Genomic DNA, 54942 nt, shown 5'->3' with positions numbered 1-54942 from the left:
CTCCGTTGCCGACGTTGAGCGTCCCGAACGGAGCGTTCGCGACATACCGGCGCCGGGCCTGTCGCACCACCGCGCACTGGGAACCGGCCGGAACGCTCGAGTCCTGCGCCGCAAGTCACACGCGGGAGGCCTTCTATTGCGAATGAGTAGCATGCTACTTGTTAAGTGTAGCTCGCCACCAAAGGAGGATGGGTCTTGAGTTCCGAGACATACGCGGCGGCGCTGGCCAGGGGGATCCGGGCGGCGCGGCCGGATCTCGTCGGGTACGTGCCCTCGGTCAGCGTCGCCCCGGTGATCACCGAGCTGGTCGAGGCGGACGGCGGCGCGGGGGGCCGCTCGGCGCGGGTGTTCCCGCTGTCGGTCGAAGAAGAGGCCATGGGCGTGCTCGGTGCGCTGCCGCTGGCCGGCAAGTTCGGCGCGATCGTCATGCAGGACAACGGATTCGGCAACGCGCTGACGGCGCTGACGACGTTCAACCTCGCCTATCACCTGCCACTGCTGATCGTCGCGAACACGCGCGGCGGGCTCGGTGAGTACAACTCGATGATCCACACCGTGAGCCAGCACGTTCCCCGGTTGCTGGACGCCGTCGGACTGCGGTTCTTCGAGCTGGACCGGCGCAGCGGCCCGGCGGACTGGGCCGCGGTGACCGAGGAGGCGGGCGAGCACGCGCGGATGACCTTCCGCCCGGTCGTCGTGCTCACCCGGTTCTGGGCGACCGACGGAAAGGCGGCGTAGTGATGCGACGTATCGACGCGCTGACGGTACTGGCCGAACTCACCGGGCGGCTGCCCGTGGTGGTCACCTGCGCGGCCTCCAGCCGCGAGCTGGCCGCGGTGGCCGACCGCCCGAACCACCTCTACCTGCTGGACTCGATGGGCCTGGCCGGGTCGGTGGCCACCGGGCTGGCGCTCGCGCTCGCGGACAGCCCGGTGTCCAAAGTGGTCACGATCGAGGGTGACGGCTCGCTGCTGATGAACCCGAACGTGCTGCCCACCGGCGGTTATCTCGCCCCGCACAAGCTTCTCCTGGTACTGCTGGACAACGGCGTCTACGGCGCGACCGCGAACCTGCCGACCTACGCGGATCGCGTGGATCTTGGCGCGTTCGCCCAGGCAGCCGGATGGACGGTGTCCGAGGCGCGCGACCGGGACGAGCTGCGCGCCGGGTTCGCCGCGGCGCTGGTCGCCGACGGCCCGGTGTTCCTGCACGTCCGGATCGAGCCGGGCAACGCGGCCGAGGTGCCGAAGCTGCTCGCCGATCCGGTGGTCCTCGCCCGCCGGTTCCAGGACTGGCTGGCAGGGGCGGGCCGATGAGCGGTGTGACCACGATCGATCCGGCCACCGGCGCGGTCCTCGGCCGCTATCCGTACACATCGGACAGTCGGCTGGACGCGGCACTCGACGCCGCGGTGACCGCGGGCGCGTGCTGGGGCGGATCTTCGGTGACTCGGCGGCAGGCGTCACTGCGCGCACTGGCGGACAAGCTGACCGCGCGCCGCGCCGAATACGCCGCGCTGATCACCGCCGAGATGGGCAAACCGATCGACCAGGCACTGGCCGAGATCGCCAAATGCGCCCGGACGTGCGCCTTCTACGCCGAGCGGCTGCCGGAACTGCTGGCGCCGGAGCGGATCGACCTCGCCCCGGACTCGGGCGTCGTCCGGCTGCGCCCGCTCGGCACGCTGCTGGCGATCATGCCGTGGAACTACCCGTTCTGGCAGGTGATCCGGTCCATGGTGCCCGCTGTCGCGGCCGGGAACACGGTGCTGCTCAAACACGCGGACAACGTGACCGGAAGCGCGGAGCGGCTGACCGGGCTGTTCGACGACGTGTTCGGCAAGGGGGTCCTCGGCAGCGTCGTCCTTCCCCCGGAGCGAACCGGGGCGCTGATCGACGATTCACGGGTGGCGGCGGTCGCCTTCACCGGGAGCAACCGCGTCGGCGCGCTTGTCGCGGCCCGCGCCGGCGCGGCGGTCAAGAAGACCGTGCTGGAACTGGGCGGCTCCGATCCGTTCGTCGTGCTGCCCGACGCCGACGTCCCCGCCGCCGCTCGCGCCGCGGTCCGGTCCCGGTTCCTCAACGTGGGGCAGAGCTGCATCGCGGCGAAACGGCTCATCGTGCACCGGGCGGTATACGGGGAATTCGCCGAAGCGGTGGTCGCCGGGATCGGCGAGCTCGTGGTCGGCGATCCGCGAGAGTCCGGTGTGGACATAGGACCGATGGCGAGGACCGACCTCCGCGACGCCCTGCGCGGTCAGCTGGACGCGGCGCTGCGGGCCGGTGCCCGGCTGCTGACCGGCGGTGCGCCGGACTCACGGCCCGGCGCGTGGTTCCGCCCCACCGCGATCGAAGTGTCCGGTGTGGACGGACCAGCGTTCCAGGAGGAAACCTTCGGCCCGCTGGCGGTTCTGTTCCCCGCGGAGTCCGAAGAGGACGCCGTGCGCGCGGCCAACGCCACCCGCTACGGGCTCAGTTGCGCGGTCTGGAGTGGTGACCCCGACCGGGCGCTGGCGGTGGCCGAGCGCATCGGCACCGGCTCGATTTTCGTGAACCGCGTTTCCGAGTCCGACGCGCGGCTACCGGTCGGCGGGGTCAAGGCCAGCGGCCACGGCCGCGAGCTGGGCCGCGCCGGAATCACCGAATTCGCCAACCTCCAGGCCGTGCGCACGGCCTTCCCCGCCCGTAAGGAGAACTCGTGACCATCAGCAGGATTCGTGCCCGCGCCATCGGTGTCCCGGTCGACAAGCCGACCCGGATGTCCAACCGGGAGCTGGGCACCCGGCAGTACGTACTGGTCGAAGTCCACGACGACGCGGGCAATCGCGGCGTCGGCTACACCTACGCGGGGACCGCGGGGGCGTTCGTCACCAAGGCGGCGGTGGACGATCTGCTCGCGCCCGGGTATGCCGGTGCCGACGTCGACGACGTCGTGGGCCTGTGGAGCCGCGCCTACCAGGAGACGTTGCTCGCCGGCAGGCGTGGCGCGGTGATCAGGGCGCTGTCGGCCATCGACATTGCCTTGTGGGACCTCAAGGCCCGGCGGGCAGGGCAGCCGCTGGCGAAATTGCTCGGCGGGGCCACCACCCCGCAACCCGCCTACGCCTCGGGCGGCTACTACCGGCCGGACGACGGCGAGTGGACCGAGGCCGTCGTGAACGAGATCGCGTTCAACTCCGCGCAGGGTTTCACCGACCACAAGATCAAGGTGGGCGGGCTTTCCGTGGCCGAGGACGCCCGCCGGGTCGCGGCCGCGGTCGAGGCCATCGGCGATCGGGGCAGGCTCGCGCTCGACGCGAACAACGCCTACCGGACGGTCCGGGAAGCCCAGGTCGCGATCGAGGCCTTCGAACGGGCCGCCGGCGACCGTCCACTGTGGTGGTTCGAGGAACCGCTGTCGCCGGAAGCCGTCGCGGGACACGGGGAGCTGGCCGCTCGCATCACGACCCCGGTCGCCACCGGGGAGATCCATCAGACCCGCTGGGAGTTCCGCGGGCTGATCGAGGCACGGGCGGCGGCGATCCTGCAGGCGGATGCCGCCGTCGTGGGCGGGGTGACCGAATGGCTGCGGGTCGCGCACACCGCGGACAGCTTCGGGGTGCAGATGGCGCCGCACTGGCACCACAACCTGCACGTCCACCTCACCGCGGCGGTGGCCAACACGCTCGTCGTCGAGTATTTCGCGCTGGAGAAGGGGATCTACAACTTCGAGCTGTTGCTCACGCCGGAGACCCGGCTGCGTTACCGCGACAACCTGGTCGAGATCCCGGACCGGCCGGGCCTGGGCATCGAGTTCGACGAGGAGACCGTGGCGAAGTTCGAGATCGGTTACTGACGCGTCACCTCCTGGTCCACTGTGGACCGATGGGACCTAGGTCCCGTCCGGTGGTGACCAAGGAACGCGGTGCGGCGGGGATCGGCCGGAATACCGTCGGGTTCAGGCAACGAGCAGGGAGGCTGCCCATGCGAGCCCGGGACGTGATGACCTCGCCGGTGATCACCGTCGGTACCGCGACGACGGCGAAGGAGGCGGCGGAAATCCTTTCGTCGCGCGGGTTCACCGCCCTTCCGGTGGTGGACGACGACGATCGCCTGATCGGCATCGTCACCGAGGCGGATCTGATCCGCGACCGGGTCCCTGCCGATCCGCGCCACCGTCGCGACGCCGAGTACCGCGCCCGGCGCGAAGATCCCGGATCGACCGTCGGCGCGCTGATGACCAGCCCCGCGACCGGGATGTCGCCGGGCACCGACGTCGCCGACCTGACCCGTGCGCTGGTCGAGTCCGGTATCCGTGCGATGCCCGTCGTCGACGGCGCGAGGGTGATCGGCATCGTCACCCGCGGTGACATCGTCCGGGTGCTGGCACGGGACGATCATGCGATCCTGAACGACGTCCGGCATCACCTGGAGATCTACGGCGGAGCGGACCGCTGGACCGTCGAGGTGGCGGACGGCGTCGTCCGGGTGGTCGACGCCTACGACGACGAAACCGACCGGCACGTGGCGACCCTGCTGGCCCAGGCGGTGCCTGGCGTGGTGGACGCCCGGGTCGTTTCCGAACACGAGGGGAGCACCCGATGACCGACACCATCCTGGTCGGGACCGACGGCTCGGACGGCGCGAACCGGGCCGTGGCCTGGGCCGCGGCGACCGCCGCCGTGCACGGCGACGTGCTGCGGATCGTGAGCGCGGTCAACATCGCCGGGCTGTACTACGGCGGTGGCGCGCCGCTCGGGGAGAGCATGCTGAACGATCTGCAGCAGGCGAGCGAAGGTTTCGTCCGCGAGGCGGCGGAACTCGCGCGGTCGGTGCGGCCCGATCTGCGGATCGAGGGCCGGACACAGCCGGAGGCGCCCGTGCCGCTGCTGGTGGAGCAGTCCCGGGACGCGCGGATGCTCGTCGTGGGCAGTTCCGGGTACGGGCAGTTCCTGTCGACGGTGCTGGGGTCGACGACGTCCGCGCTGGTGGGGCACGCGCATTGCCCGGTCGCGGTGGTGCGGGGGCGTGCGAACGGCGGCGAGGTCCCGGTGGACGGTCCGGTGGTGGCCGGGATCGACGGCAGCCCGACCAGCGAGCGCGCGATCGCCGTGGCGTTCGAGGAGGCGTCGCTGCGGAACGCGCCGCTGGTGGCGTTGCACGCGTGGAGTGACGTCGTCTACGACTCCGCTCGCGCCACGGCCCGGCTGCTGCCCGAGTGGGAGTCGCTGATGGCCGGCGAGGAACGGCTGCTGGCCGAGCGGCTCGCGGGCTGGCGGGAGAAGTACCCGGACGTCGAGGTCAGCCGTGACCTGCGGATGGACCGGCCACGGCACGCGCTGCTGGAACTGGCCGAGCGGGCCCGGCTCGTGGTGGTCGGCAGCCACGGACGCGGTGGCTTCACCGGCATGCTGCTGGGCTCGACCAGTCAGGCCCTCGTGCAGCACGCCGACTGCCCGGTGCTGGTCGTGCGCCCGGAGGTGACCCGGTGACCGGGCGATGTCCGGTCACCCCATTCGAGTCCGATGTGGACGGACGAGGCTGCCCGGTCCGCCGGTGAACCGGCCGCTTGACGTCCATTGCGGGACCTAGGACTCCACGCGCGGGGCCTTTCGCTGTCTTTCACCCGCCCGGCGGAGCGCCCAGGATCGGGGGTAACGGGGCGTGATGGAGTCGTGGATGAGCGTGGCTGTGACAGAGGACTGGTCGGCGGGCGATGTGGAGGTGCTCGCGCGGGCGGTGGTGCGGGCGCCGTCGGTGCACAACACCCAGCCGTGGCGGCTGGCGCTGCCGCCGGGCCGGGCCGAGGTGTTCGAACGACCCGACCTGGCCCTGAACCGGCACGACCCGGACGGTCGCGACCGGCTCATCTCCTGTGGCGCGGCGCTGGCGAACTTGGAGCTCGCCGTCCGCGTGCTCGGCCGACGGGCGGCGATCACGCTTCCCGGGTCCGGTACGGCCACCCTGGCAGGGGCCGTACCGGTCGACGGACAGGAGCCCCCGTCCGCGGCGGAACTGCACGCGTACCAGGCGATCTCCCGGCGGCGCAGTCACCGTCGCCCGTTCGCGGGCGCCCGTGTCCCGGACGAGGTGGCCGACGTCGTCGCCAGCGCGGCGACGAGGCAGGGCGTGGCGGCCGCGCTGGTGCGGGACGACCACCTCCCCGCGTTGGCCGGGCTGTTCGAACGGGCCGCGCGGGTCCTGCGCGGTGACCGGGAGTACCAGGCGGAGCTGGCGGAGTGGACGGCCGCGTGGCGCCCGGACGGCGTCGGCGACGGACTGCTCGCGCCCGCTCACGGCCTGGCCGGACCACTGTGGGCGGACCTGGTCCCGGCGCGGCACCGGGTGCCGGACCAGCAGACGCTGCTCACCCGGATGGAGCGAGAGCACCTCCTCTTCTTCGTCACAGCGGGTGACGAGCGGGCGGATCACGTCCGTGCCGGAATCGCCATGCAGCAAGCGTGGCTGGCCGCCGTCGACGCGGGGCTCGCCGCTTCCGTGCTGACCCAGCCGCTGCACGTGGCCCCGGTCCGCGAGCAGGTGGCGGATCGTCTGCGGTTGCCGGGGATGCCCCAGTTGGTGATGCGGTTCGGGCGCCCGGCGGAACCGGTGGCCCGCCGGACACCGCGGCGTCCGGCCGCCGAGGTCTTCCACGAGGGCCACGGACCGCCACGGATCGGGGAGTCCCCACCTTGGCAGCGGAATCGCGAGATGGAACCCTGATGTCGCGGGAGGCCGCGCGGGGTGTGTCTCGGGACATTACGGAGCGATGTGTGATGGGTGCGGGTGCGGAGGCACGGGCGTCGGCACCGGGGTCGCTCACCGGTCTCCGCCTGGACGAGCTCCTGCACGAGGTGCAGGACCGGCTCACCGAGATCGCGAAGACCCGCGACCAGCTGCAGGGGCTCGTGGACGCGGTGATGGCGGTGGCCACCGGTCTGGAGCTGGATTCGACCTTGCAGCGCATCGTGCAGGCGGCGGTCGATCTCGTCGACGCGCGGTACGGAGCCCTTGGCGTGCTCGCAGAGGAGGAGGGGCTGTCGGAGTTCGTCTACGTCGGCATCGACGCCGAGACGCGGGCCGGCATGGGGCACCTGCCGGAGGGGCGCGGCCTGCTCGGAATGCTGATCGAGGATCCGCGCCCGGTGCGGGTGCCGGATCTGGCGCGGCATCCGGCGTCGGTGGGGTTCCCGGCGAACCATCCGCCGATGCACAGTTTCCTCGGCGTTCCGGTGCGGGTGCGGGACAGGGTGTTCGGGAACCTGTATCTCACCGAGAAGCGCGGCGCCGCCGAGTTCACCCCGGACGACGAGGTGGTGCTCGAGGCATTGGCGGCCGCGGCGGGGGTGGCGATCGACAACGCGCGGATGTTCGAGCGGTCCAAGACCCGCGAGCGGTGGCTGGCGGCGGTCGCCGAGATCAACGGCGGCCTGCTGGGCGGGGCGTCGGCGGCGGACACGCTCGGCCTGGTGGTGGAGCGCGCGTGCGAGGTGGTGGCCGCGGACGGCACGTTCATCCTGCTCGGCGCCCCCGGCCCGGCGATGTCGGTGAGTGCCGCGTCCGGGGCGAGGGCGGGCCTGGTGCTCGGCGCGTCGATCGCCATGGACAACACGGTGATCGACGAGATCATGACGACCGGTCAGCCGCGGCTGATCCCCGACATCGACTCGGCGCTGCCCGGTGACCCGGAGCCCGCGGTGGCCGGGTTCGGGCCCGCGGCCGCGGTTCCGCTGATCAGCACGGCCGGGGTGGGCGGGGTGCTGCTCGCCGTGCGGGACAAGGGCGCGGCGCAGTTCAAACCCGATCAGGTCCCGATGCTGTCCTCGTTCGCCGACCAGGCGGCGGTGGCGCTGGAGTTCGCGGACAAGCAGCGCAGCCAGCGGCTGCTGGACGTGCTGGCCGACCGGGACCGCATCGCGCAGGATCTGCACGACCACGTCATCCAGCGGTTGTTCGCGACCGGGATGAGCCTGCAGAGCATCATGCCGAGGATCGCCGACGAGCTCGCGCGGACCCGGGTCACGACCGCCGTCGAGCAGCTGGACCAGACCGTGCGGGAGATCCGGACGTCGATCTTCGACCTGCACAGCACCGGCACCGACGCCTCCACCAGCCTGCGGCGCAGGCTGCTCGACCTGATCACCGAGCTGACCACGGCGACCACGGTCGCTCCCTCGGTGCGGATCTCCGGCGCCGTCGACACGCTAGTGCCGGGCGACCTGCGCGAGCACGCCGAAGCCGTGGTCCGTGAGGCGTTGAGCAACGCGCTGCGGCACTCGGGCGCCGACTGGATCTCCGTCGACGTCGTGGCGGGCGACGATTTGGTCATCACGGTCGCCGACAACGGGATCGGCCTCCCTGACGACGTTCCGCGCAGTGGCTTGGAGAACCTCCGGCGGCGCGCGGAGCAGAACGACGGGACCGTGACGTTCACCGCGGGGCCCGACGGGGGGACCACGGTGACCTGGCGGGTTCCGTTGCGTTCGGCCTAGGGCGTTGCCGTTGCCGGGCAAGGAAAGTCCGGTGCCCGGTGAGCGGGCACGTCGTCGTGGTCAGCGGACCACCACGACCGCGATCATCGTGAGCGCGGCCAGCGCGCCGACCCCGAACACGGTGGCCAGCAGGCCCATCAGGGAACCGGCCGAGCTGAGCAGGGTCGACACGACGGTCGCCACCCGGCGCAGCAGTTTCGCGAACGCGATGGTCAGTATCAGCGCGAGGACGACAGCCAGTGCGGGGCCGGTGGAGATGCCCTGCGCGGCAGGGGCGGCTTCGGTGGCCAAGGTTTCGATCGCCGGGTTCATGACATGCGCTCCCCTGAATCGATGGACGTCGAGCGGCACCGTGCGCGGTACTGCGACGTCGCGGGTGGCACGGCCGGGCGGGCCGCGTGGGAGGGTGCTGACGGGGGTGTTCATCGACTCCTGTCCGCTCGAACTTCAGGTATTAAACTGAAATTTTGGTATCTCAGCTGCATTCAGGTTAGAGGCTGGGTGTGCAACCCGGCAATGACCGTTTCCAGCTTGTTGCCTCGTGGTCGACGGGATGCGATACGTACTTGCGTGTCAAGGTATGTGTGGCCGGATCGCGGGTGTATGGTGCTCGTATTCAGTAGTTGAGCTGAAGTTCAGCCGAGGAGCTACTCGTCGTGGTATCACCGGTCGGCCCGGCCGTCGAACTCGCGCGGCGCCTGCGGGAGCTGCGCAAGTCCCACTGGCCCGGCGCGAGCATCACCCAGCTGCAGCTGGCCAAGGCGCTGGACGGCAGCGGCCCGCTGATCTCGTCGTGGGAGCGGACGTCGCAGCCCGAAACGCCACCGGAGACACGGCTGGAGGCGTACGCGCGGTTCTTCGCCACCCCGCGTTCGGTGGAGCGCCCGCCGTACCGGCTGCTGGGCCTGGACGAGCTGACCGCCGACGAGCGCGCGGAGCGGGACAGGCTGCTCGACGAGCTGAAGGCACTGCGCGACGCGGCACGCGGGAAGTCCGGGGGAGATCCGGACGAGGAGGCCGGCGGGCTGCTGCGCTTCCCGCCCCGCGAGGACATCGCGATCGTGTGCGCGCCGCTGCCGCCGGAGATGCGGGCGAAAAACCCCTACTCCGACCCGGACAGCCCGGACTACGACGAGCTGTACAGCTACACCGACCTCGGCGCCCTGGTCGAGCTGTACGGCCAGATCCGCGCGCTCAACCCGGGCAACGCGGTCAAGCTGCGGTTGTCGAACGAACTGACGCTCGCCGACTACACCTCGCATCTGGTGTTGCTGGGCGGGGTCGACTGGAACGAGGCGACCAGGGACCTGTTCCTGCAGCGGCGCCTGGAACTGCCCGTCCGGCAGGTCGCGCGGGACGATTCCGACGACGTCGGCTGGTTCGAGGCGGACACCGAGGACGGAGTGGTGCGGTTCGAACCCCAGCTCCGGGACAACGCGGGCCGCCGGGAGGTGATCGAGGACGTCGCGCACGTCTATCGCGGCCCCAGCCCGTACAACATGGAGCGGACCGTCCTGTCGTTCAACGGGATGTACGCCAGCGGCACCCTGGGGGCGGTGTGTGCCCTGACCGACGTTCGTTTCCGCGAACGTAACGAGAACTACGTCCGCGAGCGTCTCCCCGGTTATGCTCAATGGTCTTTGCTGATGCGGGTGAAGATCGTGAACCGGCAAGTGGTGCCGCCCGACTGGACCGATCGGGCGACGCGCCTGCACGAGTGGTCGGCGGCGGTGGGGTTTGTCAGAGGCCAGGGGAGGGACGCGTGACCGGAGCAAGTCCTCGCCCAACCATCACGGCTCGCACCGGGCTTTGCTGGAACAGGTCCCGTTCCGCGCGGAGGCCGAGCCGGTGCTCGACGCCATCCTCGTCCCCATCGCCCACGAGACCGCGGAGCTGACCAAGGCGATCGGGTTCGCCGCGCGGCTGGACTGTGTGCTCGTCGCCTTCTGCAGTCAACGGGCTTCCGCCGCCGAAGCGGTCCGGCTGGCCGCTGGCCGCGGCGTCGAGCTGGTCGCTGTCGACATCGATGACATGCCCGCCGACCTGCTGCCGGCGTTCGCCACCACCGACGTCCTGCGCGGGGCGGCCTTCGACTACGCGAAGGACACCAGTGCGAAGCGCAATCTGGGGCTGGTCTTCGCCCGGTTCGCGGGCTGGGAACGGGTGGTGTTCCTCGACGACGACATCCACCTGCCCGACCCGGACGATCTGGAGCGGGCCGCGCAGCTGCTCGACCACTACGAGGTCGTCGGGCTGGAAATCGGCGAGTTCCCGGACAACTCCGTCGTCTGTCACGCCCATCGCGCGACGCACGGCGAGCAGACGACGTTCATCGGCGGTGGCGCGCTGGCGGTCGGGCGGGCGTCGATGGGGTCGTTCTTCCCGAAGATCTACAACGAGGACTGGTTCTTCCTGCTCAACGGTGACCGGCTGCGCCCGGCGGCCGTGATCGGCGCCGCCGAGCAGAAGTTCTACGACCCCTTCGCCACCGAGGAGCGAGCACGGAGCGAGGAGTTCGGCGACAGCTTGGCCGAGGGCGTGTTCTGGCTGCTGGACCAGGGCAAGGGGCTGGCAGGCGCGACCGCGGCGTACTGGCGGGAGTTCCTCGACCATCGCTGGCGGTTCATCGGCGAGATCATCGGCAGGCTCGACCGGACCGAGCACCCGCCGGAGCGGGCCGAACGGATGCGAGCCGCGCTGGAGGCCGCCCGCGGCGAAAGCGCGCGGATCACGCCGTCGCTGTGCGTGGACTACCTCACGGCATGGCGGGAGGACCGCGAGCGCTGGCACAAGCACGTGGAGACGATGTTCGTCGACCACGCGGCCGGCCTGAGCCGTCATCCTGGCGGCACGAGGGCGGAGAAGGTGCTGTGCGAACTCGGGCTAATGGAGTGCGCCGGCTACGTTCGCCGCGGCGAGTGACGGCTCGTCGACGGCGAGGTCCTTGACCAGCACGTAGCACTCTTCGGCTTCCAGCGTTTCGGTGTGGCACACGACGGTGCCGTGGCCCCAGTCCCGGTAGCCGAGGCGTTCGTAGAGCCGGGCGGCGTCGGTGTTGTCGGTGCGCACGGCCAGCGCGATCCGATCCTGCTGCTGCTCGCGCAGGTACTGTTCGAGCCGTTCGACGATCGCCGTGCCGATGCCGCGGTTGCGCCGGTCCGGCCGGACCTCGAGGTGGGTCAGCAGCGGGACGCCGGGCAGGTACGCGCGGATCGGCGCCTCCTCGGCTTCTTCCTGCCACAGGTAGACGTCGCCGACCGGCCGGCCGGCGAGCCACGCGACGAACAGCATGCCCTTGCCGTTTTTCTGCCGTTCGTGGCGCTCGACGAAGAAGCCGTGGTCACCGAACACGTCGGCGAGCGGGCGCAGGTCGCCGAAGCATGCCGGCCGGACTTCGGGCTCGGCCATCGGCAGGTCTCCTGTTCGCCGGACACGTGCTGCGGAATTACGTGGCAGGATACTGGGCCGCTCCGGGGACTCGCTCGAGACCCGGTTGAATCCACTCTGGACGGTAGCTCCCCAGGCGAGGGGTGGTCCGCGCCCATCGGGGCGGTGTTTCGGACATGCGGATGACGGGGCCGAGGCTCTTGAGATCCCCGTAGACGGTGTTGTCGTCGGTGACCGCGTAGCGCTCGAATTCGTCGGGCCGCAGACGGCCGGGTGCGCCTTCGAAGTCGCGGATCAGTCCTTGGCGCTGCAGGAGCATCGCGGATTGGCTGAGCGAGACCTGCACTCGGTAGCTGCCTCCTTCGCGGCTGCGCCGGGCGAGCGCGAGCATCGCGCCGAAGCCGGCGAGGAAACCGGTGAGGAAGTCGCAGAGGTAGATCGGGGTGAGCCGGGGCCGGCCGGCGTTCATGGCGGTGCCCTGGATGTCGCAGATCCCGGTGACCGCCTGGGCGACCTGGTCCCAGCCCGCACGAGCACCGAACGGACCACCCGATCCGAAGCAGTTGACGCTCACGTACACCAGTCCGGGGCGTAGCCGCGCGAGTTCTTCGGCTCCGAACCCGTGTGCTTCCAGCCGGTGCGGACGGTAGCCCTCGATGAACACGTCGGCGTCGCGGGTCAGGTCGCGCAGGCGTGCCGCCTCGTCCGGCTTGGTGAAGTCGAGGTAGGTGCTGCGCTTGCCGTGGCTGGTGTCGCGCACGAACGGGGGCACCTGCGGCAGGTGCGGGGCGGTCACCATGAGTACGTCCGCTCCGTGCTCGGCCATGCTCAGCCCGGCGGTGGGACCGGCGAGGATGCGGGTGAGGTCGAGAACCCTGATGCCGGACAAGGGTTCGCCGCCGCCGGGCAGGGGCTCGGGCGCGCTGTCGCCGATCCTGGTGATTTCGACGACCGGGCGCGAGGCGAGATGAGCGCCGTGCGGATGCGTCAGCCATTCCCCGGCGGTGCGGACGATTCCGCCGCAAGCGTCCGCGGCGGCGATGGCGTCTTCGAGATCTTCCGCTTTCCAGGTGCGGACAGCGGCTTCGACCGACGCGGGAGTGGCCTCGCAGCGCAGGACGTCCAGCACCCGGCGTTCGAGGTGCGGCAGATTGAAGTGCGGCACGAACCACCGGTCGTCGGCGGTCCGCCAGGGCTGGGTGAGCGAGACCATGTGCTCGACATCGGGAGACAGCGGGGCCGGCCGGTACTCGCCGGACGCGTCGCGCACGAGGGTCATGTCCTCGCCACCGAGGGCCGTGGCGGCAGCGGCTCGTACGTCGACGGCGATGCGCTGGCGACGGCCGGTGCGCAGTTCCCACAGGTCGTTCGCCGCGACCGCGCGGGCCGCCAGCGCGTCGGCGAGGGTCGCCCCGATCCGGAACGGCGAGGCGAACAGCGGGTCCGAGCCGCTGATCGTCACCTCGTCGGCGGCGAGCGCGCTTCCGCCTCGGATCGCCATGAGTTCGTCGAACGCGCGTGGATTTCCGGGTGTCGTGTTCATCGTGTTCCCTGCCTGTTCTTCCAGTGCTTCCGCGCGGGGGTGATCTGCTCGATTTCGACGGTAGGCAGCCGAAGGCGCGAAGAGAAATGCCTGGTGAGGCCGATCTATGCGTCCCCGGCATAGATCGGTAGGGTGGCTCTTGTGGAGGTGGAACTACGGCACCTGCGGGCGTTCGTCGCGGTCGCGACGCGGCGCTCGTTCACGGCGGCCAGCGGTGACCTCCTGATCACCCAGCCCGCCCTGACCCGCACCATCCAGCAGCTGGAAGCGGCGGTGGGGGCCCGGTTGCTGGAGCGCACGTCGCGCAGCGTCGAACTCACCGACACCGGCAGCGAACTGCTCGAACGCCTGCGTGTCGTGCTCCACGACCTCGACGCGGCCCTGATCGCCGCCAGTGGGCGGGCGAGCCTGCGGATCGGCTTCCAGTGGGCGCTGCCCGACCCGTGGATCAGCGACCTGCTGGCGGCGTTCGAGAACGCCACGGGCGCGACGGCGACGTTGCTGCGCCGGGACGACATCGTGACGGCCCTGCATTCCGGAGACGTCGATGTCGCCTTGGTGCGTGCTCCGGTGCACGTCCCGGGCATCACGCAGACGGTGTTGTTCGAGGAGGAGCGCGTCGCGGCGGTTTCCGTCGAATCGCCACTGGCTGCCCGTGCGGAGCTGGAGTGGTCGGAGCTGACCGCGTATCCGCTGGTCGTCAACACCGTGAGCGGGGCGACGAGTGCCGGCCTGTGGCCGCCGGCGCAGCAGCCCGCGCAGGTGATCGAATGCGGCAGCTACGACGAGTGGCTCGCCATCATCGCCGCCGGGCGCGGCGTCGGCTCGACGACCACCTCGGCGGCCGAGACGCACATTCACGCGCGGGTCGCCCACGTGCCGCTCAACGGCGCCCCACCGGTGGCCGTGCGGCTGCTGTGGCCCACTCGCCGCAAGAGCGACGCACTCCTGCGGCGTTTCGGCGAACTCGCTTCCTCCGTCCGGTAAACGCTTCGGCGGACATGTGCTCCGCGGCCATGTCCCGAGGGCGGGTTGTGGGTTCCACGGACATGGCCGGGGTCCCTGCCCTGGCTTACCGTTCTGCGCCATGACCAGCGAGTTGAGTGGAAAGACCGCTCTGGTGACCGGGGGCGCCGGTGGCATCGGCCTGGCCTGTGTCCGGGCACTGGCGGCCGCCGGTGCGAAGGTGCACGTGGTCGACATCGACGCCGCCGGGGCCGAGCGGGCGGCCGCCGGGAGCGGCGGGTGGGCGCACGCCGCGGACCTGACCGATCCCGTCGCGATCGAGGCGCTGCCGGCCGACGTCGACATCCTGGTGAACAACGCCGGGATCCAGTACGTCGCCGCGCTGCCGGACTTCCCGCCGGAGCGGTTCACGATGATCCAGGACCTCATGGTCACCGCGCCGTTCCTGCTGATCCGCCGCGTCCTGCCGGCGATGTACACGGCGGGCTGGGGCCGGATCGTGAACATCTCGAGCGTGCACGGAGTGCGGGCCAGCCCGTACAAGGCCGCGTACGTCGCGGCGAAACACGCGCTCGAAGGCCTGTCGAAAGTGTCCGCTTTGGAGGGTGCGGCGCACGGGGTGACGAGCAACTGCGTCAGTCCGGGCTATGTGCGGACCCCGCTGGTAGACGGCCAGATCGACGCGCAGGCCGCCGAACACGGCATCCCGCGTGACGACGTCGTCGGGCAGGTGCTGATGCGGCGCGCGGCGATCAAGCGGCTGATCGAACCCGCCGACGTCGCCGCACTGGTGGTGTGGCTGTGCGGCCCGCACGCGGACCACATCACCGGCGCTTCCCTCCCGCTCGACGGCGGCTGGACCGCCGCCTGAAAATCCTTTCCCCCCAACACCTCTGGCCCCCGACGAAGTGGAGTCCGCAGTGCACACAGCGAACCGGCCGCCGATCGCCAGGATCGTCGGCGCGAGCCTGATCGGGACCACCATCGAGTGGTACGACTTCTTCCTCTACACCTCGGCCGCGGCGCTGGTGTTCAACAAGCTGTTCTTCCCGGCGTCGGATCCGTTGACCGGCACGCTGCTGGCGTTTCTCACCTATGCCGTCGGATTTCTCGCGCGCCCGATCGGCGGACTGGTCTTCGGGCACTTCGGCGACCGGCTCGGCCGCAAGAAGCTCCTCGTTCTCAGCCTGGTGCTGATGGGCGGTTCGACCTGCGCGATGGGGGTGCTCCCGACCTTCGCCACGGCGGGTGTCGCGGCACCTCTGCTGCTCACCTTTTTGCGGCTGGTACAGGGTTTCGCGCTCGGCGGTGAATGGGGCGGCGCGGTGCTCATCGTGTCCGAGCACGGCGACGAGAAGCGGCGCGGCTTCTGGGCGTCCTGGCCGCAGTGTGGGGCGCCCGGTGGCAACCTCCTGGCCACCGCGGTGCTGGCGATACTGACCGCGACGCAGTCGGACGCGACGTTCCTGGCGTGGGGCTGGCGGGTCCCGTTCCTGCTCTCGGGCGTGCTGCTGCTGATCGGGCTGTGGATCAGGCTGGCCGTCGCCGAGTCCCCGGTTTTCCTTGCCGCGCAACGGCAAGCCGCCGAACGCGGCGGCAGGCACGTGCCGGTGGTCGACGTCTTCCGCCGCAACGGGCGTCAGGTGCTGGTCACGATCGGCGCCCGGATGGCGGAGAACGTGTCCTACTACGTGCTCACCGCGTTCATCCTGGTCTACGTCACCACCGGGCTGCATCTGCCGAAGGGGACCGGGCTGACCGCGGTGCTGCTCGGCTCGGTGGTGCACTTCGTGACTATTCCGTTGTGGGGCCTGCTTTCCGACCGTGCCGGCCGCAAACCGGTGTACCTGTTCGGCGCGATCGCGATGGCGGTGTGGGGCTTCGCGTTCTTCGCGCTACTGGACACGAAATCGACGGCGGTGATCGTGGTGGCGACCACGATCGGGCTCGTGCTGCACGGCGCGATGTACGGGCCGCAGGCGGCGTTCTTCGCCGAGCAGTTCCCGACGCGCGTCCGCTACACCGGGCTTTCCGTCGGCGGGCAGCTGTCGTCGATCGCCGCCGGCGCCGTCGCCCCGCTGATCGCGGTCGCGCTCTTCCAGCGCTGGGGCAGCACGATCCCGGTCTCGCTCTACGTCGCCGCGATGTGCGCGCTGACCGTGCTGGCGCTGCTGGCGGCCCGGGAAACGCGGGGAACGTCGCTGCACACCGAGGATTCCGGCGAAGCTACCGTCGTGGTGTCGTCGCGCGGTGGAGTTTGAGCGCGAGCTGGATTTCCAGGGAGCGCCCGGGTTCCTGCCAGTCTTCGCCGAGCAACGTGGTGACTCGCTCCAGCCGTTGCGTGACGGTGTTGACGTGGACGTGGAGCGTCCCGCAGGCACGGGCCGGGCTGCGTCCCGCCGCGAAATAAGCCTCCACAGTGGACACCAGTTCGGTTCCCCGGCGCCGGTCGTAGTCGAGCACGGGCCCCACGACGTCGTGCACGAAGCCCGGGAGATCGCTGTGCCTGCCGATGACCAGCCCGAGAAAACCCAGATCGCGCAGGCACGCGCCCTCGCCGACGCGGTCGAAGGCGAGCAGGGCGTCGAGACAGCGGGTCGCCTCGTCGTGCGCGCCGGGTATCGCCGCCAGGCCCGTGGCGGGGCCGGCGGCGCCGGTGGTGACCCCGAGTTCGGTGGCGACGGCGCGGGCCGCCGCGCCGGGATCGTCGCCGGGCAGAAGCAGGATGTGCCTGCCGTGGTGACGGGTGGCCAGCCCGGCCTTGGCGGTGGCGAGGCGGACGAGGACGCGGCCGAGGTGATGCGGCTCGTGCTCACCGGCGTCCACGACGACCACGGTGTGTGGCTGGGCGAGGTCGATGCCCAGCGCGTCGGCGCGGGCGGTCAGCCGGTCGGGGTCGCGGTGCGGGGTGAGGATGAGGTCGGCGAGCAGGTCACCGCGGACCCGGTGCTCGGCTTCCGCGGCCGAGCGGCGCAACAGCAGCAGCACCGCCGTGGCCAGCGCGGCGCGCTCGAGGATCCGCTGTTCCCCGTCGTCCAGCTCGGTTTCCCGGGACAGCACCAGCGCGCCCAGCTGCTCGGCACCCGCGGCGATGCGGGCGATCCACCGGCCCTCGCTGCGGGTGACCCGGGAATGCGCGCGGGCAACGGTGATGGCGTTCTCGTCGTCGAACTCGCCGCAGAGTCGGCGGCCGGCGGCGTCGAGCACCAGCAGACTCCCGCCGAGCACGTCGGTGACGGCACCGGCGACGTCGGAGAGGCTGCCGCCGCGCAGGACGAGGTCGGTGAGCCGATCGTGGGCGTCGGCGGCGCGTTCGAGGGACGTGGTGCGTTCTCGCAACAGCTGGGTCGTGGTGGCCAGTTCGGTCAGCGCGGCCCGGGTTTCCTGCAGCCTGCGGGCATTGTCGATGGCGATCGCGGCGTGGTCGGCCAGCGAGCCGAGCAGCGAGACCTCCTCGGCGGGGAACGGCCGCTGCCTGCGGTCGGCCGCGAAGAGCACGCCGATCACCGCCGAGCCCAGCCGCAGCGGCACGCCGAGGATGCCGATCAGGCCTTCCTCGGAAACCGCGTCGTCGATGGCCCGGGTGTGCTGGAACCGCGAATCGGACGGGTAATCCGGGGTGGCGTACGGCGCCGCGGTCTGCGCGACCAGGCCACCGAGACCGGCGCCCATCGGCAGCCGCAGCCGCTGGAACGCCGCGGACACCGAGCCCGACGTCATACGCATGTAGGTGTCGCCGCGTTCGGGGTCGTGCAGGGCCAGGTAGGACACGTCCGCCTGCAGCAGGGCGCGGGCGCGGTGCACGATGGCCTGCAGCACCTGGTCGAGGTCGCGCAGCGCGGCGAGGTCGCCCGCGGTCCGGAACAACGCGGCCAGCTCGGCCTCGCGGCGGCGGCGTCGTTCGAGTTCCTGGTAGATGTCCTCGGCCATGGTGCCCAGCCTGTGCTATCGGGCGATGTGCTTCGCGGTGCTTCCGGACATCGTCATCTCCACGTGACCCGTGCGCGCCGGGCCGCGGCGGCGCCCGACGTCGCGAACGCTCCGTTGCCGACGATGAGCGTCCCGAACGGAGCTCGGGTTCGCGACACACCCACCGGCTGGACGAGGACGGAGTTCGGAGGGAGATCCCGCGGCACGGCCCGTTCATCGGCCGGGTCCGGAGCCGGGCGCACCGGTCCCGTCGGTCCTCGCCGGGCCGGTCGCCGGTGGCCTCGCGGTAGCCGCCGGCCCCGGCCCGGTCGACCGCGGCCTTGACCGCGCCGAGGATTCGCCTCGCTGTCAACGGGTAACCTCCGCTGTCGGTGCCGGACGGATCGTGTCGGAGGCCAGCGTGGCTATCGCCTTCATTCTGCTCGTAGCGCTGTGCGTGGCGCTGTCCGTCACCGGGATGGCGGTCGCCGGGTGGAGCTGGCTCTCGCTCGCCGGCGCGGCGCTGTTCGCCGTCCTGATCGTGGCCAGCTCGATCCACCGGTCCCGGCGGCGAGGCAGGCAACGCTGAGCGTCTGTCCTCAAAGGACGGGCGCGGTGAAGAGCGGCCCCGCTTCCGTCAACACGGCGGGCACGCCCAGCAGCCGGGCCGCCCCCGCAGGGGCACGGCGAGGTCCGGAAAGTCGTCCTCGCCCGCGTCGGGTGCGGGATACGGCAGGCCGATCCGCTTTCGCGCGATGCCCTGGTCACGGTACTCGCACAACGCATCGAGAACCGGTGCCCTGCTGTGGTCCATGGCGGAGGGATAACCGGCGGTGAGCCGAACCAAACCCCACGCCGGGGTCAGCGGGCGAAGATGGTCGCGCCGCCGTCCGGTGCGAACCGGGCTTGGAAGAACCTGAGGTGGCGTGGCTCGTAGGTGAAGGCGAGACCGCGGACGATGCTTTCGCGCTGCTGGTGGACTTCGATGACGTTGTCCGCGACGTAATCGATGTGGCTTCGGGTGTAGACCCGCCGGGGGATGGCGAGGCGGAGGAATTCCAGTGGCGGGAAACGGTTTTCGCCGGTGACGGGGTCGCGTCCGGCGGAGACGGCGCCGCGTTCGACGCCGCGGACGCCCGCCTGGAGGTACACGGCCGCGGCGAGGGTCTGCGCGGTGAAGCCGGTGCGTGGAAGGTGCGGCAGGGCGGCGGTGGCGTCGACGCACACGCAGTGTCCGCCCAGCGGCAGGATGATCGGGACACCCGCGTCGCGCAGCCGCCCGCCGAGGTGCTCGACCTGGGCGATGCGGGCCCGGATGTGGTCCTCCGCAACGGATTCGGCGATGCCCGCCGCGATGGCTTCCATGTCGCGGCCCGCCATGCCGCCGTAGGTGTGCAGGCCTTCGTAGAGCAGGACGAGCCCGCGTGCCTGCTCGGCCAGTTCGTTGTCCCGCAGGCCGATCCAGCCACCGATGTTGGCGAGACTGTCCTTTTTGGCCGACATCACGGCACCGTCGGTGGCCGCGCACAGCGCGAGGAGGATCTCCGCGACGGACGCGTTCGCCCAGCCGGGTTCGCGTTGCTGGACGAACCAGGCGTTCTCGATCGCGCGGGCGGTGTCGAGGAAGACCGGGATTCCGTTGGCGTGCGCCAGTTCGCTGACCTCGGTGAGGTTCGCGACGCTGATCGGCTGACCTCCGGCCATGTTCACGGTCGCGGCGATCGACACGTACGGAATCGACGCGGCGCCGAACTCGGCGATGACCGCGCGCAGCTTGCCGAGATCCACGTTGCCCTTGAACGGATGTTCGCACGACGGGTCGTGGGCCTCGTCGATGATGACGTCGTGGAAGGTCGCGCCGTTGAGCTCCTGATGCGCGCGGGTGCTCGGGAAGTACATGTTGCCTGGCACGTGCGTGCCGGGGCGGATCAGACAGCGGGACAGGATGTTCTCCCCGCCGCGCCCCTGATGCACGGGGATGACGTGCTCGTAGCCGTAATGCGCGCGGACGGCCTCCTCGAACACGTAGAAGCTGCGTGCCCCGGCATAGGCTTCGTCGCCGCGCATGAGCGCCGACCACTGCCGGTCCGACATCGCGTTGGTGCCGGAATCGGTGAACAGGTCGACGTAGACGTCCTCGGACCGGAGCAGGCACGGGTTCCACCCGGCGTCACGCAGCGCCTGCTCGCGGTACTCCCTGGTGGTCGCCCTGATGGGTTCGACCATTTTGACGCGCCACGGTTCGGGCGGGTATCCGATCATGTCAGCGCACCTCGATCGTCGGGCGGAGGCGGTTCAGGAGGGGGCCGGTCATCCCGGTGGTCACCAGCGCCATGACGATCATCGCGGTGGCGAAGACGCTGTCGACGACGCCGAGGCTCAGCCCGATGCTCACGAAGACGAGTTCGGTGACCCCTCGGGTGTTCATCAGGGTCGCGAAGAGCGCGGCCGAACGCGGGGTCTGCCCGGCGACTCGGGCCCCCAGATAGGCGCCTCCGCCTTTGCCGAGCACTGCGACCACGATGACGGCGAGGGTTTCCCCGGCAACGCGGAGGTCGAGGCCGCCGAGGTCGACCTTCTGTCCAATGAGGACGAAGTACAGGGGTACCAGCAGTGAGCCGACCGGCGCGACCAGACCGGCGGGATCGAGCCGGGGCATCGAACGCCCCGCCGCGACACCGGCGAGGAACGCGCCGAGCGCGGGGTGCAGCCCGATCGCGTCCGTGGCGGCCGCTCCGGCGCACGCGAGTGCCACCAGGAGCGCGATCGTCGCCTGGCGGGACAAGCGCTCGGCCCAGCGACCGAACCACCGCCCGGTGAGTCCGAAAAGGACGATCAGGATCGGCGCCGCGAGCATCGGCGACCAGGCCCGGGATCCGTCGTGCAGCGACGCGACGACGACCGCGAGCACGGTCCAGGCGCCCACGTCGGTGATCGCCGCCGCGGTGAGCGCGCACTGGCCCCTGGCGTCGTCGAGCAGGCCTCGTTCGCCGAGAATCCTTGCGAGCACGGGAAAAGCCGTCACCGCCATGGCCGCCGCGGTGAACAGCACGAACGCGGTCGTGCCCGCGGGTGCGTGGCGCGGCGCCAGCCACAGGGCGATCCCCGCCCCGAACGCGAACGGGACCACGGCGGCACCGGCGGCCGGGACGACGACGGCGGTGACGCGCCGCCGGGTCAGGTGCGGGGCGAGCCGGGCGCCGACACCGAACAGGAACAACGTCAGGCCCAGCTGGGCGACCGCGTCGAGGGTCGTGGTCACCGCGGCCGGAAGTCCCTTGGCGGGCAAGGCGAAGCCGAGCACCAGCCCGCAGGCGATCTCCCCGACGACCACGGGCTGGCCCAGCCTGCCCGCCGCCGCACCGGCGACGCGGGCCAGTCCCAGCAGGACGGCGAACGCGGCGAGCAGGATCGTGCTGTCAGACATCGGGCACCTGCCAGCGGCGGCCGTCTCGCGACGGCACCAGCCCGCCGGGGAACATCGGCGGCTCGTCACCCGCGGCGTCGCCCAGCATCCCGCGCAGTTGCAGCTGTGCCCCCTCCGCGAGCACGCTGTCGAGGAGATCGCCCGCGAAATCGCCGGAGGACATCCCGCCGACGAGGTCGGCGAAGGCTTCCCGATCCGTGCCATGGTGCCCGGTGACCCGGCGGGCTTGGCGGAAATACGTTCCTTCGTCGGTCCGCGTCCGGTAGAAGGCGATCAGGAACTCGCGGAACACCGCGAACTCCCGCCGGTAGCGGGCTTCGAACTCGGCGAAGCAGCGGTTCTCGGCCACCTCGCCCGCCAGCACGCTGTTGATCGATCGCGCGGCCAGCAAGGCGCTGTAGGTGGCCAGGTGCACGCCGGAGGAGAACACCGGGTCGATGAAGCAGGCGGCGTCGCCGACCAGGACCATTCCCGGACACCACAGGGCGGTCCGGTCGTAGGAGTAGTCCTTGCGCACCCGCAGGCGGTCGTACGGCGGGTCGGTGGCGCGGCTCGCGTCGCGGAGCAGGTCCGCGATCAGCGGGCAATCGCCGATCAGCGCGGGGAAAGCGCTCTCGACGTCACCCCGCACCCTGGCCGCGGCTTCGGACTTGATCACGGCGCCGACGCTGGTCAAGGTCGCGGACAGCGGGATGTACCAGAACCAGCCGTCGCCGAACGCCGCGCACAGGATGTTGCCCGAGTGGGGTTCGGGCAGCCGCCGGCCGCCGGTGAAGTAGCCGAACAGCGCGAGATTGCGGAAGTACGGCGAATACTCCCGCCTGCCGCCGACGTCGTTGTGCAGGCGGCTGCCGTTCCCGGAGGCGTCGACCACGAACCGCGCGGTGGCCAGCCGTTGGTGTCCCGTGTCGTCGACGTAGCGGACGCCGCTGACGCGGTCCCCGTCCCGCACCGTGCCGGTCACCCGACGGCCCTGGCGGACGTCGGCGCCGAGCCTGCGGGCGTTGTCGAGCAGGATGGTGTCGAACCGGGCGCGCTCGACCTGGTAGGCGTAGCAGGTCGGGCCCGCCATCCGGGGCGACGCCGCGAAGGCGAACAGCCACGGCTCGGGGTTCGTGCCCCACCGGAACAGGCCGCCGAACTTGCGGACGAACCCGGCCCGCTCGACGCGCTCGCGGACCCCGAGCAGCGCGCAGATCCCGTGCACGGTCGCGGGCAGCAGTGATTCACCGATCTGGTACCGGGGAAACGTTTCCTTGTCGAGCAGCAGCACCCGGTGGCCCTCCGCCGCGGTGAGGCCCGCCGCCGTCGAACCGCCCGGACCGCCGCCCACGACGATCACGTCGAAGTCGTTCGTCACAGCTCCGCTCCTTCCGCCCCGGTGGGCACGAGTTCGGCGAGCCGGGCCACCGTGCGGCGGCGCAGGACGTCGCGCAGGGAGCACGGCACTCCCTGAGCCCGCAGCCGTCCCGCGAGCGCGGCGGCGGACAGGCTGTGCCCGCCGAGCGCGAAGAAGTCGCTGTGCGCGTGCACGTCGAGGATTCCCAGGACGTCTCGGAACGGCGCCGCGACCAGTTCCTCGGTGGCGGTCAGCGTGGGACGCGGCGTTCTGGCGAGCGACGTCAACGCGGAACGATCGATCTTGCCGTGGGGCCCGAGCGGGAGCGCGTCGAGTGCGACGACGGCCGAAGGCACCAGATGATCCGGCAGTACCTGGCGAAGCCGCGTCCGCACGTCCTCACCGGTGCCGCGGTCGAGCACCACGTAGGCGACCAGCCGCTGCGTCGGCCCCTCACCCTCGGCACGGACCACGGCCTGGCGTACTCCTGGCAACGCCAACGTGGCGTGTTCGACTTCGCCCGGTTCGACGCGATACCCGCGGATCTTGACCTGGTCGTCCAGCCGTCCGAGCCACTCCAGCCGTCCGTCCGGCAGACACCGGCACAGGTCGCCGGTCCGGTACGCCCGATGCGGCGCGGTGCCGAACCGATCGGTGGTCAGCTCGGGACGGCCGAAGTACTCCAGCGCGAGACAGGCTCCGGTGACCACCAGTTCACCGGCCGCGCCCACCGGTACCGGCCGCAGTGCCGCGTCGACGACGCGGACGCCGGTGTTGCCGATGGGACGGCCGATCGCGGGCGTGTCCCGGCCGGCCAGCGGGCAGGTCGTGGTGAACACGGTGCACTCCGTGGGCCCGTAGAGGTTGACCGCGGTGAGCCCCGGTGCCGCGCGCAGCCGTGACCACAGCTCCCGGCCGATCGCGTCGCCGCCCATCAGCAGCAGCTCCGGACGTTCGTCGCCGGTGAGCAGTCCCGTGTCCAGCATCGCGGCCATGTGCGGCGGGACCGCTTCGACGACCGACAGCCGATGGTCGCGGATGAACCGGACGTACCGCTCGGGATCGGCGCGGACCTCGTCGGGCACCAGGTGCAGCTCGTGCCCGCCCGCCAGCCACAGCAAGGGATCCCACGAGGCGTCGAACGCCAGCGGCAGACCGTGCGCGACTCGTTGCGCTTTGCCGCCGGGCGGGAAGAACCGGGCCGCGAGTTCCCCGTAGAGGTTGACCAGGCTCCGATGTCCCACGACAACGCCTTTGGGGACACCCGTCGAGCCGGACGTGTAGAGGATGTACGCGGGGCCGTCGGGCGAAGCACCGGAGATCCGGCTCTCGTCGTAGTGGGAGATTCGAGCCTGCCAGCCGTCCGGCGGTAGCACGATGTCGGCTCGGTGCCCCAGCCGCTGGACGTCGGTCAGGAACACCGAAGGACGGGCCTCGGCGAGAATGGTGGCCACCCGTTCCCCTGGCCAGGTGGGATCGACCGGGAGATACACGGCCCCCGCCTTCGCGACCGCGAGCGGGGCCAGCACGGCAGGGGCGGACCGTGACAGCGCGCAGGCGACCACCGATCCCGGCAGGGCACCGGACTCCCGCAGCAGCCGGGCGAGGCGGGCGCTCCAGCGGTCGAGTTCGGCGAACGTCCACGCGGCACCGTCGGCGACCAGTGCGATCCGGCGCGGGGACAGCGCGGCGCGGTGTTCGACCAGCGCGGCCCAGCTCGTCCGGGGCAGCCGCCGCGTCACACCATCCATAATGGACAATCGAGGTTCAGGCATCGCTGTTCTCCTGCTCGGTGACGGCCTGTTCGATCCGGTGCATCCAGCGCCAGAACTCCGCTTCCCGCCCGGCGTCGAGCAGGCCGAGGTGACCGCCCGGCACGACGGCGGAGAAGAACCGCCCTGTCGTCCACCGCCGCCAGGCGCCGGTCGCGTCGTCGACGGTGCCGAACGCGTGATCGTCGCTGCCGCACAGCGCGGCGACCGGGCACGGCAGCGCGACCTCGGCGGGCCCGTGATACGCACCCATCAGCCGCAGGTCGCCGCGAAGCAGGTCCAGGGCGTACTCCCAGGCTTCGGGATGCTCTCGATAGCCGATCACCGGCGTCAGGCCGTTGCGGTCGAGCAGCCGTCCGAGCGCGACCGCGTCGGTCCGCGCGAAGCCGCCGGGCACCCGCCGCTGCGGTGCGCACGCCCCCACGACGACGACCGCGGCGGGCGCCACGCCGTGCCATGCCTGGATGCGCTGAGCCGCCTCGAACGCGACGAAGGCGCCCATGCTGAACCCGGCCAGCACCGTCCGCGGCACCGAGCGCGGGCCGAACTCGCCGAGGATCTCCCGCGCGATTTGCTCCGCCAGCTCTTCCAATGTGCCGGGCAGCGGGTCGAGAAGCCGGTCGCCCCGCCCCGGGTACTCCACACCCCAGGCGCCGGACGTCGCGTGCCCGATGCCCCGCATCGTGCCGAGCGTGCCCCCGGCGGGCGGGAAGCACAGGTATCGGTGGCCACGGGCCGGCTCGGGGTCTCCAGGAGACAAACCCGAGATCGCGGACGTCATCATGCGAATCCTCCGAAACGCCGTCGGCGGGCGCGTCGTAACCCGGAAGGGGGAGACCACGACCGTGTGCGGAATTGACCGCGCAGCCGCCTGCCGTAACCACGAAATGGGATCACCAGTGGTTCTTGTCCACGGTGAGTCGGCCGTGCGGAACCGCTGACTCTTTCCCGAATTATGTGAGCGCTCTGCGCTTGTGTCGCGTCGTCACCGAGGTCCGCGGTCGTTCACGAGCGACCGGCGGAACCGGCGACCTGCGCCTACGGGACCGACCTCCTCGACTGGCCTGCCCCTCCCGCTCCTTCACCGCGCGACGGTCACACCGGCCGCCGGACGAGTGCGGGCCCTCGTCCTCCTCTTCGTACTGCCCAACGCAAGCACTAGTCCGAAAGATACGACCTCCTTGGGCCATCCGGGGTAACGTTTTGATCGCAGAATTCGGCATCGTGAAACGCGTCCCCCGCGCGGGGGATCTTATTGTCCACAGTGGACTTTTCGTGCGGGAGTAAATGTGAATGGCTTGTCTCGCGGGAGACGCGAAGGAATTTCGTGAATTGTCGGAGATGTGTTTGTCCGGACACGCCTGGTGTGCAATTCGCCTTTGCGTATTTCCATTCAGCGCCTCCGGGCCGTCGGCCGGTGACGGCCCGGGGGCCGAGGGTGTCCGGCCCGTGAAGGACTTCTTGCCTTCCCTGAGCGCCGGTAAGGAGGCCTTCACGGACCTCGCAGCCGTCCGAACTCCGCGTAGCACCGGACGTCGTTCCGGCGACTTGCGGACATGAACCGGATGAACGGCAGGGTGGCGCGATGGTGGCACGGTCGTGAAGGGACGTGGTGGTGGTCGATAGTCGTGATCGTCCTCCCCGTCGCGGCGGTGGCCGCCGCGGCCGTGACGGCGCTGCTGGCTTTCGTCGGCGACGACGGCCAGCCTGGTGAGCAGGCGCGTAACCGGATCGAGCTGATCAGGACCGGGCTCACCGTCGGTGCGGGAGCCGCCGGTGTGGTCGCGTTGGTACTGAACGGGCGGCGTCAGTGGTCCACGGAGCACGACGCGCGTGAACGGCGTCTGACGGAGTTGTACGTGAAGGCGGTGGAACAGCTTGGCTCCGGCGAGGCCGCGGTCCGGCACGGTGGGCTCCACGCCCTCGAACGTGTCGCCAAGGACAACCCCGCGCACCGGCAAACCGTCGTCAACGTGCTCTGCGCCTACCTGCGTGCACCCTACGCGCTTCCCGGCGGGGAGTGCTCGCGACCGCGGCGCGGGATCCGCCGTCCCCTCGCCCCGTCGTCACCACGCCAGGCCGCGCCGCCACGATCCGTCCTGCGGGACGACGTCCAGCAGGAACGCGAGGTCCGGCTGACCGCGCAACGCATCCTGACCGCGCACCTCCGGCCCACCGACGATCACGGTCATCCGCTGAGCGCCTTCTGGGCGGATGTCGACCTCAATCTCACCGGCGCCACTCTCATCGACTTCGACCTCGCCGGCAGCCGGCTCGGAACGGCAATTTTCACCGGCGCCGAGTTCGTCGGAGGCGCAGGCTTCGACGGGGTGACCTTCACCGGGGACGCGCGGTTCGACGCCGCCGTCTTTCCCGTGAACACCGGGTTCGGGGGAGCGACTTTCGCCGGATACGCGGGCGTCGCCGGAGCGTCTTTCGCCGGGGACGCACGGTTCGGCGGGGCGAGGTTCTCCGGGAACACCGCGTTCGACGGTGCTTCGTTCGCCGGAGACGTCCGCTTCGGTAGAGCCACTTTCGCCGGGCATGCCGCGTTCGACGGGGCTTCCTTCGCCGGATACGCCGGATTCGTCAGAACGCGATTCGTCGCGTACACGGGGTTCGGCACCACGAGCTTCGCTGGGCACGCCGTATTCGACAACGCCACCTTTGCCGGATATACGGTGTTCGATGGGGCCACCTTCGCCGGTGACGCGGGTTTCGGCGGAGCGACGTTCGCCGGAGACGCCCTGTTCGACACGGCTGGCTTCGCTGGAGACGCCCGGTTCGGCAGGGCGAGCTTCGCCGGGAACGTGCGATTCGCCGACGCGACATTCGGTGGGGCCGCTGACTTCACCGACACGAAGTTCCGGCGAGGTGTGCCGGAACCGGCGAAGGCACTCGCGCCACCGGAAACCGGGGGCGTGCGCGGTACCGGCCCGGATGGTCGCCCCGGAAGCAGCCGATGAGAGGCCGGCCGCTTCAGTCCACAGTGGACAAATGGGCCGTCGGCCGGTCACCCGCGAGGCTTGGTGAGGAACACCGCGCCCGCGATGTGGCCGGGCGCGGGGTGGTCCATGTCGGCCGGCCGGTAACCGGCGCGCTGGTAGAGCTCGAGGTTGCGGATGCTGCGGTGTCCGGTGAAGAGCGTGAACCGCCGCGCGTCGGCGGGCGCCTGGTTCTCGACGTAGGACAACAGCCAGCGGCCGAGGCCGCGCCCGGCCAGATCGGGCGCCACCATGAGCCTGCCGAGTTCCCACGTCCGGCCGTCGAGCCGGGCGCGTGCCGCGGCGATCATCCGAGGGCCTTGCCGCACACGCCACGTCGACCACGTCCTGGTCCAATCGCGGACGTCGTCGAGGGTTTCGTGCAGTGCCGGGATGGCGAGGGTGTCGTTCGCGATGGCTTCCTGCACCCAGCAACAGCGTTGCAGGACCAGCAGTTCGGGGCATTCGCCGGGCAGGAGCGGAGCGATGTCGGCACCCGGGACGGCGGAGAGTTCGTCGAGACGCACGGCCCCGTGTCTAATGCCGGCCGGTCGCCCGGGGCAACCGGCTTTCGGCGGACGACGTCAGTCGCGGCGTCCTCCGGTGATCAGCCGGTAGCCGACGAGGATGATCAGCGCGCCCAGGATGGCCAGGCCCCAGGTCCGCAGGTCGAAGAAGGTCCCCAGCTGGACGTGGAACAGCGTCTTGCCGACCCAGCCGCCCACGAAGGCGCCGGCGACGCCGAGCAGGATCGTGATGATGCAGCCGCCGGGGTCCTTGCCCGGCATGAGGGCCTTCGCGATGATCCCCGCGACAAGACCCAGCACGATCCAGCTGATGATGCCCATGGGCTGTCCTCTCGTCCACGCCACGGCGTGTCAGTGGTTTCGGCGAAACAATTCGGCGCTACCGCGCGCCTCCGACAGCCTAGGGGCAAGCAGCCGTCGCCGTACCGCGGACGAGTGCGATCACGCGACGGGCTCGGGTTCCCGGTGCTCACTCGATTCGCGGAGCACGGGGGCCTTGGCGGGGGTCCGGCCGAGAAAGCCATAGGCGGCACCGACGAGCAGTCCTCCGCCGACGAGGTTGCCGAGCCCGACCCAGAGCAGATTGTGTTCGAAGGCGCCGAAGGTGACGCCGGGGACGTCGCCGAACAGGCCGAGCGAGAAGAGGGTCATGTTCGCCACCACGTGCTCGAAGCCGGAGCCGATGAAGGCGAGCAGGCACCAGAAGACCAAGGCCAGCTTGGCGCCGTCGGACCTGGTCCTGGCCGCCATCCACACCGCCAGGCAGACCAGGAAGTTGCACAGGACACCGCGGAAGAAGAGCATCCCGCTCGTCTCGGCGATCTTGGTCTTCAGCGTCGCGGCCAGCAGCGCGGCGGCCGGAGCGGTGTGCCCCGGGGTGCCGCCCGCCTGGAGCACCCCGCTTTCGTGCACCAGCCACGCGAACACCACCGAACCGGCGAGGTTGCCCACGAAGGAACCGAGGATGACGGCGATCGCGGCGCCGACACCGCCGCGCCGGGCGATCGCGCCCTGCACCATCGTCATCATGTTGCCGGTGGACAGTTCCGCGCCTGCGAACAGCACCGCGGTCAGCGCGATCCCGAACACCAGGCCCTGCACCAGCTTGGTCCACGGTGACCCGGCCGCGTTGAGCGGGCCGGTGACCGCGAGCAGCAGGACCACCGCGATCCCGATGTAGGCACCGGCCAGCGCCGAACTCAGCAGATAGCGGCCGGGACGCCGGAACTCGAGGAACTTGGATTCGGCGGTCCTGGCCTGCTCGGCCAGGGCGTCGGGAAGTGGCAAGGGCACGGCTGGTCCTCCGGAACTCGTCGGCTACGGCGATCGGATGATCACCGGGCCAGTGCAGCCGATGACCGCGCCGGCGTCGTGACCTCGGAGTCACAGTGCGATCACCAAGAGCGCACCTCGTGCCCGCCCCGGCGTGAGGGCGGTCAAATCCGGCTTTCCCGGCATTGTCGTGGCGGTGGGTTACACTGCCCGGCACCTGCGGGGGTAGTGCCAAAGGTGGATCACATGGGCAAGGGAGCGCACGAGCCGTCGGCGACGTTGCTGAGGTCGTTGAGCCGGTCCTCGCTGGGCAGAGCGCCGTCGCTCGCCGACACCCTGGTGGACATGGTGTGGGAGGACGTCTACGCGCCCCGCGGCCCGGTGCGGAAGGACGACCTGTGGCGGTCGTGCGACGCGAACATCAGCAGCATGCTCAGGGCGGTCAGTGGTTCCGGCCCGGCCGGGTCGGCGTTGCTGGAGACGGCGCGGGCGACCGGGGCGCGGCGGGCGGGGCAGCACTGCCCGTTCGCATGGGTGCGGCACGCGTGGCGCGTCGGCGGCCAGGTCATCTGGGAGGACTTCGCCGCGCAGGCGGGCACCGGCGACGTCGACGAGATGCGCCGCCTGGTCGAGTCGGCGACGACGGTGTGGCGGGTGGTGGACGAGTTCACCGCCGAGATGGCCGAGGCCTACCGCGCGGTGGAGCAGGAGATGTACGCGCCGCCGGACCGGCGGACGCTGGAACTGTTCGACGCCTTGCTCGACGGCACGATCACCGAGCCCACCGCCGAGATGACCCGGCTGCTCGGGCTGCCCCCGGACGGCGGATTCGTGGTGGTGGTGACCGAGGTGCTGGGCCAGGCCGCGTTGCACGGAGCCCTGCGGTCGGCGCGGGCGGCCGGTTCGCACGTGGTGTGGCGCCGCAGGCCGGGAGCGTCGGTCGGGATCGTGACGACGGCGGGCGGTGAAGCGCGGGAGCTGGCCACGGTGCTCGCGCCGTCGTTGTCCGGGCGGACGGGACTTTCGCCGGTGCTCGGCACGCTCACCGAGGTGGCGGAGGGCAGGCGGCTGGCGGAGCTGGCGATGGCCACGATTCCGCCTGGCACCACGGGAATCGTCGCGCTGGACGACTGCCTGCCGGACGCGCTGGTGCTCGGCTCGCCGCGGCTCGCGCGGCGGCTGATCGACGTCACGTTCGGGCCGTTGCTGGAGCTGCCCGGCGCCGAACGCGGGGAACTGCTGGACACCGCGACGGCGTGGGTGCGCTCGGCCGGGTCCGCGGTCCAGGCGGCCCGCACGCTGTACTGCCATCGCAACACCGTGCTGAACCGCCTGAACCGTATCCGGGCGCTGACCGGGGTGGACCTCACCGACACCGCGAGCTGGTCGCAGGTCACGCTGGCGCTCTCGGCGCTGCGGTACCGGGAGGGCAGGGCTCAGGCGCCGGGGAGCACGCCCGAGGGGTAGAACCGTTCGCGCAGGGCCTTTTTCGAGAACTTGCCGGTGCTGGTCTTGGGCACCTCGTCGATGAAGTGCACCTCGTCGGGCAGCCACCATTTCGCGACGCGGCCGGTCAGGTGGGCGACGATGTCCTCGGTGCCGAGGCGGGCGCCCTCGGCGAGCACGACACAGGCGGCCGGGCGTTCGGACCAGCGTTCGTCCGGTTTGGCGATCACCGCGGCCTCGACGACGTCCGGATGGGCCATGATCTCGTTCTCCAGCTCGACGGAGGAGATCCATTCGCCGCCGGACTTGACGAGATCCTTGGTCCGGTCGACCAGCCGCACGAATCCCTTGGCGTCGATGGTCGCCACGTCCCCGGTGCGCAGCCAGCCGTCGCCGGTGAACGAGTTCGCGTCACTCCCGCCGCCGAAGTAGGCGGCGGCGATCCACGGCCCCGACGCCTGCAACTCCCCGAAAGCCGTGCCGTCCCATGGCAGTTCGGCGCCGGACTCCGGATCGACGATGCGCAGGTCGACCAGCGGCACGGCCTGGCCCTGGCTCGCGCGGACGCCGGCGAGCGCGGCCGCGCCGAGGCCGTCGTGGTGGCTGCGAGGGGAGGCGACGGTGGCCAGCGGGCTGGTCTCCGTCATGCCCCAGGCCTGTGTGATCGGCAGGCCCGCGCCGGTCCGCCACGCCTCGGACAGCGACTTCGGCACCGCCGAACCGCCGCCGAGGACCATGCGGAGACTGGACAGGTCGTAGTCGCCCAGCAACGGGACCGCGCCCAGCCAGATCGTGGGCACCCCGGCGGTGACGGTCACCCGATGCCGCTGGATGAGGCCGAGCAACGCGCCGGGCCGCATGGCGGGACCGGGGAACACGAGGTCGGCGCCGCAGAGCACGGCCGCGTACGGCAGGCCCCACGCGTTGACATGGAACATCGGCACAACCGGCAGGAGCCGGTCTCGTTCGCCGAGCCCGAGCGTGTCGGCGGTGAGGCTGATCAGCGAATGCAGCACGGTCGAGCGGTGCGAATACAGGACGCCCTTCGGGTTTCCGGTGGTGCCGGAGGTGTAGCAGAGCGCCGCCGCGGTGTCCTCGTCCTCGACGGTGAATCGGCCGTCGAACGGTTCCGCCACGGCGAGCAGTTGTTCGTAGTCGAGTACGCGCGGGTCGTCCGGGATCTCGGTGTCGGCGCCGTCGTCGATCACCACCCAGTGCCGGACACCCGGCAGCCGATCGGCCAGCGGCCAGATGAGCGGCAGCAGCGAGCGCTCGACGAACACGATCTCGTCGCCCGCGTGCTCGACGATGTACTGGAGCTGCTCGGCGAAAAGCCGGATGTTGAGCGTGTGCAGGACCCGCCCGGTGCACGGAACCGCGAAGTACAACTCGAGGTGACGCTGGGTGTTCCAGGCGAAGCTGCCCACGCGTGCCTCGGCGGAGACACCGAGTGTGTCGAGCACGGTCGCCAGCCGGCGGACGCGTTCCGCCCACTGGGCGTAAGTCACCCGTGACTCACCGTCCACAGTGGCCGTCAGGATCGACTTGTGGCCGAAGATCCGCTCGGCGCGGTGGAACACGTGCGGCAGCGTCAGCGGCCGGTCCTGCATCAACCCGTGCATCGATTCTCCTTGTCGGGGCCCAGAGTTCTCCCTTTCTGGCATGGCCCCGATCGGCCGGGCAAACCTCTTCGACACAGTGCACAGGCGGGCGCGCGGAACAATGGGCATTCGGTCCATAGGCCATTCGGAGTAGTCTGTGTCACACTCTCGTTCTCGACAGAGGCGCATCGCCGCGCGGCTTTCGGCTCGGCGCGTGCGTGCGAACGTTCGGATCGGCCGGGAGGACAGTCGATGGCAGGGCAGCACCGGACCACCCCAGACGAGCCGCGGGCCATGCGGCGGCGGCGTTTCCTCGGTTACCTCCTCGCCGCGCCCACGCTGGCGGTGGCCGCGCGGATCGGCACCGACACCCTCAGTCCCGCGACGGCGGGCGCGGCGATCCCCTCGCCGCCCGAACCCGCCGACCTGCTCGATCTCGGCGACGCGCTCACCATGGCCGCCGCGCCGACCTCGGGCCTCATCGCGATCCAGGTGAACAAGGACGGCACGGCGTCGTTCGCGGTGCCGCGGGCCGAGGTGGGCCAGGGCATCACCACCACGGTCGCGATGCTCATCGCCGAGGAAATGGACCTGCCGCTGGACAAGGTCGTCATCGGCCTCGCCGACGCCCGGCCGGAACTGCTGTTCAACCAGCTCACCGGCGGGTCGAACTCGGTGCGCTCGATCTACGGGCCGGTCCGCACCGCGGCGGCGATCGCGCGGTCCCGGCTGCTGTCCACCGCGGCGGCGAAGTGGAACGTCCCGGTGTCCTCTTTGACCGTCCACAATGGTGTGATCAGTTCGGCGAGCGGATTGCAGGCGACGTACGGGTCACTGGCCGAGGCCGCCGCGAGCAGCAGGACCGAACAGGTCACCGCGCAGCCCAAGACGAAGACGGCGTTCAAGCTCGTCGGTACCCCGCAGACCCGCATCGACGCCCGTGACGCGGTCACCGGCCGCAAGCGGTTCACCATGGACCTCCAGGTTCCCGGCGCGAAGCCGACCATGGTGTGCCGCCCGCCGACGATCAACGGAACCGTGAAATCGGTGGGGAATCTCGCCGCGGTCAAGGCGATGCCGGGCATCACCGACGTCGCGATCGTGTCGACCGGGGTCGCCGTGCGGGGCGAGACCTTCGGCCAGTGCATCGACGCCGTGCGCGCGCTGCAGGTGAACTGGGGCCCTGGCACCGTCGACGGCGAGTCCGACCAGACGGTGCTGGCGAAGCTCAAGGCGGCGACGCTGCCGATGGCCGTTCCGCCGGTGCTGACCAGCTCCCTCGACGCGGAGTTCGTCTTCGCCTTCGCCAGCAACAGCGCGCTGGAGACCAACTGCGCCATCGCCGACGTCCGGCCGGGCAGTGCCGAGATCTGGGCCGGGCTGAAGTCGCCGATCACCACCCAGGAACAGCTCGCGGTGAACCTCGGCCTCCCGGTGAGCGCGGTGAAGGTGCACGTCGTCACCGGCGGCGGCTCGTTCGGCCGCAAACTGTTCGGCGACGCCGCGCTGGAAGCCGCGGAGATCTCCCGCAAGATCGGCAAACCGGTCAAGCTCATGTGGCATCGCACCGACGACTCCCGGCACGGCCGCACCCACCCGATGTCGATCTCCCGTGTCCGGGTCAACTACGCACTCGGCAACGTGGTCAGCTACGAACAGCGCCACACCAGCGCCACCACCGACTTCGGTCACGGCCTCGGGGAGATCCTCACCTCGGTCGCGGCGAAACTCCCGGTCGGTGATCTCGGCTTCTCGGAAACCGTTTTCTCGTTGTCCCAGTCGGTTCCCTACGACTTCGGTGTCACCACGCAGCTGCTCAACGAGGTCCCGCTGAAGTTCCACACCGGCAGCATGCGCAACGTGTACTCCCCGAACGTCGTCTGCGCGCGGGAACTCGTCGTGGACCAGCTGGCCGCGAAGATGGGCAAGGACCCGCTCGCGTTCCGCCGGTCGTTCATGAAGAACGATCGCTACCGCGCGGTGCTCGACGCGGTCGCGAAGGCGGGGAACTGGGGGAAGGCGATGCCCGCCGGGACCGCGCAGGGCATCGGGTTCCACTCCGAGTACAAGAGCTGCAGCGCCGTCCTCGTCGAGATCGACTGCCGCCCCGAGACCGTGAACCGCAAGATCCCCAACGGCGTCGCGGGGCCGCGGGTCACCAAGGCGATCATGGCCGTGGACGTCGGGCTCCCGATCAACCCGCGCGGTCTCGAAGCCCAGATGATCGGCTGCGTCAACGACGGCATCGCGCTGGCACTGACCTCCAGCCTGCACATCGACAAGGGACTTCCGCTGGAAGGCAGCTGGGACAACTACTTCTACACCCGGCAGTGGAACACCCCGCCCGAGATGAAGATCATCGTGATGCCCGCGAACGGCGAACCCGGCGGTGCCGGGGAACTGGGCGTGGCAGGCTCGCTCGCCGCGGTCGCCTGCGCCTACGGCCGTGCCACCGGGAAGACGCCCACCCGGTTCCCGATCAACCACGACACCCTGGGTTTCGAGCCCAAACCCCGGATTCCCCCGATTCCGCAGTCGCCCGTCGACGGCCTCGACCACACCTACTGACCACGGAGTTCCGCGTGCCTCAACACACCTTCATCGTCAACGGCAGGAAAGTGACCGTCGACGCCGCCGACGACGTCCGGCTGCTCTGGGTGCTGCGCGATCTGCTCGGCATCACCGGTCCCAAGTACGGCTGCGGGATCAACGTCTGCAAGGCCTGCACCAGCCACATCAACGGCAAGGCGTTCAATCCCTGCTCCGTGCCGGTCTCGGCGATCAAGCCGGAGGACGAGATCACCACCGTCGAAGGCCTCGCCGACCCCGCCACCGGCGAACTGCACCCCATGCAGGAAGCCTGGCTCGAGCACGACGTCGCGCAGTGCGGCTACTGCCAGCCCGGCCAGATCATGGCGGCGATCGCCAAGGTCAAGAAGGCCCGCGCCGAAGGCCGCGAAATCGGCGACGCCGATTTCGACGAAATCCGCAACATCTGCCGATGCGGTACCTACTCGCGTATTCGTGAAGCGATCAAAACCGGCGCCGGAAAGATGTGACCACACCTCCCGGCGCTCACCTGGCGCGGCTGCGACGGCATCCTCGCCAGGTGAGCGCCGAGAGGTCGATGTCGTGGTGTCGAAGGAAGAACGCGTCGGCACCGAACAGTTGCCGATGCGCTGAGGGTGTTGCGCTTCGTGTCGACCGCTTATCACCCGAACGGCCGTAGCTCTCCCGAATGTGACGACAAAGCCCGTCGCCGTCTGTCTTCCGTGCCTGGTGACAAAGTGTGATGGCCGCCCGGCGGTGACCGGTGCGAGTGACACCTCGTCACCGCGCGCACGGGTAATCGATCATCGCTCTCCCCCTTCCTCTGCCGAGCTGTACCCCGAGACGGCCGATCGCAGTACGGTGTGCTCCGCGCCGGGCGGTCCGCTGCGTCCACTTCCTTCGGGCTGCCTGGCGCGCCGAAAGTCGTTGGGGCGAGGGGAGAGGGGGCCGCACGGCCATGACGCAGCCCGCTGTGCCGGATGGCGTGGCACGACTGGATGCCGAGTTCCAAGGGTGGCTCGCCCACGAGCAACTCCGGATCAGGGACCAGCAAGGAACAGGAGACGTGGGCAAGGGCTTCAGCCTGGACCGTGGTGAAGCCGAGCGAATGCTCGAACAGGCCCGCGCGCTGAAAGGCAGGGTCAAGGACGCCGAGGCGGATGCGAACGCGCTGGCGCAGATACACCCTCCGGCCCGGGACCCGGCCAGCATCGCGTACCACGGTGATCTGACACGCCGGGCCGACGGACAGCCCGCGGCATTCTCCTTCGGTGCGGGGCACCTTCGGGTCCAGCACGCTTACCTCAAGGAATTGGTCTTCAGGCTGGAAACGGCATTGGGCAGGACGCACGAATCCGATGAGAACGCCGCAGAAGGAATCGCGAAAGCCGGGACCGCTGCCGGAGGAGATCTCGTATGAGAATTCGCAGCACCGCTTCGGTGTTCGGTGTGGGAGTTGTTTTCCTGCTCGCGGGTTGCTCCGGCGGGGAGACCGGATCGGCGGCGCCGCCGAAATCCTCGGTTGATCCGGCGGGCTCTTCGAGCGGCCGGGCGAATGGACAGGCGTTGCCTTATGCCGGAGCGCCCAAGGTGGCGGAACCGCTTTCCTCGTCGGTGCTCTCGAGCGGCCCATGCGCCGCGTTGACGCCACAGCAAGTCAAAACGGCACTCGGGGTGGATGCTCAAGGACGGTCCGACACCCTGCCGGGTATCGGACCCAAGTGTATCTGGGACAACCTCGAAAGAGGCGCCAAGGTAACCGTTTACTACGTCACGGAAACCGGTCGCGGCCTGAGCGGCCTGTATGAGAACACGAAACCGCAGGCTGCTGTCTGGAAGCCCTTGCCGGGTATCCAGGGCTTCCCCGCTGTGGCCTATGTCGCGTCGACCGGCGGTGATCCCCGGGAGTTCTGCGCGGTCAGTGTCGGGATAGCCGACAATCTCACGGTGGAAACCGCGGTGAGCCTCGGGGAGAGCAAGATCGGTAAGGCGGATCCGTGCGCTATCGCCCCCAAGGAAGCGGACGCGGTCGTCACCACCTTGCGCGCGAAGGCTGGTGCCTGATCGTGGGAATCTTCGACGGGGTGGCGCATCTCGGGGAATCCGTGCTCGGCAAGGTGAAGGAAGGCGGCAAGACGCTCGCTCATCTCGCCGGGGGCGCCGCGGGGTGGGTGGACGATCTGTTCAAGGGAAACCTCGGTACCCAGGCCGTGCCCGCCCCGGAAGTCATCGGCCAGGTCATCAACGGCGATTCCGGCGACTGGTTCCGCGGTGTCGGCCTTGCCGAAACACTTTCCGTGGCGCAACGGGATTTCACGAGCCAGACGTCGCAGATTCTGAGCGGACTCGAGTCGTCATGGACCGGATCGGCGTCGGACGCGGCGCTGGCGAGGATCCGCAGATTCCGCGACGTAGCGATCGACGCGGACGTGACCTTCAAAGGCAACAGCAGGAGTCTCGCCACGGTCGGGCACGGGTTCACCCGCGCGCAGACCAGTATGGAACCGCTCCCGAACCGGCCGGACAAGAGCTTCTTCGACGTCGTATCGCCGTGGAAAACCGACACGGAGAAGGCGATCGACAATTACAACAAAACCGTCGACCGGAACATGGCGATCTATCGGGAGTACACCGAGCAGACCCGGGCAGGCAGCGCCCAGCTCAGTATCGACTACGGCCAGCTCGGGGCGTACGACGGCGGCGCGATCACCGCGGCCGGCTCGGGCGGTGGTGGCCGCAAGGACCCTGATCAGGGGAACCACCACATTGTTCCGCCACGACAGCAGAACCCGTGGCAGCAGGCGGGTGAAAGGACGACGGCCCGGTCCTCGGCACCGGTGCCGGGCAGCACGAGCGAGCACGGACGTCGTCCTGGTGCGCAGAGTCCTGGTGAGCAGGGTATCGACCGCCGGCAGGCCGCGGTCCCGCACGGCCGTGACGACACGACGACCGCGGGATTCGTCCCCGCGAGTTCCCGGTTCGGACTCCCCGGAAATGATTCCTCCTCCGTTGTTTCCGGCGGTGGTGGGGCCTCCGGCGTCGGCGGCTCCAGCGGGAGTGGTTTTCCCGGTGCTGCCGGCGGGAACGGACGGGACGCCCCGTCCGGTGGCAGTTCCGGCCGCCCCGGTTTCGGGACCGGTACCGGGAAACAGACCGGCAGTGCGCTTCGCGGTGCGACGACGGCGCAAGGCGGCGGTGCCGGAAACGCGGGGACCGCGCCGTCGGGCGGTCCGGCGGGGATCGCTCCCGGCGGTGGTGGCCGGAACGGCAGGGGCGAGGATCGGGAACGCGACCGCAGGTTCGTGCTGGACGATCCCCTCTTCGCCGGGAGCGAACGGCCGGACGAGGTGGATCCCACGACGGGACTTCCGCCCGTACCGCCGACAATCGGCGCCTGAGCGGGCGCGAAGGGGAGTCGCGTGGAGGTGATCGACAGACCGGTCGTGCTGCCGAAGGTGGCGTTCCTGACCGCCTGGGAAATGATCGATCTGGGTGATCCGCATCCGGTGATCGGTACCAACCTCCGGTACGTGATGACCGACGACTTCGCGCGGCGGTTGCACGCGCGCACCATGGAGCTGCTCGGCGACCACGGTCTGGCGCGCCACAGCCGGCTCAACGGCCTGTGGCGCTCGACGTTGCGGGTCATCAACGGCGCCGAAGGCGAGTACTACGGCTGGAGTGCCTTTCAGGATGGCACGTCCTGCGCGGTGCTGGTCGCGCATCGCGGCGGGGTGGCGGTGCGCGTCGTGGTGAACGACAGCATCGTCGTCATCGAACCGGTCGCCCCGAAATGGTTCGCCACGACATTGCTGGACACGCTTCCCGAGGTTCCCGCCGCGCCTGTGCGCACCGTCAGCGTGCCGAGAGGATTTTTCGACGATCCGCACCCTGTATCGGCGAGCCCGCTGGCCGAGCCACCGGACACCGGCGACGTCGACTACGTGAAGCAGGTGATGGCCGAGCCGCGGGACGCGGTTCACCAGCTCTACACCGCGCGGCGCGCCGAAGACGGAAGCAGGCTCAGCAGCTGCCCGATCACCGCGGTCGACCTCACCGGCAGGGGCCGGGTCCTGTCCTTCGAAACCGGCGACGAGCACGTCGTGCTCAAGGCGGCGACCCCACGCGACTTCGTTCTCACCCTCAACACGACCCACGAGAGCCTGTAACCGCGGTGCGTGCCCGATTGTCTCGCGCGCGCGACGATTTTCCTTCAGGAGAGCGTAATTCGATGGTTGGGCATTGACATCGTCCCGGCGGCGGGGGTGAACGGCCGACGGCGCGGTGGCTGGTTCCGGTCTTTCTCGATGTGGTGGTGGTTTTCGCGGGTGCGTGGTCTGGCGGGCACGCCATCCGAGTGGTATTGGTTCTTCGGGCTGTGAGGTGGGCGGCGGGGCGGCAGACTGCGAGGGTGTGGCCGAGGGGGAGATGATGGGGCACGAGTCGGCGGCGAAGTGGGTGACACGGCCGGTCGGTGTGCGGGCCGGCCGGTGGGGATCCGGACCGGCTCGCCGGAGACCACGCGGTGCTTCGGGACACGCGTTCCCGCGAGTCCGTCAGCTGAGGAGTGGACACTTCTTTGTCATTTGACAATGATCCACAGTGCGGTGACGCCATAATCGAGGTTTCGGGCTTGCCGCCAGGGCGACGTGGGTGTCACGGAGGGGAGGGCAGGTGACACAGCTGACGCGCACCCTCTATCACACGATCGTCGTAGTCGACGTCGCGGGATTCACCGCGCCCGACCGGAGCTTGCCCGATCGGATCGCGGTGCGCCGGGGCATGTACGAGGTGCTGACGAAGGCGTTCGCGGAGAGTGACATCAATTTCGATTCCTGCGCACGCGAGGATCGTGGCGACGGCGCACTGATCCTGTTGCCGCCCGGCACATCCAAGAGTGTCGTCGCCGACCGGTTGCCGGAGCGGGTCGCGGTGGAACTCCGCCGGTACAACTCGACGCGTACCCCGCAGGCCCAGATCCGGCTCCGGGTGGGCCTGAACTCCGGCGACGTGCTGAACGACGGGAACGGCTGGGTCGGCGAGGCGGTCGACACCGTCTTTCGCATCCTGGACGCGCAACGGGCCAAGGAAGCGTTCGCCGAGTCGGGCCGGATGGTCGCGGTCATTTCGTCGGAGCGCTTTTTCGAGGAGGTCATAGCGCCCGATCCGGGCCTGCTGCCCGAGTCGTACACGCCGATACCGGTGTCGGTGAAGACATTCACCGGAACGGCCTACCTTCGGCTGCACGGTGAACTCGTCGCGGCGTCTCTCCAGCCTGCCGCACCAGAGGCGGTGGCCGCCGACCAGCCCACGGTCGTAGTGGACGGTCTCGTCCTGGACGTGGTCCCGCGCGCGGATCTGGTGAAATTGCGGCACTACCTCACTAAACTGGAGGTCCCCCAGCTGGCGGTCATGGTGAGCCGCTCGCTCGGCCCGGCCATTCCGGTTCCCTCACTCGAGGGTGTCACCGACGCCTGGAGCGCCTTTCAGCTGCTCATGGACTTCAACGCGGGCCCGGACGGTATCCCGCCTTCGGTTACTTTCCTGCGGCTGCTTGCCGAACAATTCGGCGGCGGGATCGGCGAGGCCATCACCGGCTGGGTGGGGGAGCAGGCGCACCGGCTGCGTCTCGGTCCCGCGCTGGCGCGGCAGTCCCAGCTCCGGCTCGCGGTTCCGGAGCGCGCGTATCTGCACCTGACGATCATGCTCGAGCCGGTCTCGGCGGATCCGGCCCGGTGCACCCTGGCCTTCTGGCGCCAGGACGACCCGGAGGTGTGGCCGCCGCCGCTCGGCGACATCCGCGAGATCGGGATCGACGAGGTCGAACTCCGGGTCGACGATGTGATCCTCGAGGCCGAGCGCGTCTGGTCCGGTCAGAGTGTCTCCGCGGCGGTGGAGTTCCTGTTACCACGGCAACTGATCAACTTACCGGTGTGGCGCTGGGCGAAGGAACACGCGACGGGGCAGCCGCAACTGCTGCGGTACGGTTACCGCCTCGGGATAAGGTCGCTGGAACGGATGCGGTCCAGTTATTGGCACCGTGCCTGGCGGGTGCGCTGGGAATCCATGTTCGACGATCCTTCGGCGGGCCGGCTGCACTATTCCGGTTGCGCGGAGTTCAAGGAGCACCCCATCGAAGCGGTGTTGAGCGACGATCGGTGGGTCGGTCTGGTGATGACGGAACCACCGTCGCCCCAACCGGAACCGGGTACTCCACCGGACGAGTTGACGTGTGCGCTCCGCAGCGGTCTGCCGGTGATCCTGTGGCATCCGGACGCCGGACCGGAGGAGTTGCGCGAGATACTCGACTGGGTGCTGGCCACGGAGCGTGGCTTTATCGAGCTACCGGAACGCCGGAAATTGGCTAGCTCACGGGCGACGGTACCGTTCAAGAATTCTCTGGCCCATGATTTGGTGGTAATGTGGGACGATCCTGAAAGGGTAATCGTTTTCGACCAACCGCTAATCCCGGCCGTTGATCCCGCCTCGACAGTAAGGGGATACCGCGGATGAGCGTGAACGACCAGGACACGGCGGCGCCGGACCGGCGGGGACCACTCCCCGACGCACCCGACTGGTGGATCTACCGTGGCACCGGGAGGCCGATCCACGACATCGACCTCGCCCAGATCCTGCCGCCTCCGCCGCCATGGCGCGCCTACCGCGGTGGCCCGCTGCCCGAACACGACATTCCGCCGCAGGACGACGGTGAGGCGGAACGGCGGCTCGGCACCGCGTTCACTCTTTCCGAGCAGGATATCGATCCCAATGAATTGAACATGGTCAACGCCGCGCTTTATTTGCGGCGCCCGCTTTTGGTGACCGGAAATCCTGGTACCGGAAAATCCAGCCTCGCTTATCGGATCGCCCGCGAACTCGGTCTGGGCAGGGTGCTCCGCTGGGCGATCACCAGTCACACCACACTGGGTTCGGGACTGTACAGCTATGACGCGATCGGCCGGGTCCAAGCCGCGGCGACCAGCCAGGCGCAGCGGGGTGGTGAGGCCGAGGAGCCGCCGATCGGCGATTTCGTGCGGCTCGGCCCGCTGGGCACGGCTTTCCTGCCGTCGCGGCTCCCGCGTGTGTTGCTGATCGACGAGCTGGACAAGTCCGAGGCGGATCTGCCCAATGATCTGCTCTCGATCTTCGAAGACGGTGAATTCCCGGTCGAGGAGCTGGCCCGGGTGCGTAACCGGCAGCCGGAAGTCACCGTGCACACCGCCGATCCGCAGCGTGCCGCTGTGGTCAGGGACGGCAGGGTCGCCTGCCGTGCCTTTCCGATCGTCGTCATGACCAGCAATGGCGAGCGGGAGTTCCCGCCCGCGTTCCTCCGCCGGTGCCTTCAGCTGCGGATAGAGAATCCGGATCTCGAGCAACTCGCCGCGATCGTGGCGGGTCATCTGGCCGAGCAGGACGGCGATCATCACGACCGGCTCGTCCGCGAGTTCGCCGAGCGGAGCAAGGCAGAAGGGGGCCTGCCCACGGACCGGTTGCTCGACGCGGTTTACTTGGCGACCTCGGGTGCGTATCAACCGGACCACGAGGCGTGGCCGCGGCTGGTGGACGCGCTCTGGCAACGACTGACGGTGCGGTGAAATGGGCAGGCCAGCCGACGGTTCCGACCCGCGTTCCGTCCCGCCGACGGGACCGCGGGGCGCCGCCTCGCGCGGAACAGGCGCGAGGCTCGAGTTCGACGACCTGAGCTGGACCGAGGTCGCGGACGCCGTATGGCTGGCCGCTGCTATCACCCCCGGGGGAGGCACTCCGAGGGCCGCGCCGGTGGAAGAGCCGGAGCCGACGTTCGACAGTGGGGCGCCGATCCGTCAGGCACCGTCGGAACCCCGGGAGAACCCGCCCGCGCCGTCACTTTCGCCTCGGTCTCCTCTGGTCGCCGGTGTCCTGTCGCCGGGAGACGATCCGGGCATGGTCGTCGCCGCGGCCGAGACCGGCCCCGTCGAACAGCCCGAACCGACGGTGGACGGTGCTGCGAGCGGCGGAATCGCGTTGCCCGATTCGCTGGACTATTTTCGCGCTCTGAGAACGCTGAAACGCGCGACGGTCTCGCAACGAATCAACGATGTGGTCCTTGACGAGGAGGCCACTGCCGTCCGGGCCGCGGAGACAGGACTGTGGTGGCCTGTCACACGATCGAGAAAAGAGCGTTGGCTGGACCTGACGCTCGTGTTGGACAACGGCCCGTCGATGGCGTTGTGGCGGCCCCGGGTGTCCGCGTTCGCAGGCCTGCTCGGGCAGCTGGGAGCCTTTCGCAGCATTCAGCTCCGGTTGCTCGAAACCGGCAAGGACAACGGCCAGGCGACGCCCGTTCTCCGCGGTGGCACTCCCGGTGCGCCCGCCCGCGACCCGGATGAAATTCTCGACTCGTCCGGGCGACGTGTTGTGCTTCTGGTGACTGACGGTGTCGGCGACGCGTGGCAGAAGAACGTGGTGTACCCGATGCTCGCCCGCTGGGGACGGGTGATGCCGGTGAGCATCGTGCACCTGCTCCCGCAATGGCTGTGGGGCCGATGTGGGCTGGGGCCGCGCAAAGCACACCTTCGGGTGTCGAATGCCTTGCGCCCCAACAGCCGCTGGGCTTTCGACCTGACCGACAGCTGGCTCGAGCCCGGTCCGGTGGTACCGGCGGGAGCCGTGCCGGTGCCGGTGCTCGAACTGCAGCCGCGCTGGCTGGCCTGGTGGGCCAGGCTGGTCACCGGCGCGCACGCGGGCACGACCGAGGGCACCGTTGTGCTCGCGGGCGATCGAATCCACCCGGACGAAGCCAAAAGTCCACCCGGAAGGATGTCACCCGCGGAACGGGTGCACCGATTCCGGAGTGTGGCGTCCCCTCAGGCGGTACGACTGGCCCAGTTGCTGGCCGCCGTCCCGGTCCGTCTTGACGTCGCGCGGGTGGTAGGACAGCATTTCCTGCCAGAAGCGGGTATTCAGCACCTCGTCGAACTACTGGTTTCGGGCATCCTGTACGCTCCCGGACCCAAGGAGGGGGAGTCCACTTGGGACAGAGGTGGGTCCTTCACCTTTCCCGAAGCAGTTCGGGAATTGCTGCTCAGCGGCGCGCGACGTTCGGAAACGGCGGGCGTCGTGCAGGTGGCGGCCGCCCACTTCGGTGGCAGGATTCCGGCACTCTCGGCTCTGCGAGACGCGATTGCCGATCCGCACAACACGCCGGATCCGGTGCTCACCCTCGAGTCGTCGGCCGACGTCGAGCTGGAGAGCGCCGTTATGCGCGCGCTCTCCGGCCCATACCTGTCCCGGGCTGACAGGCTGCGGAACGCGGTGCTGCAGGAGCCTGACGTATCCAATTCTGAATCCATCCAGAGCAAAACTGTGAGACCCAACGAGACTGTGAGTCCCAAGATGCCCGAGACGGCCGGAACATCAACTGCGACAGAGGGACGCGCGCCTCGTCTCGCCGAGCCCGACTTGGCCGAGAACGCGACCAGGCCGATGCCGCATCCCGCGACTGCGGGCACGCGCAGTTTCCCCAGCCGCCAGCCCGAGGATCCGCCGCCGGTCTGGGGAAATGTCCCGCCCCGCAACCCGAATTTCACCGGACGCGGTGAACTTCTCGACCAGCTGGCCAAACGCCTCACCAGTGGTACCACGGCCGTCCTCCCGTCGGCCGTGCACGGACTCGGTGGTATCGGCAAGACCCAGATGGCCACCGAGTACATCTATCGCCATCTCCAGGACTACGACCTCGTCTGGTGGATCGACGCCACCCACACCACCCAGATCCGCGCCGGTCTCACCGAACTCGCGCGCGTCCTGGGCGTGCAGGGCGCGACCGAGGCCAACGTCGCGGTGCCCGCCGTCCTGGAAGCGCTGCGGACCGGGCGTCCGTTCCGCCGCTGGCTCCTGGTCTTCGACGCCGCGGACAGCCCGGAAGTGGTATTGCCGTTCTTTCCGCGCAACGGTCCCGGTGAAATCCTGATCACCTCCCGCAATGCCGACTGGGCCGGTATCGCCCGGCCTCTGGAGCTGGCGGTGTTCAAGCGGGAGGAGAGCATCGAGCTGCTCGGCCGCCGCGGCCCGGAGATCGATCCCGGCGACGCCGACCAACTCGCCGAGAAACTCGGCGACCTCCCTCTCGCCGTCGAGCAGGCGGCGGCCTGGCGCGCGGTCACGGGCATGCCCGTGCACGAGTACCTGCGTCTTTTCGACGAGTCGGTGGAGGAAATCCTCGACACCGCTTCGGCCCCGGACTACGAAGTATCCGTCGCCGCCGCATGGAACGTCTCGTTCGAGGAGCTGAAAACCCGCAACCCGGCAGCCCATCAGATCCTGCACATTTGTGCTTTCTTTTCGCCAGAGCCGATTTCCCGTGATCTCCTCACCGGTGTCAGCCGGGTCTCGATCTCCCCGGAACTGGACGCGGCGTTACGCGATCCGATCAAGCTGGCCCGTGCCATCCGTGACATCAACCGGTACGGCCTCGCGAAAATCGACCACGGCAACAACACTCTCCAGTTGCACCGTCTGGTCCAGTTGGTTCTGCGCAACCGGGTGATGGCACCCCAGGTGCACGCCCGGATGCAGCACGGCGCGCACCAGCTGCTCGCCGCGCTCGACCCGAACGACCCCGAGTCGAGCAGGCACTGGTCGCGCTACCGCGAACTGCTGCCGCACGCCTACGCCGCCAATGTGCTGGACTGCGACGACAGCTGGCCGCGTCAGCTCTACATCAACCTGATGCGGTACTTGTTCGAATACGGCGATCACGAGGAGGCCGCCCGGCTCGGGAAGCAGGCACGGGAGCATTTCACCGAGATCCTCGGCCCGACCAACCCGCAGACACTCGAGGTGTCGTCCCGGCTCGGGCTGTACCTGTGGGCGATCGGCCGCTACGCCGAGGCCGCGGAACTCAACCAGCGCACCCTGGCCTTGCGCATGCAGGTGTCCGGTGAAGAGAACGAGGAGACCTTCGCCCTCCAGCGGAACATCACGATCGATCTCCGGGCCCAGGGCGATTTCGCCGCGGGGACCAAGCTGAGCGAGGAGATCTACACCAAGTGCAAGCGGATGTTCGGCGAGGACGACCCGGAAACCCTCAACGCCGCGTACCAGCACGCGCTCAGTCTCCGGCTGTCCGGTGACTACCGCGCCGCAGCGGAGCTGGACCAGGACACCCTCCGGCGGCGGATCGAGGTCCTCGGCCGTGACCACGTCCGCACCTTCAGCGTCAACAGCGCGGTGAACGTGGATTTGCGTGAGGCAGGCGAATACGGTCAGGCGCGAGTCCAGCAGGAACGGGTCACGGAAAACTTTCATACCCGCTACGGCGCGGATCAGCTGGACGCGGTGGCCTACGGCTTCCTGTTGTCGGTGGCCCGGCGGAAGGACGGCGACCACGACGGCGCGCTCCCCCTGTCCAACGACGCCCTCCACCGATTCCGGCTGGCCTACACCGACGACCACTCCACCACCATGGCCTGTGCTCTCGCGCACTCCATCGATCTCCGCCACTCGGGTGACCTCGCGGCGGCGAAGAAGCTGGGGGAGGACACCTTCGAGCGATACCGGAGGGGCCTCGGCGAACATCACCCCCACACTCTGGCCGCCACCGTCGACCTCGCGGTGACGTTGCGGCACCAGGGCGACGCCGCGGCGGCCCGCACCCTCGACGAGCGCGCACTCGAGCACCTCCGTGCCGGCATCGGCCCGGATCACCCGTACGCGGTCATCTCCACGGTCAACCTGGCGAGTGACCTCTCCGCGCTCGGTGAGTTCGAAAAGGCGATCGAACTGGGCCGCGACGCGGTCGAACGCGGTCGCCAGGTGCTCGGTGAGGAACACCCCACCGTTCTGGCTGCCTGCTTCAATCTCGGCCTGGACCTCGCCGCCGCGGGCCGTGCCGAGGAGGCCGCTCCCTTCCAGGACCCGATTCTGGTCAAGTACCGCCGGGTTCTCGGCGAAGCACACCCCGGGACCCAGGCCGCGAACCGCGGTATCCGCGCGGACTGCGACATCGACCCCATGTTGATGTAGGGAACGGCTACTCGGGGATGAGCTGGCCGATCCACGCGGCCAGCCGCTCCACGGTCGGTGGCCGTGAAGCGGCGGTGCGCAGCTGCCGGTGCACGGCGCGGACGAGTTCGGGACGGCGCAGCAGGGCGCGCGCGGCCGGATGCGGGCCTCGCGCGGACAGCGCGAGGCCGAGACCGACCAGCGACGTCGGGCGGTCCGGGGACGCGGACAGTTCCCCTCGGTAGCACTCGGCCGCCTCGGCGAAATGTCCGCGGGCGTAAGCGAAATCGCCGGCGGTGGCGCCCGGGACCCTGGGCCGCGCTTCCGGGGACGGGGCCGCGTCGTCGACGGTGAGCCGGATCAGGTCGGTCCGGGCACGGGACCAGGAACCGTCCGGTACCGGGGTCGGCGGTAGATCGGCCGCGTTGATGGCGGCGGTCGGCCGAGGACGTCCGCTCAGCCATGCCTCCGTCAGTTCGGTGACCGCCGCTGGATTCGGTCGCAGGTGACGCGTGCGCCAGCCCGCGAGGTGGTCCCGGGCGACGGCCTCGGCCAGTTCGTTCACTTCGGCCGATACGGCCTCGTCCTGCCAGGGGCCGAGGCGTTCGGCGATGCCGTCGAGGAACCGGCGTCCGGCGGCGGTCAGGGTCGCGTCCGCATGCAGCGACTGGAGGGTGTGCCAGCTTTGCCTGCGCCAGTAGGCGAATTCGAAGGCCGCGCGCCGGGATGTCGCATCCGCCCGAGCGAGGGCCCGCCAGAAGGCGGCGACCCCGAAGAAGGCGTAAACCCCTTGCAGCGCACCGCTGAGCGGTCGCGGGTCGTCCCGCCACGGCACGTAGATCCGCTCGCCCGGATCGGGCTCGTACAGCTCGATCAGGTGTAGCAGGCCGCCGAGCACGATGTGCTGGAACTCGTGGATCAGGGTGGCGGCGAGCGCCGCGCCATCGGTCGGCAGCCCGACCACCGCGCTGCCGAACGCTTCCCCGGTCGAAGCGCTCGGATTCCGGAAGAGGACATGTGGCTTCGGCACCAGTGAATTCAGCCCCACCGGCATGACCTCGGCCAGCTCGGGCAGGTGCGTGGCGATCAACCGGCACGCCTCGTCGATCAGTCGCTGCCACCGCGCGACGTCTCCGGTGGGCAGTCGTTCGGGCGGGATCGGCTCGTAAAGGCCGCGGTAGGGGTCGAGGTCGTCCAACCGCAGCGAGAACCGGTGCGCACCGACTCGGCTCCGCACTTTCCGGATGCCCCACCAGCCCGGTCCGTCGGTGGCGAACGCGACCGGCAGCCGTACCGCGGTGTCGGCGGTCGAGACAACGTAGCGGTTGCTCGCGCCGCGTACTGTCGCCAATGAGAATTGTGCGGTGGCGGGCAATCGGGCCATGCCCAGCGCCGGGAGGATGGCGTTGCCGTGCCACACCGGGATGGCGATCTCGAAGTCCAGTTCCGCCTGGATCGCCGCGGCCGCCGCGATCGCGTGCACGTGCCCCAGGTGCATCCACAGTGGACCGACACCGTCGATTCCGTTGCGCAGCAAGCGAGTCGTGTAGCCCGCCCAGCTCCCGGTATAGGGACTGGTGAGCATCCGGTTCACCGTTCTCGGCGATCTGGCCTCGGCCCGCGCCAGCAGTTCCCAGACCGAGTCCAGCGGCGGCAACGGGCCCAGCGATTCCGAGACTTTCGCCGCCTCGGTCATCAGCGCGTGCAACAACAGCTTCCGTCTGCTCCGCTCGGCCCGGCGCAGCCGACGTGCCATGTCCTCATCGCCGTCGAGCCGCGCGAGTGCGTCGAAATCCCGCCAGGACAAGCGGTGGAACGTGGGGCGCTCACTGGGCGGTGATGGCATCAGTCGATGCGCTCACCGGCGTTGCCGGTTCCACTCCGGTAGCGTGCGCGGACATGCCTGGTGCGTTCCACCACGTGATTCGCCGAATGGCGGAGAGCAGCGTCGTCCAGCTCTCGCAATGCCGTGAAAGGGACACCGTCGAGGTCGATCAACGCGGATTCGATGTCCGGTTCGGTACTGGCCGAGAACGAATTCATTGTGCCGATCTCCTCTACCACCCAAAGGTTGCGAGAGCCAGATGTTTCCCAGGATAACCGAGATGCCCACAACGACGCCGTATCAATCAAACCGGTCCTCCCGCGGCGAAGGCGAGTGGCCCGCGGCCAGTTCACGGAGGGCGTGGGGCCGCGTGATCGTGACGCGCTGACGGGCGGTGCGCACGATGCCCAGCTTGCGGAGTTCGTCGAGGCCACGGACCAGGGTGCTGCGGGAGACGCGGGCGAAGCTCGCCAGTTCGCCCTGGTTGAAGTGGAGATCGACCTGCTTGTCCCCGGCTCCGCCGGGTGAGTGCTGCAAAGACAGTTCCAGGAGCACCGCGGCCAGGCGTTGCGGAAAGTCCGGCCCTCCGGATTCGAGGCGGAGCCGATCGGACTCCTGCAGGCGGATCGCCGCCGAGCGGAGGAATTCCTCGGCTATGCGCGGGCAGGCGCGCAGTACCCCCAGGAATTTCTCCCGCGCCACCACCAGGGTGTGCACCTCGTCGATGGCCGACATCGTCGCGGCCCTTGGCAGGCCGCTGATCGGGGCCAGTTCCCCGACGATCTCGGCGGGGCCACGCGCGGCGAGCGGCGCGTCGTCGCCGCGGTAGTTGGTGGCGCTGATCTTCACCCAGCCGCGCAGGACGACGAACACACTGGCGGGCGGGCTGCCCTGCAGGGCGAGGATCTGGCCGGGACGCCACACCTTCACGTACCCGGCGGCGGTGAGGGCGGCCCGCTCCGACTGCGTCAGCCGGAACCAGGCTCTGCGTTCCCCATTCTCAATGGCGGAGGAACCCGTCACGTGGCCCCTCCCGTTCCGACGGGCCCGGTTTGGCCCCGTGTTCCATTTGACGCATCGCTCGCTTCCCCGGACCGCCAGCATCGTCAGTGGGCAACACAGCCGAAGTTTCTGACCGCAACCAGCAATTGTGCCAGGCGACAGGCCACTTCACCAGGCCTTACGCCGTGACCGGGGAGGTACGTCATGCGTGGGGCCGAGAATGTGGTGAGACGACACGAGGCCGGGCGCCAGGAGTTCGGGGCGATGCCGCCGCCGAGGTCGTTCGGGATCTACCCGAAGCCCTTCACCCCGCATCCCCCACTCGTGTCCGGCGGCTGGTACCAGGGCGCCGGCCGGGAAGTGGTCGGCCCCGGCCGGTATCCCGTCGACCGTCCGGCAGGCAAGTCGGCGGGGGCGGCGCTGCTCTGGACCGTCGTCTTCGGGCCGTTGGGGCTCTGCTATTTCTCGGTCGCCGGGGGGCTCGTGGCGGCGGCGGTGGCCGCGGCGATCGTCATCGCGGCGGGCAGTGCCGTGCTGCTGGCCGTGATCTGGCCGGTTTCCATGGTGCTGGCGCTGGTGGCGGTGCCATGGCACTGACCAGGACGCCGGTGCCGCGTGGGGGCGGCACCGGCTCTTCCCGCCGCCCGGATTGTCCACTGTGGACATACGGGCTCATGGGGCGGGGGACGACGTGGCGGGTGTGCCGTTCGCGGCCTTGGTGTAGCGGCGGGCCAGCCGCGCGAAGGCGGCCTTGAGTTCGGCCGGGCCGACGACCTCGATGTCGGCGTCGAACCTGCCGAGGCCGGCGGCCAGGCTCGGCCACGACCACGAGCCGGCGACGAGCCGGCACCGGTCGGGGCCCAGTTCCTCGACGATTCCGTCGCGGGTGTAGCCGGACACGGTGGCGGCGGGGAGATCGAGGACGACTTCGCCGCGGCAGGGCCAGCCGCCCGTGTCGCCGGTGCCCAGGAACTTGCCAGCCACGAACGCGGCCACGTCGCCGCCGGGGAGTTCGCGCGGGGTGAACCGGGGGCCGGTGGGAATGCGCGGCGTGATCCGGTCGGCGCGGAAGGTGCGCCAGTCGTCGCGGTCGAGATCCCAGGCGACGAGGTACCAGCGGCCGCCCCAGGTGACGAGGTGATGGGGCTCCGCCCGGCGCGGCGGGGTGTCCGTGCCGGTGCCGCGGTCCGGGAGAGTGACCGGGGCGTAGCCGAAGCGCAGCACTTCGCGGGCGTGGACGGCCGCGCTGAGCGCCATGAGCACGGCGCTGTCGACCTGAGGGCCCGGCCGGTTCGCCGGCCGTTCGACCGCGGTGACCCGGAGTGTGTCGATGCGATGGCGCAGGCGCGCGGGCATGACCTGCCGGATGGTGTTCAGCGCGCGCACCGCCGCTTCCTCGATGCCGGCGCCGGAGGTCGTGGCGAGCTGGAGCGCGACGGCGAGGGCGACGGCCTGGTCGTCGTCGAACAGCAGCGGCGGCAGCTCCCGGCCGGCGTCGAGCCGGTAGCCACCGTCGGGGCCCTTGGTGGACACGATGGGATAGCCGAGTTCGCGCAGGCGGTCGACGTCGCGGCGAACCGTGCGCGGGCTGACGTCGAGCCGCTCGGCCAGGAGCGTCCCCGGCCAGTCCCGGCGTGCCTGCAGCAACGAGAGCAGGGAGAGCAGCCGTGCTGAGGTTTTCGGCATGACTTCCATTCTGCCCGCGTAGCGGACACATCCTGGCCGCTACTCCTGTCATCGTGGTCTCGTGCCGGAAAACGACAACCCGAAGGGCCCGAACACCGTGACCACCACCTCGTCCTCCCCGACGCTCGACGCCGAGCGGACCGACCTGCTCGCCCTGCTCGCGACCGCGCGCTCGGCCCTGATCAACACCACTCGCGGGCTCGGCGACGAGCAGGCGAAGGCAACTCCGACGGTCAGCGCGCTGTGTCTGGGCGGCCTGCTCAAGCACGTCGCGGCCATGGAGGCGCAGTGGCTGCGGTTCGTGGTGGAAGGCCCCGGCGCGATGAACTACGAGCTGCCGGAGGGAGTCACCTGGGCGGACATCGCGGCCGGTACCGCGCGTGAGATCCCCCAGTGGATGATCGACCACCAGAACGGCTTCCGGCTGCTGCCCGGCGAGACGCTGGCCGGGGTCATCGAGCACTACGAGCAGGTCGCCGCTCGCAGCGCGGAGGTCATCGCCGCCCTGCCCGACCTGTCGGTCACCCATCCGATGCCGGACGCGCCCTGGCACGAGCCGGGAACGGTGTGGAGCGTGCGCCGGGTCCTGCTGCACGTCATCGCCGAGACCACCCAGCACACCGGACACGCCGAAATCCTGCGCGAGAGCATCGACGGGCAGAAGTCGAGCTGACCGGTGCCCGTTCTCGACACCCGTGCGCTCAACCGCGCGACGCTCGCCAGGCAGCTGCTGCTCGACCGTGCCGATCTGCCGGTGCTCGACGCCGTCGGGCAGCTGTGTGGGCTGCAGGCGCAGGAACCACAGGAACCGTTCGTCGGCCTGTGGTCCCGGCTGCGTGCCTTCGAGCCGGCGGCACTGGACGACCTGCTGACCGGGCGGCGGGTGGTGCGGACGCATCTCATGCGCCGCACGGTCCACCTCCTCACCGCCGACGACGTGCTGACCTGGCGGGCCCGGCACGACGCCATGCTGCGGCAACGGGTGCTCGGCACCTACCGCCGCGAGCTCGACGGGGTGAACCTCGGCGAGCTCGCGGCGGCGGGCCGGGCGGTACTGGCCGACGACGTACCGCGCTCGATGGGCGAACTCGCGCGGGAACTCGCCGACCGGTGGCCGGGACCGGGACCGCGGGCACTGGGCGAGCTGCTGATCGCCGCGCTCCTCCCGGTGGTGCAGCTGCCGCCGCGCGGGCTGTGGCGCACCAAGGCGGGAGTGCGCTACGTCCTGCTTTCTTCGTGGCTGGGGCGCGAGATCGACCCGCCGTCCCCGGATGGCGCCGACCCGGTCGGGCAGACACTGGTCCGGCGCTATCTGGCCGCGTTCGGCCCGGCGGCGTCGGCGGACCTGCGTGCCTGGTGCGGCCTCGCCGGACTGCCCGCGGCGGTGTCCGCGATCCGCGAGGAGCTGGTCTCCTTCCGCGACGAGCGTGGCCGGGAACTGCTGGACCTGCCGGACGCGCCCCGCCCGGATCCCGGAACGCCCGCCCCGGTGCGGTTCCTGCCGGCGTTCGACAACGCGATCCTCGGTTACCAGGACCGCGGCCGGATCATCGACGACGACCACCGCGGCCTGTCGGTCGCCGGGGAACGCGTCGTCCTCGTCGACGGCCGGGTCGCGGCGACCTGGAGCGTCGAGGCGGACACCGTGAGCGTCACCCCGCTGCGGCGCTTCTCCCGGACCGAACGCGCCGACGTCGCCGAGGAGGGGCAGGCGCTGGCGTTGTTCCTCTCCGGCAACGACAGTGACCGCGTGCGGATCAGCTGAGCGTGTGGTTCCTGTCCACTATGGAGTGTCGGTCCTGTGCCGATGTGCTGGACGAATGGCCGTTCTCTGTCACACGCCAAGCCGTGACGCCGCACGCGATCGCGATCAGCCCGCACGCCGACGCGACGACCACAGCCCACGTCACGCTGGTGGTCACCGCCAGATAACCCTGGATACCCGCTACGACGCCGTAGGTGATCGCCAGTCCCCGCCACTTGCCGCGAGTGCTCATGCGGTACCTCCTGGTCTCCGGAGATAGGCCCTACATCGCGCTACCGGGGAAGATGGTTACACCGGTACCGAACAAATCTCGGCGGTGAAGACAGTATCCAGCGCCGCGAAGGGAACGTTCGCGGCACTCGGGTCCCGCAAGGGTCCCTTCCCGGCGTCGAAGTCCACAAAGGACGTCGGGGCGTCGTTCAGCGCAGCCGTTCGTGCAGTGCCTCCATCCGGGCATCGAGCTGCGCGGACATCATCGCGGTACTGGCGAGCTCCTCGGCGAAGTCCGCGGGGACCCGGTCGTCGTACTTGTAGAACAGCTTGTGCTCCAGGGTCGCCCAGAAGTCCATCGCGATGGTGCGGAACTGCAGCTCGACCTTCACTTTCTCGACCCGGTCGGAGAGGAACACCGGGATGCGCACGATCAGGTGCAGGCTGCGGTACCCGTTGGGCTTCGGGTTCGCGATGTAGTCCTTCCGGCGCAGCAGTTCCACGTCGTCCTGTGACGTGAGCATGTCGGCCACACGGTACACGTCGGAGATGAAGGGGCAGATCACGCGCACGCCCGCGATGTCGTCGAGGTGCTCGGCGATGGCGGCCAGGTCGGCGGGGATGCCCCGGCGGCGCCGCTTGTCCTGGATGGCCTCCGGCCGCTTGACCCGGCTGGTGATGTGCTCGATCGGGTCATGCCGGTGGACGAAGTCGAACTCCTCGCTCAGGATGCGCAGCTTCGTCATCAGCTCCTCGATGGCGAACTTGTACACCAGGAGAAAGCGGGAATACGAAAGCTCGGGGCCGACCGCCTGCTCGTCCTGCGCCGTGACCGCGGCGGCCGCGCGCGCCGATGACCCGGTGCTCACCGGACGCGGGGTGGCCTTCCGCGAAACGCTGTCCATTCCTACCCTCACTGACCTGCGACAACCCTCGAGTGAATCAACGAACTCCACGATAACCGGGTTCCCGTCACCCGCTGTGGCCGAGGTCCCTCACTCGATGTGACGCAGGCCCCTTCCCCGGGGAAGGCGTGATTCCGTGAATGCCACATTGAGGTTTTCTCACTAAGGATTCTGGGGCCGCGTGTGTCGCCGGTTGTGTTGTAGGACGCCTTCGGTGCGCTGGCCTGGGGTGTGACAAGGGCGTCCCTGGGTGCGGTGGATGCACCCAGGGCGTCCCTCGGACTTCCCTGCGCTCGCCGACTCCGTTCGCCCGATGTCGCGAACGCTCCGTTGCCGACGAGTTCACTCACGAACCGCGCCGTAGCGAACCA

Annotated in this window: 48 protein-coding genes; 28 read left to right on the top strand and 20 right to left on the bottom strand. The window is 69.8% G+C overall.

Features of this window, described 5'->3' with window-relative positions; translation table 11 throughout:
- Positions 1-195 precede the first annotated feature (195 nt).
- The 8 genes from ACFWY9_RS20835 to ACFWY9_RS20800 all read left to right on the top strand — a co-directional run bounded on the left by ACFWY9_RS20835 (position 196) and on the right by ACFWY9_RS20800 (position 8470).
- Positions 196-738: a thiamine pyrophosphate-binding protein gene (locus tag ACFWY9_RS20835; RefSeq protein ID WP_378339616.1), complete on the top strand. Its 543-nt coding sequence runs from the start codon at positions 196-198 to the stop codon at positions 736-738.
- A 2-nt stretch (positions 739-740) separates the two neighbouring features.
- Positions 741-1316, top strand: a complete 576-nt coding sequence (locus ACFWY9_RS20830) for a thiamine pyrophosphate-dependent enzyme (protein ID WP_378339615.1) — start codon at positions 741-743, stop codon at positions 1314-1316.
- Positions 1313-2701, top strand: a complete 1389-nt coding sequence (locus tag ACFWY9_RS20825) for an aldehyde dehydrogenase family protein (protein WP_378339613.1) — start codon at positions 1313-1315, stop codon at positions 2699-2701. The genes ACFWY9_RS20830 and ACFWY9_RS20825 overlap by 4 nt, the downstream gene beginning before the upstream one ends.
- On the top strand, positions 2698-3834 hold the full coding sequence (locus ACFWY9_RS20820; RefSeq protein ID WP_378325804.1) for a mandelate racemase/muconate lactonizing enzyme family protein: 1137 nt from the start codon (positions 2698-2700) through the stop codon (positions 3832-3834). Before ACFWY9_RS20825 ends, ACFWY9_RS20820 begins: the two co-directional genes overlap by 4 nt.
- Positions 3835-3962: 128 nt before the next feature.
- Complete coding sequence (locus tag ACFWY9_RS20815) at positions 3963-4583, top strand: CBS domain-containing protein (RefSeq protein WP_378325805.1); 621 nt, start codon at positions 3963-3965, stop codon at positions 4581-4583.
- Positions 4580-5470, top strand: coding sequence for a universal stress protein (locus tag ACFWY9_RS20810; protein WP_378339611.1), 891 nt, complete (start codon positions 4580-4582; stop codon positions 5468-5470). The genes ACFWY9_RS20815 and ACFWY9_RS20810 overlap by 4 nt, the downstream gene beginning before the upstream one ends.
- A gap of 187 nt (positions 5471-5657) precedes the next feature.
- Entirely contained in the window at positions 5658-6701 is a 1044-nt protein-coding gene (locus tag ACFWY9_RS20805; RefSeq protein WP_378339609.1) for an Acg family FMN-binding oxidoreductase, read from the top strand.
- Positions 6702-6754: 53 nt separating this feature from the next.
- On the top strand, positions 6755-8470 hold the full coding sequence (locus tag ACFWY9_RS20800) for a GAF domain-containing protein (RefSeq protein WP_378325809.1): 1716 nt from the start codon (positions 6755-6757) through the stop codon (positions 8468-8470).
- Positions 8471-8530: 60 nt separating this feature from the next.
- On the opposite strand, the gene ACFWY9_RS20795 is transcribed toward ACFWY9_RS20800, so the two are convergent.
- Entirely contained in the window at positions 8531-8782 is a 252-nt protein-coding gene (locus ACFWY9_RS20795) for a hypothetical protein (protein ID WP_378325810.1), read from the bottom strand.
- A 344-nt stretch (positions 8783-9126) separates the two neighbouring features.
- On the opposite strand from ACFWY9_RS20795, the gene ACFWY9_RS20790 reads away from it, so the two are divergent.
- Together ACFWY9_RS20790 and ACFWY9_RS20785 are read left to right on the top strand one after the other, a co-directional pair.
- Positions 9127-10236, top strand: coding sequence for a helix-turn-helix domain-containing protein (locus ACFWY9_RS20790; RefSeq protein WP_378325811.1), 1110 nt, complete (start codon positions 9127-9129; stop codon positions 10234-10236).
- Between the two features lie 43 nt (positions 10237-10279).
- Complete coding sequence (locus tag ACFWY9_RS20785; RefSeq protein WP_378325812.1) at positions 10280-11392, top strand: hypothetical protein; 1113 nt, start codon at positions 10280-10282, stop codon at positions 11390-11392.
- Here the strand turns inward: ACFWY9_RS20785 and ACFWY9_RS20780 are convergent.
- Both ACFWY9_RS20780 and ACFWY9_RS20775 read right to left on the bottom strand, forming a co-directional pair.
- Entirely contained in the window at positions 11354-11878 is a 525-nt protein-coding gene (locus ACFWY9_RS20780; RefSeq protein WP_378339608.1) for a GNAT family N-acetyltransferase, read from the bottom strand. The genes ACFWY9_RS20785 and ACFWY9_RS20780 overlap by 39 nt on opposite strands.
- Before the next feature lie 37 nt (positions 11879-11915).
- Positions 11916-13400: a CoA transferase gene (locus tag ACFWY9_RS20775; protein WP_378339606.1), complete on the bottom strand. Its 1485-nt coding sequence runs from the start codon at positions 13398-13400 to the stop codon at positions 11916-11918.
- A gap of 132 nt (positions 13401-13532) precedes the next feature.
- Between ACFWY9_RS20775 and ACFWY9_RS20770 the strand changes: the two genes are divergently transcribed.
- The 3 genes from ACFWY9_RS20770 (at position 13533) to ACFWY9_RS20760 (ending at position 16627) form a co-directional block, all read left to right on the top strand.
- The gene (locus ACFWY9_RS20770) at positions 13533-14387 is read left to right on the top strand and encodes a LysR family transcriptional regulator (protein WP_378339604.1); all 855 of its coding nucleotides are present in this window, start codon (positions 13533-13535) and stop codon (positions 14385-14387) included.
- A 100-nt stretch (positions 14388-14487) separates the two neighbouring features.
- Positions 14488-15237 (top strand): 3-hydroxybutyrate dehydrogenase, encoded by a 750-nt coding sequence (locus ACFWY9_RS20765; RefSeq protein ID WP_378325817.1) that lies wholly within the window; start codon positions 14488-14490, stop codon positions 15235-15237.
- A 49-nt stretch (positions 15238-15286) separates the two neighbouring features.
- The gene (locus ACFWY9_RS20760) at positions 15287-16627 is read left to right on the top strand and encodes an MFS transporter (protein ID WP_378339602.1); all 1341 of its coding nucleotides are present in this window, start codon (positions 15287-15289) and stop codon (positions 16625-16627) included.
- Here ACFWY9_RS20760 and ACFWY9_RS20755 read toward each other — a convergent pair.
- Positions 16593-18296 carry a helix-turn-helix domain-containing protein gene (locus ACFWY9_RS20755; protein ID WP_378339600.1) on the bottom strand — a complete coding sequence of 568 codons (1704 nt, stop codon included), beginning with the start codon at positions 18294-18296 and terminating at the stop codon, positions 16593-16595. The two genes, ACFWY9_RS20760 and ACFWY9_RS20755, sit on opposite strands and share 35 nt — an antisense overlap.
- Before the next feature lie 400 nt (positions 18297-18696).
- Here ACFWY9_RS20755 and ACFWY9_RS20750 point away from each other — a divergent pair, with 400 nt between their 5' ends.
- The gene (locus ACFWY9_RS20750) at positions 18697-18864 is read left to right on the top strand and encodes a hypothetical protein (protein ID WP_378325821.1); all 168 of its coding nucleotides are present in this window, start codon (positions 18697-18699) and stop codon (positions 18862-18864) included.
- Positions 18865-18912: 48 nt separating this feature from the next.
- On the opposite strand, the gene ACFWY9_RS20745 is transcribed toward ACFWY9_RS20750, so the two are convergent.
- Genes ACFWY9_RS20745 through ACFWY9_RS20720 form a run of 6 tightly spaced genes read right to left on the bottom strand, consistent with a single transcriptional unit; the run spans position 18913 to position 25594 of the window.
- Positions 18913-19089 (bottom strand): hypothetical protein, encoded by a 177-nt coding sequence (locus ACFWY9_RS20745; protein WP_378339599.1) that lies wholly within the window; start codon positions 19087-19089, stop codon positions 18913-18915.
- Between the two features lie 47 nt (positions 19090-19136).
- On the bottom strand, positions 19137-20537 hold the full coding sequence (locus ACFWY9_RS20740; RefSeq protein ID WP_378325823.1) for a tryptophanase: 1401 nt from the start codon (positions 20535-20537) through the stop codon (positions 19137-19139).
- Position 20538: 1 nt separating this feature from the next.
- The gene (locus ACFWY9_RS20735; RefSeq protein WP_378339597.1) at positions 20539-21702 is read right to left on the bottom strand and encodes a cation:proton antiporter; all 1164 of its coding nucleotides are present in this window, start codon (positions 21700-21702) and stop codon (positions 20539-20541) included.
- Positions 21695-23062: a tryptophan 7-halogenase gene (locus tag ACFWY9_RS20730; protein WP_378339595.1), complete on the bottom strand. Its 1368-nt coding sequence runs from the start codon at positions 23060-23062 to the stop codon at positions 21695-21697. Before ACFWY9_RS20730 ends, ACFWY9_RS20735 begins: the two co-directional genes overlap by 8 nt.
- Positions 23059-24816 (bottom strand): amino acid adenylation domain-containing protein, encoded by a 1758-nt coding sequence (locus ACFWY9_RS20725; RefSeq protein ID WP_378339594.1) that lies wholly within the window; start codon positions 24814-24816, stop codon positions 23059-23061. The genes ACFWY9_RS20730 and ACFWY9_RS20725 overlap by 4 nt, the downstream gene beginning before the upstream one ends.
- A complete protein-coding gene (locus ACFWY9_RS20720) occupies positions 24809-25594 on the bottom strand; it encodes a thioesterase II family protein (protein WP_378325828.1) in 786 nt (261 codons plus the stop codon). The genes ACFWY9_RS20725 and ACFWY9_RS20720 overlap by 8 nt, the downstream gene beginning before the upstream one ends.
- Positions 25595-26369: 775 nt before the next feature.
- Between ACFWY9_RS20720 and ACFWY9_RS20715 the strand changes: the two genes are divergently transcribed.
- The gene (locus ACFWY9_RS20715) at positions 26370-27779 is read left to right on the top strand and encodes a pentapeptide repeat-containing protein (protein ID WP_378339592.1); all 1410 of its coding nucleotides are present in this window, start codon (positions 26370-26372) and stop codon (positions 27777-27779) included.
- A 47-nt stretch (positions 27780-27826) separates the two neighbouring features.
- On the opposite strand, the gene ACFWY9_RS20710 is transcribed toward ACFWY9_RS20715, so the two are convergent.
- The 3 genes from ACFWY9_RS20710 to ACFWY9_RS20700 form a co-directional block, all read right to left on the bottom strand.
- On the bottom strand, positions 27827-28324 hold the full coding sequence (locus tag ACFWY9_RS20710) for a GNAT family N-acetyltransferase (RefSeq protein ID WP_378325830.1): 498 nt from the start codon (positions 28322-28324) through the stop codon (positions 27827-27829).
- 57 nt (positions 28325-28381) lie between these two features.
- A complete protein-coding gene (locus ACFWY9_RS20705; RefSeq protein ID WP_378325831.1) occupies positions 28382-28645 on the bottom strand; it encodes a GlsB/YeaQ/YmgE family stress response membrane protein in 264 nt (87 codons plus the stop codon).
- A gap of 120 nt (positions 28646-28765) precedes the next feature.
- Positions 28766-29617 carry a formate/nitrite transporter family protein gene (locus ACFWY9_RS20700; RefSeq protein ID WP_378325833.1) on the bottom strand — a complete coding sequence of 284 codons (852 nt, stop codon included), beginning with the start codon at positions 29615-29617 and terminating at the stop codon, positions 28766-28768.
- A 225-nt stretch (positions 29618-29842) separates the two neighbouring features.
- Between ACFWY9_RS20700 and ACFWY9_RS20695 the strand changes: the two genes are divergently transcribed.
- A complete protein-coding gene (locus ACFWY9_RS20695; RefSeq protein WP_378325835.1) occupies positions 29843-31063 on the top strand; it encodes a PucR family transcriptional regulator in 1221 nt (406 codons plus the stop codon).
- Here ACFWY9_RS20695 and ACFWY9_RS20690 read toward each other — a convergent pair.
- A complete protein-coding gene (locus ACFWY9_RS20690; RefSeq protein ID WP_378339591.1) occupies positions 31033-32664 on the bottom strand; it encodes a long-chain fatty acid--CoA ligase in 1632 nt (543 codons plus the stop codon). The two genes, ACFWY9_RS20695 and ACFWY9_RS20690, sit on opposite strands and share 31 nt — an antisense overlap.
- 231 nt (positions 32665-32895) lie before the next feature.
- Between ACFWY9_RS20690 and ACFWY9_RS20685 the strand changes: the two genes are divergently transcribed.
- From ACFWY9_RS20685 to fxsT, 9 genes are all read left to right on the top strand, one after another.
- The gene (locus tag ACFWY9_RS20685; protein WP_378339589.1) at positions 32896-35211 is read left to right on the top strand and encodes a molybdopterin cofactor-binding domain-containing protein; all 2316 of its coding nucleotides are present in this window, start codon (positions 32896-32898) and stop codon (positions 35209-35211) included.
- Positions 35212-35225: 14 nt separating this feature from the next.
- Positions 35226-35702, top strand: a complete 477-nt coding sequence (locus tag ACFWY9_RS20680) for a (2Fe-2S)-binding protein (protein WP_378325839.1) — start codon at positions 35226-35228, stop codon at positions 35700-35702.
- A 449-nt stretch (positions 35703-36151) separates the two neighbouring features.
- Positions 36152-36613, top strand: a complete 462-nt coding sequence (locus ACFWY9_RS20675; RefSeq protein ID WP_378325840.1) for a hypothetical protein — start codon at positions 36152-36154, stop codon at positions 36611-36613.
- Positions 36610-37257, top strand: a complete 648-nt coding sequence (locus tag ACFWY9_RS20670) for a DUF3558 domain-containing protein (protein ID WP_378339588.1) — start codon at positions 36610-36612, stop codon at positions 37255-37257. The genes ACFWY9_RS20675 and ACFWY9_RS20670 overlap by 4 nt, the downstream gene beginning before the upstream one ends.
- 2 nt (positions 37258-37259) lie before the next feature.
- On the top strand, positions 37260-38591 hold the full coding sequence (locus ACFWY9_RS20665; protein WP_378325842.1) for a hypothetical protein: 1332 nt from the start codon (positions 37260-37262) through the stop codon (positions 38589-38591).
- 27 nt (positions 38592-38618) lie between these two features.
- Positions 38619-39362, top strand: coding sequence for an ESX secretion-associated protein EspG (locus tag ACFWY9_RS20660; protein ID WP_378339587.1), 744 nt, complete (start codon positions 38619-38621; stop codon positions 39360-39362).
- A 505-nt stretch (positions 39363-39867) separates the two neighbouring features.
- Positions 39868-41706, top strand: a complete 1839-nt coding sequence (locus tag ACFWY9_RS20655) for a hypothetical protein (protein WP_378339585.1) — start codon at positions 39868-39870, stop codon at positions 41704-41706.
- A complete protein-coding gene (locus ACFWY9_RS20650) occupies positions 41703-42788 on the top strand; it encodes an AAA family ATPase (protein ID WP_378325845.1) in 1086 nt (361 codons plus the stop codon). The genes ACFWY9_RS20655 and ACFWY9_RS20650 overlap by 4 nt, the downstream gene beginning before the upstream one ends.
- A 1-nt stretch (position 42789) precedes the next feature.
- The gene (gene fxsT / locus ACFWY9_RS20645) at positions 42790-47199 is read left to right on the top strand and encodes an FxSxx-COOH system tetratricopeptide repeat protein (RefSeq protein WP_378339583.1); all 4410 of its coding nucleotides are present in this window, start codon (positions 42790-42792) and stop codon (positions 47197-47199) included.
- Between the two features lie 7 nt (positions 47200-47206).
- Here the strand turns inward: fxsT and ACFWY9_RS20640 are convergent, their stop codons facing one another.
- The 3 genes from ACFWY9_RS20640 to ACFWY9_RS20630 form a co-directional block, all read right to left on the bottom strand.
- Positions 47207-48985 (bottom strand): aKG-HExxH-type peptide beta-hydroxylase, encoded by a 1779-nt coding sequence (locus tag ACFWY9_RS20640; protein WP_378339582.1) that lies wholly within the window; start codon positions 48983-48985, stop codon positions 47207-47209.
- Between the two features lie 38 nt (positions 48986-49023).
- Positions 49024-49221 (bottom strand): hypothetical protein, encoded by a 198-nt coding sequence (locus ACFWY9_RS20635; RefSeq protein WP_378339580.1) that lies wholly within the window; start codon positions 49219-49221, stop codon positions 49024-49026.
- A gap of 82 nt (positions 49222-49303) precedes the next feature.
- A complete protein-coding gene (locus ACFWY9_RS20630; protein ID WP_378325850.1) occupies positions 49304-50026 on the bottom strand; it encodes a Crp/Fnr family transcriptional regulator in 723 nt (240 codons plus the stop codon).
- Positions 50027-50209: 183 nt separating this feature from the next.
- Here ACFWY9_RS20630 and ACFWY9_RS20625 point away from each other — a divergent pair, with 183 nt between their 5' ends.
- Positions 50210-50602 (top strand): hypothetical protein, encoded by a 393-nt coding sequence (locus tag ACFWY9_RS20625; protein WP_378339578.1) that lies wholly within the window; start codon positions 50210-50212, stop codon positions 50600-50602.
- A 75-nt stretch (positions 50603-50677) separates the two neighbouring features.
- Here the strand turns inward: ACFWY9_RS20625 and ACFWY9_RS20620 are convergent, their stop codons facing one another.
- Positions 50678-51691, bottom strand: a complete 1014-nt coding sequence (locus ACFWY9_RS20620) for a helix-turn-helix transcriptional regulator (protein WP_378339577.1) — start codon at positions 51689-51691, stop codon at positions 50678-50680.
- 61 nt (positions 51692-51752) lie between these two features.
- On the opposite strand from ACFWY9_RS20620, the gene ACFWY9_RS20615 reads away from it, so the two are divergent.
- On the top strand, positions 51753-52364 hold the full coding sequence (locus ACFWY9_RS20615; RefSeq protein WP_378339575.1) for a DinB family protein: 612 nt from the start codon (positions 51753-51755) through the stop codon (positions 52362-52364).
- Between the two features lie 3 nt (positions 52365-52367).
- On the top strand, positions 52368-53456 hold the full coding sequence (locus tag ACFWY9_RS20610) for a winged helix DNA-binding domain-containing protein (RefSeq protein ID WP_378339574.1): 1089 nt from the start codon (positions 52368-52370) through the stop codon (positions 53454-53456).
- On the opposite strand, the gene ACFWY9_RS20605 is transcribed toward ACFWY9_RS20610, so the two are convergent.
- Complete coding sequence (locus ACFWY9_RS20605) at positions 53449-53688, bottom strand: hypothetical protein (RefSeq protein WP_378339572.1); 240 nt, start codon at positions 53686-53688, stop codon at positions 53449-53451. The genes ACFWY9_RS20610 and ACFWY9_RS20605 overlap by 8 nt on opposite strands.
- A 187-nt stretch (positions 53689-53875) precedes the next feature.
- A complete protein-coding gene (locus ACFWY9_RS20600) occupies positions 53876-54571 on the bottom strand; it encodes a GTP pyrophosphokinase family protein (protein ID WP_378339571.1) in 696 nt (231 codons plus the stop codon).
- Positions 54572-54942: the final 371 nt, after the last annotated feature.

It is taken from the genome of Amycolatopsis sp. NPDC059027 (assembly GCF_042739735.1).
Classification (GTDB): domain Bacteria; phylum Actinomycetota; class Actinomycetes; order Mycobacteriales; family Pseudonocardiaceae; genus Amycolatopsis.
Note: the sequence above shows the minus strand (reverse complement) of the source record. Positions and strands in the feature narration are given on the sequence as shown.

Excerpts from the sequence above, each read along its gene's own strand:
- ACFWY9_RS20745 (WP_378339599.1), bottom strand. The coding sequence starts at position 19,089 with ATGGACCACAGCAGGGCACCGGTTCTCGATGCGTTGTGCGAGTACCGT.
- ACFWY9_RS20805 (WP_378339609.1), top strand. The coding sequence starts at position 5,658 with ATGAGCGTGGCTGTGACAGAGGACTGGTCGGCGGGCGATGTGGAGGTG.
- ACFWY9_RS20830 (WP_378339615.1), top strand. The coding sequence starts at position 741 with ATGCGACGTATCGACGCGCTGACGGTACTGGCCGAACTCACCGGGCGG.
- ACFWY9_RS20815 (WP_378325805.1), top strand. The coding sequence starts at position 3,963 with ATGCGAGCCCGGGACGTGATGACCTCGCCGGTGATCACCGTCGGTACC.
- ACFWY9_RS20720 (WP_378325828.1), bottom strand. The coding sequence starts at position 25,594 with ATGACGTCCGCGATCTCGGGTTTGTCTCCTGGAGACCCCGAGCCGGCC.
- ACFWY9_RS20635 (WP_378339580.1), bottom strand. The coding sequence starts at position 49,221 with ATGAATTCGTTCTCGGCCAGTACCGAACCGGACATCGAATCCGCGTTG.
- ACFWY9_RS20705 (WP_378325831.1), bottom strand. The coding sequence starts at position 28,645 with ATGGGCATCATCAGCTGGATCGTGCTGGGTCTTGTCGCGGGGATCATC.
- ACFWY9_RS20625 (WP_378339578.1), top strand. The coding sequence starts at position 50,210 with ATGCGTGGGGCCGAGAATGTGGTGAGACGACACGAGGCCGGGCGCCAG.
- ACFWY9_RS20725 (WP_378339594.1), bottom strand. The coding sequence starts at position 24,816 with ATGCCTGAACCTCGATTGTCCATTATGGATGGTGTGACGCGGCGGCTG.
- ACFWY9_RS20675 (WP_378325840.1), top strand. The coding sequence starts at position 36,152 with ATGACGCAGCCCGCTGTGCCGGATGGCGTGGCACGACTGGATGCCGAG.
- ACFWY9_RS20810 (WP_378339611.1), top strand. The coding sequence starts at position 4,580 with ATGACCGACACCATCCTGGTCGGGACCGACGGCTCGGACGGCGCGAAC.
- ACFWY9_RS20695 (WP_378325835.1), top strand. The coding sequence starts at position 29,843 with ATGGGCAAGGGAGCGCACGAGCCGTCGGCGACGTTGCTGAGGTCGTTG.
- ACFWY9_RS20735 (WP_378339597.1), bottom strand. The coding sequence starts at position 21,702 with ATGTCTGACAGCACGATCCTGCTCGCCGCGTTCGCCGTCCTGCTGGGA.
- ACFWY9_RS20825 (WP_378339613.1), top strand. The coding sequence starts at position 1,313 with ATGAGCGGTGTGACCACGATCGATCCGGCCACCGGCGCGGTCCTCGGC.
- ACFWY9_RS20755 (WP_378339600.1), bottom strand. The coding sequence starts at position 18,296 with ATGGCCGAGGACATCTACCAGGAACTCGAACGACGCCGCCGCCGCGAG.
- fxsT (WP_378339583.1), top strand. The coding sequence starts at position 42,790 with ATGGGCAGGCCAGCCGACGGTTCCGACCCGCGTTCCGTCCCGCCGACG.
- ACFWY9_RS20685 (WP_378339589.1), top strand. The coding sequence starts at position 32,896 with ATGGCAGGGCAGCACCGGACCACCCCAGACGAGCCGCGGGCCATGCGG.
- ACFWY9_RS20795 (WP_378325810.1), bottom strand. The coding sequence starts at position 8,782 with ATGAACCCGGCGATCGAAACCTTGGCCACCGAAGCCGCCCCTGCCGCG.
- ACFWY9_RS20715 (WP_378339592.1), top strand. The coding sequence starts at position 26,370 with ATGAACCGGATGAACGGCAGGGTGGCGCGATGGTGGCACGGTCGTGAA.
- ACFWY9_RS20650 (WP_378325845.1), top strand. The coding sequence starts at position 41,703 with ATGAGCGTGAACGACCAGGACACGGCGGCGCCGGACCGGCGGGGACCA.
- ACFWY9_RS20600 (WP_378339571.1), bottom strand. The coding sequence starts at position 54,571 with ATGGACAGCGTTTCGCGGAAGGCCACCCCGCGTCCGGTGAGCACCGGG.
- ACFWY9_RS20620 (WP_378339577.1), bottom strand. The coding sequence starts at position 51,691 with ATGCCGAAAACCTCAGCACGGCTGCTCTCCCTGCTCTCGTTGCTGCAG.
- ACFWY9_RS20800 (WP_378325809.1), top strand. The coding sequence starts at position 6,755 with ATGGGTGCGGGTGCGGAGGCACGGGCGTCGGCACCGGGGTCGCTCACC.
- ACFWY9_RS20740 (WP_378325823.1), bottom strand. The coding sequence starts at position 20,537 with ATGATCGGATACCCGCCCGAACCGTGGCGCGTCAAAATGGTCGAACCC.
- ACFWY9_RS20670 (WP_378339588.1), top strand. The coding sequence starts at position 36,610 with ATGAGAATTCGCAGCACCGCTTCGGTGTTCGGTGTGGGAGTTGTTTTC.
- ACFWY9_RS20780 (WP_378339608.1), bottom strand. The coding sequence starts at position 11,878 with ATGGCCGAGCCCGAAGTCCGGCCGGCATGCTTCGGCGACCTGCGCCCG.
- ACFWY9_RS20690 (WP_378339591.1), bottom strand. The coding sequence starts at position 32,664 with ATGCACGGGTTGATGCAGGACCGGCCGCTGACGCTGCCGCACGTGTTC.
- ACFWY9_RS20775 (WP_378339606.1), bottom strand. The coding sequence starts at position 13,400 with ATGAACACGACACCCGGAAATCCACGCGCGTTCGACGAACTCATGGCG.
- ACFWY9_RS20765 (WP_378325817.1), top strand. The coding sequence starts at position 14,488 with ATGACCAGCGAGTTGAGTGGAAAGACCGCTCTGGTGACCGGGGGCGCC.
- ACFWY9_RS20605 (WP_378339572.1), bottom strand. The coding sequence starts at position 53,688 with ATGAGCACTCGCGGCAAGTGGCGGGGACTGGCGATCACCTACGGCGTC.